We start from the raw sequence: 57,671 nt of genomic DNA, 5'->3' as shown, positions 1-57,671 counted from the left end.
TTACTACGACTTTAGACTCGCGTATGCAGCGCTTTGCTGAGCAGGCAGTTACCGCACATATGGAAAATCTGCAGCGGGAATTTGATAAACAAAACGAGAAGAATAAAACGGCTCCGTTTAGAGACATTAGCGAAGAGGAAGAAGAAGGTATTATTAACCGTGCCATGCGCAACTCAGACCGCTGGCGGAAAATGGCTGCGCGGGACATTGATGTAGATCAGATCAAGGCTTCTTTTAATCAAAAGACCGATATGCGGGTCTTTGTCTGGGATAATGGTCCAAAAGAGAAAGATACAATCATGACCCCTCGCGACAGTATTCTCTATTACAAGCGCTTCCTGAGAGCAGGTTTACTCAGTATGACGCCGCAAACCGGAGAGGTTAAAGCCTGGGTGGGCGGTATTGACTATAAGCATTTTCAGTATGATCACGTGAAAACCGGAAGACGCCAGGTAGGTTCTACCTTCAAGCCGTTCTTATACGCGACGGCGATTGACCAGTTGCACCTTTCGCCTTGCGATACGATTCCCGATAATCCCTATTGTATTCCTGCCGGTGAGATGGGCACCCAAAGAGACTGGTGTCCCGCTAACTCAAGCGGAGGTTATCGCGGTATGGTTACTTTGAAAGAAGCTTTGGCAAATTCGATCAACACTGTTTCGGCAAGACTGATGCACCGTGTGGGTCCTAATACGGTTATCGATCTCATTAAAAAACTTGGGGTAGATACGAAGGATATTCCCTCGGTACCTTCTATCGCTTTAGGGACTGCAGATTTGAGTTTGTTTGAGATGGTTTCGGCTTACTCGGCTTTTGCCAATAAAGGAGTACATGTAGAACCTCAAATTGTTTCGACTATCGTTGATAAAAACGGTACGGTTTTGTACCAAAGCGTTCCAAAAGCCCAGGATGTGCTGAGTAAAGAATCGGCTTATGTTACTGTAAACCTGATGGAAGGGGTTACGCAGTATGGTTCGGGGGCTCGTTTACGAAGCGGGGCTAGTAATGATTATATGTATAAAAATGTAATCACCGGTCATCCCTACGCCTTTAAGAATCCCATAGCCGGTAAGACCGGTACTACTCAAAACCAAAGTGACGGCTGGTTTATGGGTATGGTGCCTAATCTCGTTACAGGTGTTTGGGTAGGAGGAGATGATCGTTCGATTCACTTTCCCGGTATAAGATATGGTCAGGGTGCTACTATGGCTTTACCTATTTGGGGGAGTTATATGAAAAAATGCTATTCTCAAGAGGATCTCAAGATTTCGCAGGAGGCTTTTGAGCGTCCTGAAGATCTTTCGATACGCATAGATTGTTCAATACCTGCCGGGGGAAGTCAGCAGACTGAAATACCGGACGAACTCGATTTTTAAGAGCTTTTGAGTTGTTTTCGCGAAGGCGAAAAACAAACTTTATGAAATCTATAAAATCCTGCTAAAAGATTGGCGCTAGGCCGGGTATTTTGTAATTTTCTTATTCTAAAATGAGAAAATGATAACAAAAAAAGTAAACTCGGTTACTGAAGCGCTTCAAGGCGTTGAAGATGGTATGACCCTGATGCTGGGAGGCTTTGGCCTGAGTGGAATTCCTGAAAATGCAATTGCCCGATTAGTACAGCTCAACGTAAAAGGGCTTACCTGTATTTCAAATAATGCCGGGGTTGACGATTTCGGTTTGGGTTTACTCCTTCAAAAGAAACAGATCAAAAAAATGATTTCGTCTTATGTGGGCGAAAATGCCGAGTTTGAACGCCAGATGCTCAGCGGTGAACTCGATGTTGAGCTCATTCCGCAAGGTACCTTGGCCGAGCGCTGTCGGGCTGCGCAAGCCGGTTTTCCTGCAATTTATACTCCTGCCGGCTATGGTACCGAAGTAGCCGAAGGCAAAGAAACCCGGGAATTTGATGGTAAAATGTATGTATTGGAACGTGCATTTAAGGCCGACTTTGCTTTTGTAAAAGCTTGGAAAGGCGATACTGCCGGAAATCTCATTTTTAAAGGTACAGCCCGTAACTTTAATCCCGTGATGTGTGGCGCAGCAACAATAACGGTTGCTGAGGTCGAAGAGCTGCTTCCGGCGGGAGAATTAGATCCCAATCAGATTCACATTCCGGGGATATTTGTTCAGCGTATTTTTGAAGGTAAAAACTATGAGAAGCGCATTGAGCAACGCACCGTTCGCAAACGGGAAACCACAAATTAAGAATCAACAAAAACCAAATATAATATGGCACATTTAAGACTGGGCGATACCGCCCCTGATTTTACAGCAGATACTACCGAAGGAACAATTCATTTTCACGAATGGCTGGGTGACAGCTGGGGGATTTTATTTTCACACCCCGGCGATTATACGCCCGTTTGCACTACCGAATTGGGTACAGTGGCAAATTACCACGGCGAGTTTAAGAAGCGCAATGTAAAGCCCATTGCAATCAGCGTAGACGGTGTAAAGGATCACCTGGACTGGATTAAAGATATCAATGAGACTCAGAACACCAAGGTAGATTACCCTATCATTGGTGATGAAGATCGTAAAGTTTCTGAATTGTATGACATGATTCATCCCAACGCCAGCGAAAAAGCTACCGTACGCTCTGTATTTGTTATAGGACCCGATAAGAAAATCAAATTGACGATAACCTATCCGCCTTCAACCGGGCGTAATTTCGATGAGATTCTTCGGGTGATCGACTCGCTTCAATTGACAGCTTACCACAAAGTAGCCACTCCTGCTAACTGGAAAGATGGTGATGACTGCGTGATTTCGCCCAGCGTAAGCAATGAGCAAATCCCTGAGTTTTTTCCAAAAGGACATACCGAGATTAAACCCTATCTGCGTATGACGCCGCAGCCCAATAAATAAAACTATGCTAGACAAGAACGGAATCGCAAAGCGCATCGCCCGGGAAGTGAAAGACGGTTTTTACGTCAATCTTGGGATTGGTATACCCACTCTGGTAGCCAATTATGTACGAGATGATATAGAAGTCGAGTTTCAAAGTGAAAACGGCGTGCTGGGAATGGGTCCCTTTCCTTTTGAAGGAGAGGAAGACGCAGACCTTATCAATGCGGGTAAACAAACCATTACCACGCTTAAAGGAGCATCGTTCTTTGACTCGGCGATGAGCTTCTCCATGATCAGGGGGCAACATGTTGACCTCACTATTCTTGGCGCGATGGAAGTGGCAGAGAATGGAGACATTGCCAATTGGAAGATTCCGGGAAAAATGGTTAAGGGTATGGGAGGCGCGATGGATCTTGTGGCCAGTGCCGAAAATATCATTGTAGCGATGATGCATACCAATCGGGAAGGCGAATCTAAACTGCTTAAGCGTTGCACGTTGCCGCTCACCGGTGTGGGCTGTGTGACTAAAATCGTCACCAATCTCGCGGTGCTGGAAGTAACCAAAAACGGATTTAAGCTTTTGGAGCGCGCCCCGGGAGTAAGCGTTGAAGAAATCAAAAACGCAACCGAAGGAGCTCTGGAAATTCCGGATGAAGTACCTGAGATGGTGCTTAACTAACGAGTAAAACACTTTGTTTATAAGGAGCCTGTTGGGGCTCCTTTTTTATGCTATCAAATGCCAATTAAGTCGGTTGAACGACTTTTTAAAACTCAATAAGCGTCAAAAGCTTCTTTTTTAACGTCTAAAAACGTTAAAAATTAACATTTATTGTATAAATTTTAAATTACTTTAGCAGAACCCCAAATTCAAAACACTTAAAATTCAGATTCGGGAGGAGTCCCGGATGTGTATGTAACCTCAGAATAGGAGTATTTTGATGTTGTGATTTGTTAGAAACCGCGGGGGGAGCCCCGCGGATTTTTTTGTAGTATTTGAAGTAATAAACAAATTTTAATTTCGGGCGAGTTTTAAGGTATCAAATCCTTTGGCGAAGCCACCAAAAAATCCCTTATAATGATTTCATCCCTACGCAAAACAAAGCATTCGTTACTAGAGTTTTTTAAGACCACTGCCAAGTTAGCCTACGTCGCTAAAAAAGTATTTCTTTTTATGATTTAGATTCCCTGAGGAATCGCTTTAATAAGCGCCTTTGTATAGGCACTTTGAGGGTTTTCATAAACAGCATCTGCCTCACCTGTTTCTTCAAATTTTCCGGCACGCATAACCAGTAAGCGGTCTGAAATGTATTTGACTACCGCAAGATCGTGGGAGATAAATAAATAGGTAAAATTATAACTGTTCTTTAGGCTGTTTAGCAGGTTAAGCACCTGTGCCTGCACCGAAATATCCAACGCAGAGACCGACTCGTCACACACAATAAATTTTGGTTTTACCGCAATCGTACGCGCAATACCTATGCGCTGACGCTGCCCGCCGCTAAACTCGTGCGGATAACGGTCAAAATGCTCCGGTAATAAACCTACTTCTTCCAGTAATTTTAAAGCTTCGGCTTTGCGCTCCTGAGCCGAGTTGTAGAGCTTATGCACCTGCATGGCTTCGGTAATGGCGCGTCCCACCGTAAGCCTGGGGTTAAGCGACGAATAGGGATCCTGAAAAATGATCTGTATATCCTTACGCAAATGGCGCAATTGGGTAGTGCTTAATTTGGTGAGATCTGTTCCCTTGTAAAAAATGCTTCCGGCGGTGGGTTTATCCAGTTGAAGAATGAGGTTTCCCAAGGTAGATTTACCGCAACCGCTTTCGCCCACCAGACCTAGCGTTTCGCCTTCAAAGATTGAAAAACTCACGTCATTAACTGCCTTGACGCTTTCGGCTTTGCCAAAAAAAGAAACCGAGTTGAAATACTCTTTTTCTACATTTTTGATTTCCAAAAGGGGAGTGCCTGCGTAGATTTTACGATGGGACTCGTTGCGTTCTGCAGTAGTCACAGGTTGTGACATGGGTTTATTGGCCAGAAAATCGGCTACGGTAGGGAGTTTTGCCAGTCGCTCTGTGGTTGAAGGCCTGGCGTAAATAAGGGCTTTGGTATAATCTTCTTTGGGATTCTTGAAAATTTCAACTGCACTTCCACTTTCTACAATTTTGCCTTTATACATCACGATCACCCGGTCGGCGATCTCACTCACCAGCGATAAGTCGTGCGAGATGAAGAGGATGCTCATTCCGGTTTGCTGCTGCAGCTCTTTGAGCAACAGAATGATCTCTTTTTGAACGGTAACATCCAGTGCGGTTGTAGGTTCATCTGCGATGAGTAATTTGGGCTTGCAGGCAATAGCCATCGCAATCATCACGCGCTGCTTTTGGCCCCCGCTGATCTCGTGGGGATAGGAATTAAAAACAGCTTCGGGTCGCGGTAATTTAACCTGATTAAACAGTTTAATCACTTCGTTTTTAGCGTTGGATTTACTGATTTGCGTATGTCTGAGTAAGATTTCAGTTACCTGTTTGCCGCATTTCATCGAGGGGTTTAGCGAACTCATAGGCTCCTGAAAAATCATGGAAATGTCCTTGCCCCGCAGGTTGCGCAGCTGATCCTGAGAATATTCCAGAAGGTTTTGACCTTCAAAATAAATTGCGCCGGAAGTGATTCTCGAAATGCGCTCAGGCAGTAGTCCCAAAATCGCCAGACTGGTGACCGATTTACCGGAACCAGACTCCCCGACCACCCCTAATATTTCATTCTTCCTGATGAAAAAATCAACATCCTGAAGCACTTTATTGACGGTTTTACCGCTTTTAAACTCAAGATTCAGGGTTTTTATGTGTAGTAGCGCGTCTTTCACGATTTAAATGTACAATTAATGCGGTATAAATCAGACCGAGATGATTTCGTTTTCCTGCAATAGGCTTTCATTCCTAAGGCGCAGCACAATTTGGGCTACAGCAACCACGTCCCGCTCACAATATTCTATTATGCGTTTGATATCTTTATGTTTGTAATACACATTGCGTACCTGGCTGCCGTCAATGTCTGTTTTTGGTGAAGGAATATCCAGAATTTTGGTGAGTAGTTTTAGAGACGTATAGTGTTTGTAGTCGCCAAATTTCCACAATTCGAGCGTATCGAGATGCGGAATTTCCCAGGGTTTTTTGCCAAAGAGATCCAGTTTAAACGGAAGCTTGATTCCATTTACAATCATTCTTCGGGCAATAAACGGAAAGTCAAACTCTTTCCCGTTGTGGGCGCAAAGTACGTGCTGTGGCTTGTTGTAATGTTCGCTGAGTAGTTTTTTAAACTGAAGCAGTAATTCTTTTTCGGTGCCCGAAAAGGTTGTGGTCCTAAAGTTGCGTTTTTCTTCTTCTATCTTAAAGTAGCCTACAGATATGCAGACAATTTTCCCAAATTCGGCCCAGATGCCCGCACGCTCGTAAAATTCTTCGGCAGTAAACTCGTCACGGCGTTGGTATTCGGTTTTGTCAGCATACAACTGCTGCGTGGTTTCATCCAGATCGCTAAACTGCTCGTGTTGGGGTACCGTCTCGATATCGAGAAACAGAATGTGCTCTAAGTTGAGGCGACTTATCATCTCAATTCATTTTATAAGATTCATCAAAATAGGTTTCCAGCTCGGCCGGATACCCGTTTTCAGCAAGCGGGCCATGGCTGTGCCCCAGTCGTACCACGATGAGATCATCTTCAGGCAGTACCATCACATATTGGCCCAGATGCCCGCGCATCATAAATACGTCTTTGCCTTTATAATCCATCAACCAAAAGCCGTAACCGTAAGGTTCCCCTTCAAACCGGGGTTGGATTGATTCTGCCACAAAAGCAGAATCCAAAAGCTGTCTGCCATTCCACTTCCCAAAATCTTTGTACAATTTGCCCAGACGTGCAAAATCACGTGCGTTTGAAGCGATGCAGCAATAGGCTTTTACGAGTCCGCCGTCTTCACTATCCAGCTGCCACAAGGCATCTTCCTGAGCGCCGATCGGTTTCCAAAGGCTTTCTGAAAGGTAGTCTGCGAGTTTTTTGCCTGTAGCTTTTTCAAGAACCATCGCCAGGAGTTGAGTATTGCCGCTGAGGTAAGTAAAGCCTTGCCCGGGCTCACCTTTCATTCCCAGATTGCGCATCACGGGATCCAGATTGTCATCAAAATACGCCCGTGTAGTCACCGAAAACGGACTGTAATACGACTCGTCCCAGTTGAGGCCGCTGGCCATCGAGGCGAGGTCGCCTACAGTCATTAAAGCTGCTGTTCCGGTGGCATATTCCGGAATGAAATCACCTACGGGCTGCTCCAGACTTTTGATATGGCCCTGCATAATAGCTTTGCCCAGCAATGCCGAAACATAACTTTTAGCCATCGAAAACGAGTTACTTTTTGAGGTCTGCCCAAAACCATCGTAGTAGTTTTCAAATACGATGCTGTCGTTTTTGATCACCAGAAAGGCAACAGAGCTGTATTGCTTATGAATTTGCTTTAGCTTTTCGCTCGGCTCATGGGTGTTGTAATTTGCAGCTTCGGGCCAGGCCTGGGGCGTACCATGCGCGATTGTGGTGTTGTCAAACTTTTTATAATCTTCCAGATATGCAGTGGTGTGCCCGGTTAAATAAATGGTGCGTACGGCTTTGAGTAAATAATCGTAATCAAACACATACAATGCGATGATGAGTACGACGATCAGGCTTATCAAACCAAGAAAAAGGCGTTTGAGTAGTTTCATATTCTAAAGATACCGAAAAAGGCTTAGGATTTTTTGAGGAAATCTGCACTTCTAGAAAAGAGACTGCTGAGTCACCGGACTTTCGTGTTCGAGCAGCCATTTTTTGCGCCAGATCCCCCCGGCGTAGCCGGTCATAGACTGGTCACTGCCAATCACACGATGACAGGGAATGATGATGGCGATGGGGTTTTTTCCGTTTGCGGAGGCTGCCGCACGAATAACTTTGGGATCTCCCAGATCTTTAGCCATTTGTAAATAGGAAGTGGTTTTGCCAAAAGGAATTTCGGCCAGTTGCTGCCAGACCCGTTTTTGAAAGTCGGTACCTTGCGGGTTTAATTTAAGACTGAAAGTGCTGCGCTTTCCGGCGAAATAGTCTTCCAATTGTAGAAACGCATCGTGCAATGCTTCCGGTATGTTTTCGCTTTGCGGAATTTTTTCATCTAAAAATGCCACGCGCTGCAATCCTTCTTCATCGCCTTCAAGGAGAACAGTTCCCAGTGGTGAAGTTAGATAGGCAATGCTCATTCAGAATCAGAATCGGTATCGCCGGAAGGTTTCTTTTTAGCTTCGATATCGTGCTGTGGATCAAGCTGAACGTTTTCGGCAGGTTTTGGAGCTTCTTCCAAAACGATTCCCATACGTTTTGCGCGGCGTTCCCAGTTTTTACGAGCCTGCACCTGCATATCTTCAATGGTATCGCTCTCGTCCATTATTTCAAGCCCCAGAAGGGTTTCAATAATGTCTTCCATCGTGACGATCCCTATCGTGTTTCCAAATTCATCGGTAACCAGAGCCAGATGCCCGCGACTTTTAATAAACGTATCAAAAAGTTCGGGAATAGGCTGGTCTGCGTTGACAATCAGAATATCGCGTTTGATGTCTGAAAGCAGTTTATCGCCGTGCTCTTCCACAATTTCTTCCAGCACATCATCTTTAAGGATGAAGCCGGTAATGTTGTGGGTTTTACCGTGATAAACGGGAATACGTGAAAATTTAAGATGGCGGTGTTCTTTATGAAACTCTTTCAGGGATTTGGTTTCATCTTCCGATATTACTACCGGAAACGGAGTCATCACGTCTTTAGCCAAAACCGATTTAAAAACGAGCAGGTTTTTAATAACCGTGGTCTCGTTGTCTTCAAAAACACCTTCTTTTTCGGCAGCATCGGTAAGCGCCATAAATTCTTCACGGCTCATCGTACTCACGTGAGCTGACTTGCCCACCAGTTTGGTTACCTGCATCAAAATCCACAGGATCCCGGTGTATTTGAGCAGCAGCAGGATAATGGTTAGGGTTTTCGCAGTAAAATTACCAAGGGATTTCCAGTAAGTAGCGCCTATGGTTTTTGGGATGATTTCAGATAAAACCAAAATCGCAAGTGTCATAATAGTAGATACCAGACCTACGAAATTGATTCCTAAAATACTCAGTTCATAGCCCGATTCAATAGCCATTTTACCGGCCTGATCTCCCACCAAAATTGCACCTACAGTGTGCGCGATGGTGTTGAGCGTAAGAATCGCGATTAAGGGCTTGTCAATGTCTTTTTTAAAATTCGCTAAGGTTTCTGCATAGCCTTTACCTTCTTTGGTCTTGATGCGGATAAAGTTTGGCGTAATACTGAGTAAAACAGCCTCCAGAATGGAGCATAAGAAGGAAAAAAATATCGAAATAAACGCATATGCGATAAGTAGTGCCATCGGTTAGTTTTGATTTGCGATAAATATAGTATAAATGAAAGGGTCTCGCCAAAGGCTTAAGAAAAGCTTAGGTAATCATTTGGTTTTACTAAGCCCACCTGCTACCATCCTGTATATTGAGGTGGTTTCAAAGCGTTTAAGTTGAGGTACACGATGAGCTGTCCGCGATGGTGGGTGATGTGATCCTGAAGCAAATTGAGAATTTGCAAGCGCGATTTTTCACCCGCAAAAAAGTCGACCGGTTCTGCAAAACGCGCTTCGGGATAAGCTTTAATCGTCTCGAAAATCAAATCAAATGAGGACGCGAGATTGGCAATGATGCGTTCTTTGGAGTTGGTAGCGGTACTCACTTCAGCTTCCGGTTTATCAAAATAGGTAGTTGCCAGCCATTCCATATTACCGTTTATGTGTTGGAGTTGTTCCTCAAAACTCATCTCCCGCTCGGTGGGTTTATAATCGTAAAGCGAGTCGGGCATTTCTTCAGCGATTGCGATCAAATAGGCTTTAGAGTTTTGCCATTTTTCAAGCCAGGCTTGTTTATATAGATTTTCCTGAGCCTGGATGGTAGTCAGGCTCAGGAGAAGAATCAGGAGTGGGTAAATGCTGCGCATGTTTAGGAAATCAATTTAACCACATCCTTTGCAAAATAACTAGCAATCAGATCGGCACCTGCGCGCTTAATCGCGAAGGTCTGTTCTAAAACCACCGCATCGTGATCGAGCCAGCCGCGTTCTGCCGCAGCTTTGATCATCGCATATTCGCCGCTCACTTGATACACGGCAACGGGTACATTTACCGCGTTTTTAATATCGCGCACGATATCCAGATAGCAAAGACCGGGTTTTACCATCACGATATCGGCGCCTTCGTCAATGTCCATCAGGGTTTCTTTTACCGCTTCCTCGCGGTTTGCATAGTCCATCTGATAGGTTTTCTTATCCTTAGGCACATCTTTTAAATCTACCGGTGCACTGTCTAGCGCATCGCGAAACGGACCGTAAAATGCAGAAGCATATTTAGCCGAATAACTCATAATGCCTATATCGTGATGCCCTTCATCTTCAAGCAGGGTACGCATTTCAAAGATACGGCCGTCCATCATATCGCTGGGTGCCACCACATCTGCGCCTGCATTGGCGTGCGAAAGTGCCATTTCGGCTAAAACAGCGCTGGTATCGTCGTTTACGATTTTACCGCCGCCCACGATACCGTCGTGGCCAAAGGATGAAAAAGGATCTAACGCGACATCGGTCATCACGACCATTCCCGGTACGGCATCTTTAACGGCTTTGATGGAGCGCTGCATCAAACCGTTGGGGTTTAAAGCTTCGGTACCGCTGTTGTCTTTGAGTTTGTCATCTACTTTTACAAACAACAAAACACTTTTTAAGCCCAGTTTCCAGAGTTCTTTTACTTCTTTCTGCAAATTATCAAGGCTCAGGCGGTAGTAACCCGGCATCGATGCGATTTCGTCTTTAACTCCTTTTCCTTCCACTACAAAAAGGGGAACGATAAAGTCATTGGGCGATATGGTGGTTTCACGTACCAGGGCGCGCATGGCTTCTGTGGTACGTAATCTGCGATTTCTTCTTAATGGAAACATAGTTTTATTTTTATTCTAATTACTATTTCTATTCTTTTAAATCTGCTTGATTGGCATTTTCGTTTTTCTTAAAGCAAGAATTTTTTTACTTCACAATATTATCCAGCCAGGTAAAAGCGACCAGCATAAAAATGATTGCGATTAATACATCACCAATGTCGGTAACAACAAAAGGTCCTATTAATCCTACCAGTAGGATCAGACTACCATAAATCATTGCAAAGTATCTACTTCTTTTCCCGTCTCTTAAAAACGAACTGGGTAATGGAACCATAGTACATAGGCTTGCCAGACCTATCGCGGCCAAATAGGCAATTCCCGTGGCATAGAAAACCGAACCGGCAATTAGCGCTGTAATCACAAGAGAGAAAATGGCAATACCGCTAAACTTTTCATTCTGATCCAAAAGGTATTTTCCATTTTTGTCCAGAGCAAGAATGGCATTCGAGATGGGATCTATCATCCAGCTTCCCAGAGCAAATAAAAGATATGCAATGATCAATGGGACTGCCAATACAGACAGGCCTGCTGCACCCAGTAGTTTTACGGACAAACGATAGACCAGATAAATACCAATAATAAAGATCCATTGATTTTTGCCTTGTTGCTTCGAAATCCAGAACGCATATTTTAAATGTGCACGGAAAATGAAATTTTTAGCTTTAATAGCTGTACTCATTCCGCTGCGGGCATATTCATTGTTTGGATTGAGTTGTAAAGCCATTCTAAAATGTTCCATAGCTTTCTTATGATCGCCGTGCTCTAAAGCAACCCAGCCTACATTGGCATGTGAAAAACTATCCTCAGGATTATCATAAAGTATATTTTCAACGGTCTCGCCGGCTTCTTCCTTACGATCCAATTTGGTTAGAATCTGTGCGCGCAGGTTGAGACAATAATTGTTTTTAGCGTCAATAGAAAGCCCGTGATTAGCCAGGTCGAGTGCTTCTTCATACTTTTTCTTATCCAGAAGAAGTCCGGCTTTAAAACCAAAATAGTCTGCTTCTTCAGGATCCATAGAGATCGCCTCATCGATAAACGACAGGGCATCGGCATCCTGATTACGCTGACTGGCAATACGCGCTTTTATAAAGAAAATATCCGGTTGATTGGGGTCTTGCGCTAAAAGCTCGTTGGTCATTAATTCGGCACGATCGTATTGCTTTAGATTGAAAAAACAAAGCATCAGGTAATAGCGAGCCGTAAAGTCTGCCGGATTTTCGCTTAGTTGTTTAACCGCTTCTTCATAGCGGCCCAATTCAAATAGGGTAATACCTCTGTCTACAGCTGAAGCCATTATTTTTTAATTTTTAAGAAATGTAAGACTTCATCATAAAGTCCCGCGTCATTGGCGTAAAGCGCATAATTTTTAGCCGATGAAAACCATTCTTTGGTACTGGGCTTAACTTTTTTAATCGCCTTTAATAAGTCTTTGGTGCTTAGGGGAGAAGGGATACCTGATTCAAATGATTGTTCCAGTTTTTCTTCAATAGCCACATCAATTACTGCCTGAATATCAGCTCCCGAAAAATCTTTTGACGCCTTAGCCAGATTGGCATAATCAATACGCTCAACGGGTTTATTGGAAAGGTGTATTCTGAAAATACTCTCCCGCGCAGCCTCATCCGGAGGTGACACAAAAATGATACGGTCAAATCTTCCGGGGCGTCTAAATGCGGGATCCAGATGCCAGGGCGCATTGGTTGCTCCTAAAACTAAAATCCCGTCGTTATCTGAATCTACACCATCTAATTCTGAAAGAAACTGATTGATAACCGTGCGACCCGAAGATTTATTCATATCGTTTCGGTTGGCGCCCAGCGCGTCAATTTCATCTATAAAAATCACGCAAGGCTTATTGGCCCGCGCAGTTTCAAAAATCTCGTGCAGGTTGCGTTCGGAACTCCCAATCCACATATCGAGAATTTCATTGATACCTACATTGATAAAATCTGCGTTGATTTGCCCTGCAGTGGCTTTTGCCAGGTGGGTTTTACCGCAACCGGGAGGGCCGTACAACAGGATGCCGCCGCCTATTTTTTTGCCGTAGGCCTTATAGATGTCCTGATGCAGGAGCGGCTTAATGATTTTGAGATCGATTTCCCTTTTGATATGATCCATCCCGCCAACGTCTGAAAATCCCACTTTGGGCTTTTCTATAAAACTCAGGGCATCCTCATCGGTAAAATTGGAGTTGGTCGACGTTGTGGCATTTTTGAGTTTTTCGTCAAATTCGGCATTGGTATATCTAGTGTCAATGCTTAGTATTTCCTGATAGATATGCTGAGCATCGCGTAGTTCGCCCTGATTGATATAGCAGTAACACAGCAGCTCCAGTGCTTCTAGAGATTTTTGTTTTGCCAGTATTTCTTCGAGCAGAAGTTCGGCTGCGCCAAATTTTTCCTGACGGAAGAAACAGGTGGCTAAATTGTATTTTGCATCCTGATGTTGAGGTTCTTTACCTAAAATAAACAGCAGATGCTCTTCTGCTTCTTGGGTATTGCCATTTTGCAGGAAAAGTTTGGCAATTTGTAAACGCAGCGGAATGTTTTCCGGTGAAAATTTTAAGGCTTCTAATAAACTTTCTAACATAATAGCAAAATAATTGGTGTGTTACACCCACTCTCTGGGGTTTTCTAAAACGTCGACCAGCTCAGCTTCCGGACTTCCGGGAACGGGATGATGGTCGTAGCGCCATTGCACGTGCGGGGGCAGACTCATCAGGATACTTTCAATCCTTCCGTTTGTTTTGAGGCCAAAAAGGGTGCCTTTATCGTGAACCAGATTGAATTCTACATACCGGCCCCGGCGCACTTCCTGCCAGTCACGCTCTTTTTCGCCGTAGGCTAGATCTTTTCGCTTCGCTAGAATAGGCACATAGGCATCCAGAAAACTGTCGCCTACCTGAGTGACAAAATTATACCAGTCCTGCATAGACCGCTCTTCGGTGGCTTTGAGGTAGTCAAAAAACAAGCCGCCTATTCCCCGCGCTTCACCGCGGTGGCTGTTGTGAAAATACTCGTCGCAACGGGCCTTGTAATGCGGGTAAAAATCGGGATCGTGCGCGTCGCAGGCTGTTTTGCAGGTCTGGTGAAAATGTACCGCATCTTCTTCAAAAAGGTAATAGGGCGTTAAATCCTGCCCGCCGCCAAACCACGAGTCGACCAGCGTACCGTCTTTTTCAAACATCTCAAAATAACGCCAGTTGGCGTGAACTGTGGGTGCATAGGGGTTTTTGGGGTGTATAACCAGGCTGAGACCGCAGGCAAAAAAATTAACATCCCCCACTTTAAAATACTGTTGCATTGCCGGCGCGAGCGGGCCGTGCACTTCAGAAATATTAACGCCGCCTTTCTCAATCGCCGCACCGTTTTCAATCACACGGGTACGCCCGCCGCCACCTTCCGGACGTGTCCAGAGGTCTTCTTTAAAGCTTGCAACCCCGTCAAGTTCTTCCAGTTTTGAGGTGATTTGATCTTGTAAGTTCTTGATATAGCTTACAAACTGCTCTCTCATGCTTTATTTTTTAAGGATGTAAAGCTCCATGTCTTTTGCTTTACCGCGTGCCGGTTTAAATTCGTTTTCAAGGGTGCTGTCCCATACAAAGCCGCTGCGCTGGGCTACACTGATGCATTTTTCATTACTGCTGTGCGCAATGATTTTGAAGGTCGAAATCTGATGATTGATGTACCCAAAGTCTGAAACGCGCTCTACCGCCTGAGTGATCCATCCGCGACCGTGGAAGCGTTTGTCCAGGCAATAAGCAAATTCACCTTCAGCTTTTTCAGAATCAATTTCTTTTAGAATGACTAATCCTGCCATTTCGGGGTGAATGGTCGTATTTAAAGCAAAATGGAAGGATTTTTTGGCTTCCGAAAGCGCGATGGCTTCTTCGATATAGGCCTTTGAGGCTTTTATCGTTTTGGTTTTTTTAAAGGTTTCAGGAAAATAGGTCTTAAAAATATCCTTATTGCTTTTAAAAAGGGTATTAAGGGCTTTGGCATCCTCAGGAGTGAGTAGAGCCAGGTTGAATTCAGTTTCTGTGGTCATCAGGAGAAACAGTTTTTTGGTCTAACAATTCGAGCGTGGTTTTGCTGGCGGCTGTTACCGAAATGGGCAAAACCAAAATAATACCCACAACCGGGATCAGTAAAAACAGCATAAAAACAATGCCGTTGCCTATCGCATAACCCCGATGGCGTTTTACAAAGTTAACGCTTTCCCGATACGGAAAATGCCGTTCGAGGGTGTAATCCATATTTCCAAAACCGGCATAATAGGCCTGAATCAAAAAAAGAATGGCTGTGGCTGCGATCCCTATTACGGGAATGAGGCTTAGAATCAAAAACGGAATACTAAGCAAAAGTTCCCACACCAGATTCCTTAGGTTGATTTTAAGACCGCGCACAAGTTGGCCGGCGTTTGAGGTATTTCTGTGCTGATGCACTCCGCTGTAAAAATGAGCTTCCAGTTTTTCAGAAACCGGACTCATAAAGGGCGCAGAGAATGCCATAATGAGGTGTTTATAGGCAATAAGTCCCAGAGCGATGATGATCAAAGCGCCTACGATGGTACTGAGCGCAGCCACGGTTTGTGCACCCCATTCCCAGATCCACAACTTGGAGATCAATGCCCCGATATTATCTGAAAGTCCCCAGGCGGTTACCCCAATGAGCAAGGCAGTAAAAAAACTAATCGCCATAGGGATGGCAAAATACTTCCAGAGCCTGAGTTTGCTGATGAGCCCGAGGCTGTCTTTATAGGCTGCGAGGCCTTTAAAAATAGATTTTATCATTCTTCTGAAATATAGACCAGACGCTTTCGATTTTGATGCGCTTCTTCAGGTGCCGAAATGCGGATTGCTTTTTCGGCTTCAGTTTCCAAAAACTGAATCACTTCAGCTTCTGTAGCCTGCACATAGTGTGGTAAAGCTTCGATACCAAAATGGTTGTTGTGCAAATCCATCTCCCGATCAAACGTCGTATTCACAAACAATTCTTCGTGTAAATTAGTGAATTTTAGCGCCCAGTCCTGCGCTTTTTTTACATCTGAAGTTTTGCGATAGGCGGCTTGCCCTAACAACATCGCCCATAAGGCATGGCGAAAGGCATTGGCCTTGTTGCTTTTATGATGCGTTTTCCCGTACGTCGCCGTAGCAACCTGCATTGCTTTTTTAGAAGCTTTGATGCTGAGCGGAATATAAAAAGGTCGCGTGGCAAAAAGCCGGGCAAGTTTAAAAAGCTGAGGAATGCTCAGGGTTTTTAGCGTTGCCCAGATTCTCATCGTTGGGCTTTGTATTCTTTTACCGCTTCAATAAACGCACCTGCATTTTCAAGTGGAATATTCGGTAAAATCCCGTGGCCCAGGTTTACGATGTATTTGTCCTTGCCAAAAGCGTCAATCATTTCGGTAACCATACGCTTGATTTCGCTCGGGGGCGAAAAGAGGCGTGTAGGATCAAAATTTCCCTGAAGCGTAATGTTGCCACCGGTTAAATAACGGGCATTCTTAGGGCTGCAGGTCCAGTCAACACCCAGTGCCGAAGCACCACTTTTAGCCATTTCGCCCAAAGCAAACCAGCAACCTTTACCAAAGGCGATCACCGGAGCCTTGTCTTTTAAGGCATCGATGATTTGCTGCATATACTGCCAGCTGAATTCCTGATAATCTGTGGGCGAAAGCATTCCGCCCCAGCTGTCAAAAACCTGTACGGCATTCACGCCGGCTTTAACCTTTTCTTTGAGATACAGAATCGTGGTATCTGTTATTCTCTGAAGCAGGGCGTGTGCAGCTTCGGGCTGAGTAAAGCAAAATTCTTTAGCCAGATCGAAGTTTTTGGAGCCCTGTCCCTGTACGCAATAGCACAGAATGGTCCAGGGGCTACCCGCAAAACCGATCAACGGAATCTCGTCGTTGAGTTTTTCTTTGGTCATCTTGATGGCCTCCATCACATAGCCCAGGGTATCGTTGATGTCCGGAACGATCACACGATCTAACTGCTCCATAGACCGAATGGGATCTGGCAACCATGGGCCCACGCCGGGCTTCATTTCTACCTCAATATTCATCGCCTGCGGAATAACCAGAATATCACTAAAGAGGATCGCTGCGTCCATCCCGTAACGGCGTATGGGCTGTACGGTGATTTCGCTGGCCAATTCGGGAGTCTGGCAACGGGTAAAAAAGTCGTATTTAGCCTTGATTTCCTGAAATTCGGGCAGGTAGCGACCGGCCTGACGCATCATCCAAACGGGCGGGCGTTCTACGGTTTCGCCTTTAAGTGCTCTTAAAAATAAATCGTTTTTGATCATAATTTCGGTATCATCCCGAGTAGGGTCGGGAGGTTCTTATTTTAATACTTTTACGGCTCTCGCGATCACGCTTTCAATCGTGGTGGCGTTTGCAATCGTATACTGGTCTGTATGTTTTTGAACTTCGTTTGCCGTGGTTTGACCAATACAAACTGCAAGTGTATCTTTTAAATCGTTTTGTTGCGTAAAGCTCTGCACTCCGCTCGGACTAAAAAACAAAACGGCGTCAAAATTTTGCTCAAATTTTTTATCGTTTAAGCCGGTTTGATACACTTCAATCTCCTGAAAATGGATCTGGTTTTCGTTTAAAATTTGAGGCACTACATCTCTTCGCTTGTTGCCGCAAAAAAAACAAAAATGCGCGTCTTTGTGGTTTTTTGCGATAAAATCGGCTAAATCTGCTGCGTTTTGAGCGCTTTTTGCCACGTTGAAGCCATTTTTTAAAAGTAAAGCTTCGGTTTTGGGGCCTACGCAATAGCACCTCATCCCCGGCCCTTCTCCCGCCGGAGAAGGGAGCTTTGAAAGATTCGCTAGCTCACTTTTTTTAAGGCGAACTTTGTTTAGAAAAGCCTGGACTGCATTTTTGCTGGTGAAAATGAGATTTTCTAGTTGCTGCGGAAGGTCAAAATCAAGAAAATCTATGTGTATCGCATCGTATTCAACCACGGAAAAACCGGCTCCCAAAATCAGGTTCTTTTGGGAGACTGAAAGTCGCTTAGTAGAAAGAATACTTTGCATCGAGGATGAGGGTTAAAGTTCTTTCTTAATAGTTTCCATCAACTCGCGGCCACCGCTTTCAAGGATTTTGAGTGCGCACAAAGCGCCAAAATCCTGAGATTCACGTACCGGAATGGCTTCCTCGATTTCCATTTTTTGGCTTCCGTCAAGACTGAAAAGGGCTCCGTGAAAATGAATGTGTTCATCTTTGATTTTTGCATAAGCGCCAATGGGTGCTGTGCAACCACCTTCCAGTTTTCGCAGGAATTCGCGTTCTACGCGTGTGGCGAGTTCGGCATTTTTGTCGTTGAGTTTGGCACAGGCTTCCCTGCAAAACGAATCCTCCTGCATCACCGCAATTACCATCGCACCCTGAGCCGGTGCCGGAATCATCCAGTCGAGCACAATATGATTTTCGGGTTTGAGGTTGATGCGCTCCAGGCCTGCTTTCGCAAAAATGGCTCCGGCCCAGTCGTTGTCGGCTACTTTTTGAAGACGGGTATTGACATTGCCGCGTAAATCAACAACCTGATGCTTCGGGTATTTGTGTAGCCATTGGGCTTTGCGTCGCAAACTGCCTGTGGCAATGGTAGTCGCATCTTCAAATGCAGCTTCGGTTTTTTCGCCCTTAAAAACAAAAATATCTTCCTGTGCCGCGCGGGGTAAAACCGCTCCCTGAAGGATGCCTTTTGGCAATTGCGTGGGCACATCTTTCATAGAGTGTACCGCAATATCAACCGTACCGTTAATCATTGCCACATCGAGGGTTTTCGTAAAAATCCCGGTGATGCCCAGTTCGTAAAGCGGTTTATCCAATATGAGATCGCCCGTAGATTTAACCGAAACCAATTCGGTTTTATAACCCAGTTTGTTGAGTTGATCCTGCACGGTATGGGCCTGCCAGAGCGCGAGTTCGCTATCGCGGGTGCCTATGCGTATGGTTTTTGCCAAAGCTTAGTTGTTTTGAAGATTGAACACTTTTTGAATGAGGTCCAGACTTTCGGTGCTGGTAAGGTCCTCGGTTTTTAAGTGTTTTGCAAACTGTGTGGTAATTTTCTGAATGATGCGCTCGCTGATGATCTCGGCCTGTTCTTCGTTAAAATTGGCGATTTTGCGACGCTGATTGTCAATCTCACCGGCTTTCATATCGGCCAGTTTCAATTTAAGTGCTTTAATGGTAGGAGCAAACTGGCGCGTGGTGAGCCACTCGTAAAACTCCTCTTTAATTTCATCAATGATCGCCTGTGCCTGAGGCAGCTGTTTTTTACGGCGGTTAAGCGTATCGTTTGTGATTTGCGAAAGTTGGTCCAGATGCACCAGGCTCACGCCTTCTACTTCCTCCACATTCTCATTTACATTTTTCGGAATACTCAAATCCAGAATTAGCAGCGGCTTTTTGAGGTATATCAATTCCCTGGAAATCGTGGGTTTTTGCGCACCGGTTGCGACGATAAGCACGTCTGCAGCTGCGATTTCAGATTGGATATCTGCGTAATCTTTAACGATAAGGTTAAACTTACCCGCGATTTTTTCGGCTTTATCTTTGGTGCGGTTGATGAGCGTGATGTGATCGTTTTGGGTGTGTTTGACCAAATTTTCACAGGTATTACGCCCAATTTTTCCGGTGCCGAAAAGCAAAATGTTTTTTTCGGAAACAAAAGGAACCCGGGATAAAATATACTGTACCGAAGCAAAACTCACCGAAGTAGCCCCGCTTGAAATATTCGTTTCGTTTTTGATACGCTTGCTGGCCTGAATAACGGCATTGATGAGGCGCTCCATAAACGGATTGACGAGTTTGAGTTTTTTCGCTCTGCGAAAGCCATTTTTTAACTGACTGATGATCTCAAAATCTCCCAGAATCTGGCTGTCGAGACCGGTGCCCACTTTAAACAGGTGTGCAACCGCGTCTTCGTTTTTATAGAAATAGGAAACGGCCTCAAATTCTTCAATCGTGCCGCGGGTATGCTCGCACAACAATTTTACCAGATCGAGCGGCTCCTGAGCAAAACCATACAATTCGGTGCGGTTACAGGTAGAAATGATGCTCAGACCTTCAATTCCCTCTTCTTTAGCACGAAGTAAAATTTGATCCTGAATTTTGGCATCCACAGCGAAATGCCCGCGTGTTTCGGCATCTGCTTTAAGATAGCTTAAGCCAATGGCGAAAAAATCCCCGGGATAAGCCGGATAAAAATGTCGTTTGCCGTTTGTATTCATAAGATAGGCTGCAAAAGTATTCTGTGTATGTATTAAAAAATAACGCTGGAAGCATGATTTTTAACGATGCCTGAATAAAAGCGGTGTTTTTTGACTAAAATGCTGAAAAAGGGCTAATTTAGTGGGGTAATTCGATTTTTATAAAATCGGTTTGTTTAGAATAAATCTAAATAATAGACGAAATTTACAGGATGGAAACTTTAGAAAATAACGCTTCAGGTTTATACCGGGAAACCCGTATTGAAGAAGGGTTTTTTATTTTAAAATTTAATAATGAAACCGCTGAAAAACAGGTGGTCACGCGGCAGGTAGACAGCAGCTACATTCAGTTTCATTTTTGTGCCAAAGGGAATTCGTTATTTCTCTTTAATGAAGGCAATTACCGTTTGCCCTTAAGTGAAGAACACTCGCTTTTACTGTACAATCCGCAGCGGGATTTACCCATAAATCTGGAAATCGCACCCGAGACCTGGGTGATTTCGGTATTTATTTCGATCAAAAAATTTCACTCCCTGTTCTCCCGTGAAGCCGATTTTATAACCTTCCTCAGCGATGAAAACCGGGATCGCAAATATTATAAAGACGGATTGATCTCGCCTTCGATGGCGATTGTGCTCAACCAGTTGATGAATTACAATTTGCATCCTTCTGTCAAAGCCCTGTACTTTAAAGGCAAAGCTTATGAGTTGCTGAGTCTGTATTTTAACCGCCCATCAGAGGCCGACACCGAGCAATGTCCGTTTCTCGTAGATGAAGACAATGTGGCTAAAATCAAAAAGGCCAAGGATATCGTGATTGCCCGTATGGCCGAACCGCCCTCTCTGCAGGAGCTGGCAGATGAGATCAACCTGAGTTTAAATAAACTTAAGGAGGGCTTTAAGCAGATTTACGGCGATTCGGTTTACAGTTTTTTATTCGACTATAAGATGGAAGTCGCCCGCCAACTGCTCGCCAGCGGTTCGCATAATGTAAATGAAGTAGGGCTGAAAATAGGTTATAGCACGGCCAGTCATTTTATCGCGGCTTTTAAAAAGCAATTTGGTACCACACCCAAAAAGTACGTTCAATCTTTAAACTAAAATTAAATGCTATGAGAACACTGGGACTGCTGTTAACAATCGCCATCCTGATGCTGAGTTGCAATTCGGCTCAAAAACCCTTGTCAAAAGGCACTAAAAATGTGCTGGTTTTTACAAAAACAAATGGTTTTAGACACGCATCCATAGAAACGGGAGTGGAGACGCTTCGCGAAATCGGTCGCGAAAACGTTTGGGCGGTACAGCATTCTGAAGACTCGTTGATTTTTACGCCTCAAAACCTGAAGAATTTTGACCTCGTGGTGTTTTTAAGCACCACCGGTGATATACTGGGTGAGGAGCAGCAGGAAGCATTTAAAAATTATATGGAAAATGGGGGTAAGTTTTTCGGGATTCATGCTGCCAGTGATACCGAATACGGCTGGCCATGGTATGGGGAATTTATTGGCGGGTATTTTATGAGCCATCCCAAAACCCAAAAGGCAACTGTGGTTAAAAAAGAAAAGCATCCAACGGTTGCGATGTTTCCGGAGCGTTATGAGCGCACTGATGAATGGTACAATTTTAAAAACTTAAGTCCTAATGTACACGTCACACTCACGCTTGATGAGTCTTCTTATGAAGGTGGTGCAAACGGGGATTACCATCCGCACGCCTGGTTTCATAAGGTAGGTGAGGGGGAAATGTATTACACCGGCGGCGGCCATACAGAAGAGGCCTATGCCGAGCCGCTGTTTAGAAAACACCTTGAGGAGGTGATGAAGTGGTTGATGGAGTAGGATACATAGGCATTTGCAAAAATAGCATCCCTCCAAACCTACCTTCAAAGGAAGGGCTTGGGGGAATGAATGTTATAACTTTTCTAAATAATAAAAGTGTAAATTTAATACTCCTAAATACCTAAGCTATGGATCTGGATGTACGGAAATATAAATTTATAAAAGAGCTTTTAAGGGTCGAAAGTGATGATGTTATGGATAAGCTGGAACGTATTTTGGGTCAGGAGCGCGATTACGCAGAAGAACTTTACCCGGAGCACAAAGCAGAATTAGACCGGCGTCTTAAAGCATATGAGAACAATCCGCAAGACTTCTTAAATTGGGAAGAAGTCAAAAAGGACTGGTAATGAAATACCGGGTCATTTTACTTCCGAAAGTACTTGAAGATTTAAAGGAAGCCAAGAAGTGGTATGCTACCATAAATCCCACATTAGCAAAAGATTTTAAAATACAGGTCAATAAGGAAATAGATTATATAGCTGAATTTCCCGAACACTATCAACGTAGGTATAAGGAATTAAGGCAATCCCTGGTCGCTCGCTTTCCATACTCCATTTTCTATTTAGTGCAAGATGACCAAAAGCAACTTGTTGTTTTCGCGGTTTTACATTTTCGGAGGAACCCCGAGTTGGCACGCAAACGAATAAAATAAATTTTCCCAATAACTCCTTGCAGAACCCTTATCACTTTTGCTTCCTAAACAAACGATAAGTCGTAATTTTAGCACTTAAAAAAGGAAACGATGAAAAAAGGAGTACTTATGGTCAATCTGGGTTCGCCAGATAGCACAGACCCTAAAGACGTAAAAAAATACCTTGGTCAGTTTTTAATGGATGAGCGGGTAATCGACTTTCCCAAGTGGGCAAGAACCTTGCTCGTAAAAGGAATCATTCTTAATACCCGGCCAAAAAAATCGGCTGAAGCTTATTCAAAAATTTGGTGGGAAAAAGGTTCGCCGCTTATTGTTTTAAGTGAAATGCTTCAGGAAAAAGTGGCTGATAAGGTTGATGTTCCGGTGGCTTTGGGAATGCGTTACGGCACACCGTCTATGCTTGATGGTTTAAAAGAGCTGGATGAGCAGGGCGTTGATGAGGTGTTGATCATACCCTTGTATCCCCAGTTTGCCATGGCAACTACAGAAACTATTCTGGTCTTAGCCGAAGAATTACGCAAGGAGCACTTTCCGCATATGCGTTTTTCAGACATTCCTGCCTTTTACAACAAGCCCGAGTATATTGAGGTACTTTCCAACAGTATTGACGAAAAAATAAAGGATCTTGATTACGAGATGCTGGTTTTCAGTTATCATGGGGTGCCCGAACGACACATTCGTAAGAGCGATGTGACTAAAAGCCATTGCAAGATAGACGGCAGCTGCTGCAAGACTGCATCGGCGGCACACCAGTTTTGCTACCGCCATCAGTGTTACGAGACCACGCGGCAGGTGGCTGAAAAGCTCAATCTTAAAGAAGGCACCTATTTTACCTCGTTTCAATCCCGCTTAGGTTTTGATCCCTGGTTACAGCCCTATACAGACCGAACCATAGAGCGTTTTGGTAAGGAAGGTATTAAAAAAATGGCGATTGTAACTCCGGCATTCGTAAGTGATTGCCTCGAGACCTTAGAAGAAATCGCGATGGAAGGCGAAGAAATTTTTCACGAAGTGGGCGGAAAAGAATTCACCACCATTCCCTGCCTGAACGACCGCGACGACTGGGCGCACGTAGTAGCTACCTGGATTAACGACTGGGCACTGGTTGAAGCCTCAAAAGCGATTGCATAGCCGGTATTTAGTGTCAAACTGAGCCTGTCGAAGTTTAAATTTTAAAACGGTCTTCGACAAGCTCAGACTGACCAATTAGTAGCAAACGCTGTTCACCATATACATTTATAAAATTGCTCAAACCCAATAAATCTGAAGCCTTAGGAAGCCAACCCATCGCCGGCCTGTTGATCAAACAGGCGGTTCCCGCGTCAATCGGGATTCTGGTGATGTCCCTCAATATTCTGGTTGATACCATTTTTGTGGGCAACTGGATCGGCAGTATTGCCATTGCGGCGATCAATGTGGTGCTTCCGGTGTCCTTTTTTATCGCGGCTTTGGGGATGGCAATCGGGATTGGCGGTTCTTCGATTATTTCGCGGGCTTTGGGTGCCAATGATTCGGGCAAAGCCCTTAAAACCTTTGGCAATCAAATCACGATTACCCTGTTGCTTACGGTAAGCATGGTGATTTTAGGTCTGGTTTTTATAAACGATCTCATTCCGACTTTCGGCGGAAAAGGCGACATTTTTGAACCGGCTAAAATCTACTATCGTATCGTCTTGTACGGCGTGCCCGTATTGGCTTTATCGATGATGGGAAACAACGTTATTCGGGCCGAAGGCAAGCCTAAATTTGCTATGATCGCAATGATCATTCCTTCAGTGGGGAATTTAATTTTAGACTACATTCTCATCAATTTGCTGGATATGGGAATGGAAGGTGCCGCCTGGGCAACCACAGCCTCCTACATTTGCTGTTTCTTTTATATTCTCTGGTATTTTTTAAGCGACAACTCCGAGTTAAAAATAGATGTCGGTCATTTTGGTCTCGATTTGCCCATTCTCAAAGAAATGTCTGCACTGGGCTTCGTGACGCTGGCCAGACAGGCGGTGGTGAGTGTGACCTATTTGTTGATGAACAATATTCTTTTTGATCTTGGCGGCGAGGCATCGGTCACCGTTTATGGCATTATTGGCCGAATGCTCATGTTTGCCTTGTTCCCGGTTTTGGGAGTAACGCAAGGTTTTCTGCCAATTGCAGGATACAATTACGGCGCAAATAATTATTCCCGCGTTCGCGAAAGCATTAAGCTTGCCATCACCTATGCGTGTGGCGTTGCCTTGTTGATTTTTATAGTCATTATGGCCTTTCCGGAAGCTATCGTTTCGGTATTTACTCAAGACGAAGCGGTTCTAAAAGATACGCCAAACGCCATGCGCTGGGTGTTTGCTGCTGTTCCCATTATTGGGATTCAATTAATAGGTTCGGCGTATTATCAGGCGATTGGCAAGGCGATTCCGGCATTGCTCTTAACGCTCACCAGACAAGGATTTTTCTTTATTCCGTTGGTGCTTATTTTACCCAGGTATTTTGGAGAAATTGGTGTTTGGATTTCCTTTCCCATTGCAGATACGTTATCAACAATTATAACAGGCCTCATTTTAAACAGGGAAATTCGAAAGACCTTGAATTAAAGCACTGCTTTTATTTAATCTTGACTATTCATTTTAAGCAGTGCTGCTTAGGAAATGATTTCTGAAGTAATCAAGTTAAAAATGCCAGGCTGTGGGAATTGGTTTTTTAGTATTTTAGAAACAGATAATGAGGGTTAATTAAAAAACTTAGAGACAGTACGTGAAACGGAAATTTAAACTTTTTTCGGTTTTTAGAAATTTGAAGCCTGAAAAGGTAACTGCTATTGCCGCTATATTTATAAGTGTCTGCGCACTGGTCACTACGGTTTATCAAACTTATATCCTGGAGCAACAAAAGCACGCGGCCGTATGGCCCAGATTGACTCTGCTACACAGTTGGTCAACTGGCAAATTAGGATCTCATTATCGCATCACCTTAGAGAATGTAGGGATTGGCCCTGCGCTAATTGAAGAAGTGAAAATTAAATACAAGGGCGACACCGATTTTCAATCTCTGGGCGACCTGGCTATTCGTATTGCTAATACCGGAAAGGTGGCCGATTCTGTTGCGTATTATGATCACCGGGATGTGTTTGAAGATATGGTAATTCCGCAACAGGATAAATGGGTTTTGCTTGAAATAATTGATGATCAGGCGGTAACTAATTTTGTTGAAGCGATCCCGGACCTCGATATACAGATTATTTACGGCTCGCTGTATGGCAAGAGGTATCAGGTTTCTTATCCCCTGGTTGATCATAAAGAGTTAGATTGAAATTACATCAAATCTTAATACGAGTCATCAACTTAACTTTTGTACCCGCTATTTCCTCTGGCGTGAAACCCGTCAGAATCTGGAAACCGTAGCCTAAACCGAGAAATGCTTATCTTAGTTTGCTACTAACTAAGTTTTTTCGATCATGCACATGTTTTTACGCGGCGTTGTTTGCGCGCTGGTTTTTCTTTCTACTTTTTCGTTTCAGGCTCAGGATGTTGATGAGTCTTTATATTCCGCTTTAGAATACCGACTTATCGGTCCGTTTCGCGGTGGCCGAAGTGCCGCAGTTACAGGCGTTCCCGGCAAGCCCAATCTGTTTTATTTTGGCGCTACCGGCGGCGGGGTTTGGCGTACCAAAGACGGTGGTCGTTCCTGGGAAAATATTTCTGATGGCTATTTTGGCGGAAGCATCGGCTCTGTCGCTGTAGCGCCCAGCGATCACAACATTATGTATGTGGGTGGGGGCGAAAACACGCTGCGCGGAAATGTTTCTTCCGGTTACGGAATGTGGAAAACTACAGACGCCGGTAAAACCTGGGAGCAGGCCGGCTTGCCCAAAAGCAGACACATTTCAAAAATTGTAATCCATCCCGATAATCCCGATGTGGTTTATGCCGCAGTTCTGGGAGATATCTATAAGCCCACACAAGAACGCGGAGTTTACAAATCTACAGACGGCGGTAAAAGCTGGAATAAAGTACTGTTTGCTACCGAAGATGCCGGTGCGGTTGACCTTACGTTTGACCCTAATAATTCACGGGTTTTGTATGCTTCTACCTGGCACAGCCGAAGAACTCCGTATAGCTTTATAAGCGGAGGTGCGGGTTCAGCCTTGTGGAAAAGTACCGACAGCGGCACCACATGGAAAGAGATTTCAAAAAATGAAGGCTTCCCTCAGGATACCTTAGGAATCATCGGCGTAGCCGTTTCGCCCGTAAATTCAGAGCGTGTTTTTGCAATGGTTGAAAATAAAGACAAAGGCGGCCTGTACCGAAGCGAAGATGCCGGTGCCACCTGGAAACTCATCAACGACGACCGAAACTTACGTCAACGTGCCTGGTACTACACCAAAGTTTACGCAGATACCGAAGACGAAGATGTGGTTTACGTGCTTAATGTAAGCTATCACAAGAGTACCGACGGTGGTAAAACCTTTGAACCCAACAACGCTCCTCACGGCGACCATCACGATTTGTGGATCGCGCCGGAAGATCCTATGCGTATGATAATGGGTGACGACGGTGGCGCGCAGGTAACCTACGATGGTGGCGAGACCTGGAGCACGTACCACAACCAGCCCACCGCGCAGTTTTACCGGGTGACTACAGACAACCAATTTCCGTATCGTATTTATGCGGCACAGCAGGATAACTCTACCGTTCGCATCCCGCACCGTACAGATGGGTATAGCATCACCGAAGAAGACTGGGAAAGCACCGCTGGTGGCGAGAGCGCCCACATTGCGGTAGATCCTGAGAATCCCGATATTGTGTATGGAGGTAGCTACGACGGCTTCTTAACCCGTGTCAATCACGAGAATAACAGCGTACGCTCCGTTTCGGTATGGCCAGACAATCCCATGGGTCACGGCGCCGAGGATATGAAATACCGCTTTCAGTGGAATTTCCCCATTATGTTCTCGCGCCATAACCCTGATGTGCTTTATACTTTCAGCAATCACGTGCATAAGACTACCAATGAAGGCCAAAGCTGGGAAGTAGTCAGTCCCGATTTGACTACAGACGATAAGTCGAAGCAAAAATCTTCGGGCGGACCTATTACACAGGACAACACTTCCGTAGAATATTACTGTACCATTTTCGCAGCTAATGAAAGTCCGTTGAAAGAAGGACTGTTATGGACCGGTAGTGACGACGGACTCGTCTACGTAACCCGCGACGGAGGCGAAAACTGGGAAAATGTTACGCCTAAAGGAATGCCCGAGTGGATGATGGTCAACAGCATCGAGCCTTCGTATTTTGACGAAGGTACCTGCTACATTGCGGGCACCAAATACAAATCGGGTGACTTCGCGCCCTATTTATACAAGACTACCGATTACGGTAAAAGCTGGAAAAAAATCACAAACGGCATCGCGCCCGAGCATTTTACTCGCGTGGTACGTGAAGATCCCGAGCAGGAAGGTCTGTTGTACGCCGGTACCGAAACCGGGATGTACATCTCGTTTGATGCGGGAGCTAATTGGAAGCCTTTTCAGCTCAATCTGCCTATCGTTCCGGTTACCGATTTGGCGCTTAAAAACAACAACCTGATCGTTGCCACACAGGGACGCAGCTTATACATCATTGACGATCTGAGCGTACTGCATCAGCTGGATGGAAATACCAAAACCGGCGCGGTCAAATTATTTAAGCCGAAAGATACCTACAGGATGGATGGCGGCGGTCGCAAGTCCAATTCAGCGGGAACCAATCATCCTTCCGGCGTGATGACCTATTTCTATTTACCGGAATACGATGCGAAAAAAGACAGTGTTGCGCTGACTTATTTTGATGCGAAAAACGATACGATCAAGTCGTACAGCACTAGAGGAGATAAAGACAAGCTGGAGGTGAAAGCAGGAGGAAACCAGTTTAACTGGGATATGACTTATGAAGGAGCAGAGCGCCTTCCCGGAATGATTTTATGGTGGGCCAGTACCGAAGGACCTAAGCAGATACCCGGCACCTACACCGTAAAACTGAATGTAAACGGAACGGACTACACACAACCCTACACTGTTGTGGCCGACCCGCGCTCGGAAGCGTCTCAGGCTGATATGCAGGCACAATTCGATTTTATAAACGACGTGAACAAAACCGTTGACCGTGCGCACAAGAGCATCAAGAAAATACGCAATATAACCGGCCAGCTCAGTGCTTTTGAGAAGCAATACAAAGACAACCCTGCGACCAAAGAACTGCGCGAAAAGTCTAAAACGCTTCGGGAGAATTTAGAAGAAATCGAAAAAGCCCTGTATCAAACCAAAAACCGAAGCGGTCAGGATCCGTTAAACTTTCCAATCCGTTTGACCAACAAGCTGGCTCATTTAAATTCGCTGGTGGGTATGGGCAATTTTGCACCCACCGATCAGGATATTGCGGTCAAAAACGAACTGACCAAACATGTGAATGACGAGCTGACTAAATTTGACCAACTCGTAAGCGATGAGGTTGCTGCGTTTAATAAGGCTTTTAACGAAATTAATCTCAATTACCTTTTTATTCAAAAGGATTAGTCCTTTTGAGGCTCCCCTCCTTGAAAAAGGAGGGGACACAATTTCGAGGAAATTGAGGGTCGGTTTTTACCCGCGCTGAGGATGTTTTTAGCTTAAAGAATCACTACACAATACGAAGGTGGTCGAAAATAAGCCTGTTTTTAATCTTAAAAAACCTTAATCAGTATTTAATATAGTTTTAAAGTCAATCATTTGATCTTAATTTGTATTTTTGATTGTAAATAAGATCATTTTATGATAAAGGAGATATCTAAAGAGCAGGTTTTAGACCGAATTAGGTTTGAGAATCCCTGGTGGGTTGATGGTCGTATCGAAGCAGATTATAATGAAATGCCCCGCAGGTTATATTTCGATCTTTTTAAACCTCTTGTTTACGAGAGAGAGATACGACGCGCTGTTGTTTTAATGGGGCCCAGACGGGTGGGTAAAACAGTTATGTTGTTTCATATGGTTGAGGATTTAATTCAAAACGGCGTAAATCCTAAAAAAATCATTTTTATCACTATTGAAAACCCTATTTATAACAACATGCCCCTGGAGCAACTGTTTAGCTATGCAAAAGAAGCTACAGGTTTAAAAGATAAAGAGGATTGGCATATAATCTATGATGAAATCCAATATTGTCGGGATTGGGAAGTTCATTTAAAGTCTTTAGTAGATAGTTATCGCAAGGATAAATTTATTGTTTCAGGATCTGCGGCTGCCGCCCTTAAATTTGCCAGTAACGAAAGTGGTGCAGGACGATTTACAGACTTTTTACTTCCACCCTTAACCTTTAATGAATACATTTCGCTTAAAGGATTAGACAGAATCATAACTACTACGACTTTGAAGTGGAAAGAGCAAAATACAGCATTTTATACTTCCTCACATCTGGTAGAGTTAAACAAACATTTTCTCGACTATATAAATTTTGGGGGTTATCCCGAGGTTATTTTTTCGGAAAAGATTCAGGCAAATCCGGGAAGATACATTAGACAAGATATTGTAGATAAGGTATTATTGCGAGATTTACCCAGTTTGTACGGTATTAGTGACACCAGAGAGTTGAATTCATTGTTTACCACCATCGCATATAACAGTGGTGGTGAATTTTCTCTTGAAACCTTAAGCAAGCAATCACAAGTACCTAAAAACACCTTAAAGAAGTACTTGGAATATTTGGAAGCTGCTTATCTGATAAAACAGGTAAAACGCATTGATCAAAGTGGTAAGCGTTTTAAAAGAGATAACTTTTTCAAAATTTACCTTACAAACCCCTCTTTACGAAGTGCGTTGTTTTCGCCCATCACAAGTACAGACGAAATGATTGGCAATATGGTTGAAACAGCGATATTTGCTCAATGGATGCATCGGGAGTGGTTTACCCCCTGGTATGCAAGATGGTCCAATGGAGAGGTAGATATGATAGGGATTAGCGATTCAACCTTAAAACCCTTGTGGGCTTTAGAAATCAAGTGGTCAAACAGATATTTTGATAAGCCGGGGGAACTCAAGAGTTTATATAAGTTTTGTACTGAAAGTGATTTAAATTATCCAATTGTTACGACAATAGATAAGGAAGGAGAAAAAGAACACAATGGCCTGACTATTCAATTTCTGCCCGCTGCAGCCTATGCTTTTACGGTGGGAAAAAATAGTTTAGACCGAAAGAAAAACAGTTAAGAAATCTAGCCGGTGTTAGTTTGTTTACCATTTAAAACTACACAGCAATCTAATGGGTTAAAACACGAGAAGCCAAATTTTATGGAAGCCTATTACCTCTATTTTAAATCCCTGCACCTCATTTTTGTCGTGACCTGGTTTGCGGGCCTTTTTTATGTGCCGCGCCTCTTTATGTACCAGATTGAAGCTTCCGAAAAACCGGAGCCCGATCGCAGTATTCTGGGCAATCAGCTGGCTTTGATGACCAAACGCTTGTGGAAGATCATCACCTGGCCTTCCATGATTCTGGCGAGTGTATTTGCGTTTATCATGCTGCACATTCAGCCGGGTTGGCTTCAGGCGCCCTGGATGCAGATCAAGCTGGGGTTTGTGGTGTTGCTCTATGCCTATCACTTTAAAAATCATCAGATTTACAAGCAATTGCAGGCCGGTAATTTTAAATACACCACGCAGTTTATGCGTATCTGGAATGAAGGTCCTACCTTAATTCTTTTCGCAGTCATTTTTCTGGTTATTACCAAAAGCGCGACCAACTGGATCTGGGGACTGGCCGGTTTAATCGTGCTTGCTATCCTCCTGATGTTGGGCATAAAACTCTATAAAAGCATTCGCGATAAAAATCCGAATGCGTAACGGTCTGGTTTTTGATTAGCTTTAAAGTCATGAAATTTCACAAGCTTTCTCTTCGCCTGCGCATCTTTTTTGGGATGGTTTTTCTCATTTTGGGAGCCTCTATCCTGATAGGGATTATCAGTGTGTTGCAGTATAGGGAGGAGGCCAAAGATTACCACCGCGACCGCTTGCTGCGCAAAGAAGATCAGATACGGGCTGAGATTGATTACGTCCTCGACCAGACCACTTATGAGGTAAAGTCTGAAAACATTCCCCTGATTTTAAAGTTCAACTCAGACATCTACCGCATCGCAGACGTTCATGAGTTGCCTATAAATATCTACGATTTAGACGGTAACCTTTTGGTCAAGTCTAAAGAATCCTTTACCGAAGATACGCTCGAAACCCGCCTGAACCCGGGAATTCTCGACGGTCTCGCAAATACACCTACCAAGCGCTGGGTGGTGCCCTCCGAAATTGATGGGGTCAAATACCAGTCTTCCTACACCTACATCAACGACAACCAGTTTAAGCCGTTGGCGATTATGAATCTTCCCTACATTCAGGATGATGATTTCATCACCCGCGAGCTGGAAGAATTTTTACGCCGCCTGGCGGAAGGCTATTTGTTTATGCTGCTCATTGCGACGGCTTTGTCTTATTTTCTGTCGCGCTACATTACGCGTAGTCTTAAGACAATTAGTGATAAAATGATTGAAACCCGGCTTGATAAACGCAACCAGCGTATTGAGATTGAAGATGCCAGCGAAGAGATCAGCAACCTGGTCAAGTCATATAATGGGATGATAGACGAGCTTGAGAACAGTGCCGCCAAGCTGGCGCAAAGCGAGCGGGAAGCCGCCTGGCGGGAGATGGCCAAGCAGGTGGCGCACGAAATTAAAAATCCGTTGACGCCTATGCGGCTTACCGTACAGAGTTTTCAAATGCGCTTTGACCCGCAGGACCCCGACATTCGCAAGAAACTTGATGAATACAGCCACACAATTATTCAGCAGATAGATACGATGAGCTCTATTGCAGAGGCTTTTTCCAATTTTGCCAAAATGCCGGCGCAGCAAAACGAAACCCTAAATGTGGTTTTTGTGACCAAACTGGCGCTTGATATTTTTACCGAGCCCTACCTTACGTTTGCGAGCGATGCCGAAGAAATCACGGCAAAGTTAGACCGCACCCAACTGATCCGCGTGGTGACTAACCTGGTGAAAAACGCCATCCAGGCGACTGAAGATACCGAAGATCCCCGCATTCGCGTAGAGATCAAGAGCGAACCCGACGAAGTGTGTATTTTGGTTTGCGATAACGGACACGGCATTTCAGAAGAAAATGCGATCAAGGTCTTTGAACCCAAATTCACTACCAAATCCAGCGGAATGGGTCTTGGCCTGGCAATGGTTAAAAATATTGTGGAAACCTATAACGGAACCATTACTTTTACTTCTAAGGCAGATCGCGGCACCGTATTTAAGGTGACTTTTCCGCGTGTAGAAGAACACTAAAAACGCATCCTATGAATTTTGAAAATCTCATTTATGAAGTGGATGATCAACTGGCGATCATCACCATAAACCGACCTAAAAAATTAAACGCCCTCAATAAAGAAACCATTCAGGAGCTTCATGACGCGTTTGCGGAAGCCGATGCCGATGCAAACATAGGCGTCATCATCCTCACCGGAAGCGGGGAGAAGGCCTTTGTGGCCGGGGCAGACATCAGCGAGTTCTCTGATTTTGAAGAGGAAGAAGGGGCGATGCTGGCGCGAAAGGGACAAAAACTCCTTTTTGATTTTATCGAAAACCTGAGCACTCCGGTAATTGCAGCGATCAACGGCTTTGCGCTGGGCGGCGGTCTTGAGCTGGCGATGGCATGTCATATACGCATCGCGAGCGACAATGCCCGTATGGGATTGCCCGAAACCTCTCTGGGACTCATTCCCGGTTACGGCGGCACCCAGCGCTTGCCGCAACTGGTAGGCAAGGGCCGTGCTTTTGAAATGATCATGACCGCGAGTATGATTAATGCAGACCAGGCTCTGCAATACGGCCTCGTCAATCACGTGACCACGCAGGAAGAGTTGATGGCACTTGCCGAAAAAATCGCTTCAAAAATCCTAGACAACTCCAGCGTTGCCATTGCAACCGCGATACAGGCTGTAAATGCCGGTTTTAAAAACGGCGTAAATGGCTACGAAGCCGAGATTGAAGGTTTTGGCGCCTCCTTTGGTACCGAAGATTTTAAAGAAGGTACCAGCGCCTTTTTAGAAAAGCGCAAAGCGGAATTTCCGGGGAAGTAAAGGCTATGTCAGTCTGTCCCGAAACGTCGGGAGTCGAAGACCTATAATTTAAAAAACCGCTATTAAGCGGTTTTTGTGTTTAAATTTATATCAGGCTCTGATAATCAGTAATAAAAAATAGTGATTTCCGTAAATAGTATTTTAAACAATTATATTTGTTTAGAGGAGCCAATTCATGAAATACTTATTTTTTTTCATATCATTTTTTTTGTCCTTGAATCTATTTGGGCAAAAAGCGGAAATAGAGCAGCTCATCAATCAGGTAATTAAACTAGAAGTTCCTAACAATTTTGAATATTATTGTCTTGTTTCTAAAAGCCTTACACAAGGTTCAGATCAACAGCCTGTAGATTGGAGAAATTTTGATTTAGAGAATGTAAGATACTTATCTGAGGGAGAGTTTATCTCAGGCCCCGAGACTATAAAGGATGTATATTTTTACAAATACAACATTCCCGATGCTGAATATGATTCTATTTTAAAAAATAAAAAGCCAAAAACTCTTCACTTAAAAAAACGATGGTACTGGAATAAAAAGAGAATATGGAAAGAAGTGGTTGAGGCTTGGAAAGAAGACGAAGAAAAACATATTGAGGAACAGATATTTTACTCAATTTCGAAGCCTGTTTTTTCAGATGATGGTTCCTACGCAAAAGTTTCAATATTAAAACAGAAAAAATGTAAAGGAATTGAGTTTACAGGACTTTATAGAAACGAAAATGGAACTTGGATAAAAGAAAGGGAATACGATCATGTCAATTCAGTGAGAGTTATGACCCATTCAAATTGCGGAGAAGTAATTGTAGCTTATAAAAATTGAAATCGTAGTGCCGCGAACAAATCAAATAACCGAAACGCCTTTCATTTACCCAAGAACCAATTTTAAAGGGTAAAAATAGTTTAAGCCTTTATTCCAAAACAATTCTATAAACCGCTTACGAGCGGTTTTTTTGTTTTAAACAAGTCAGGACTTGATAATCAGTATTTAAAAGTAGTGATTTCCGTAAAACACAGTGGTAAACGGCTATATTTGTTTTGATAAAACTAGTTGTAGCACATTATGAAAAAGCTCATCTCCGGAATAATAATCACGTTTTTAATTTCAGCTTGTAGCTCGAAAGAAGATAACTATTTGATTAAATTCCACGAAGGAGAATTTGACGAAATCGGAGTTCCTTCTGGCTATCTGAATTCAAAAGGAGATACGATAATTCCGATTGGAAAATATTACTATTGCTATACTGACACAATCCGAGATTTTGGGATGGTAATCGAAAATAAAACTGGGAAAATACTAGGGATTGACAAAAATGGAACTGAATTATTTCAAGTCTTTAGATATGACAACGGACCTGACTATGTGGAAAGCGGACCTTTTCGTATAATAAAAAATGGAAAAATTGGATACGCAAATCCACAAGGAAAAGTTATAATCGAACCGAATTTTGAATGTGCTTATCCATTTAAGGGAGATTTTGCAGAGGTTTCGGACAATTGCGAAACGATAAAAGTTGGAGAACACTCAATGTGGAAAAGCGAAAATTGGTATCAGATTACAAAAAATGGAAAACGTGCTAAAAAATAGCGTGCTACAACAAAGCGCAACCGCAATTACGGCGTCCCGAGGCTTCGAGATTCAATATAACAACATTAACTTAATGGAGGATTAATTGCCTGTATCAACCAATCAATGAAATTTGAAATAATCGATAAAAAATCTGGGCAGTTTCTGTTAAGTCCTGATATTGATAAAAATACACTTAAGAAATTAAGCAAACATTCAAATCTAAATAGCATCCAATTTAGTGAGCCTGTGACTGATGTGAATGTCTGGATTAATTTTAGAGATATACTATTTCCTAAAAATCCTGATCTAGAATTATATATTTATTCAAATCATAACAAACCCTGGGATTTATCTTTTTTAGAGTTATTTCCCAATCTTAAGACTTTTGGAGTTGGTGGTTATATGGACTGCCTGAATATCGATTCTATAGGAAATTTGGGAGCCCTTAAATCACTTTCTATTAACTCTTACAAGTTTGAAAATTTTGATTTTTTAAACAAGGTTAATCTAAATCTTATTTCACTGATTTTAGGATCTACAAAAACAAAAAAAATTGATATATCCAGTATATCAAGATTTCAAAATCTGGAAAATTTATCTGTTTGGGGGCACAAGCGGGGGATTGATCAAGTTTCAAAATTATCTGCTTTAAAAAAACTTCATCTTTCTGTTAATCTTGAAAATCTGGATTTCATTTTACAGTTGGATAAATTGAAATCTGTAAAACTTAGTTTTTCTCAGATTAAAAATCTTGGCGCTTTAACTCAACTAAAATCGCTTACACACCTCGATATTTTACAGGTGAGAAAGCTAAAGAGCCTTGAATTTATTTCAGGACTAAGAAATCTTAAAAATCTCATATTGACCAATTTGCCAAATGTTGAAACATTTCCTGAATTGAGCTACAATAATCAATTAGAACTAATTGATATTGAAAATTTGAAAGGATTAAAACACCTTGAAAGTTTGGAATTTGCAGAGAGTCTTAAGGAATTTAGTTTTGTCAATTGTGGTCATCTACAGCCTGAAGATTTTCTTCCTGTTTTAAGAAATAAGAATATTCAAAATATAAACGTGGGATTTGGAAGTGACAAAAAGAATAAGAAGTTTGAGGATCTTAAGCTAAGATATGGATTTAAATAGATCGATCTAGGCGGCATAACTTTGATTTAAAGCAAGATCTGTTTTTGCAATGTGAAATAAAATAAAAGAAAACATTTCGCCAAAAACAAAATAGGAAATATTCCATATATTTGTAATAAATCCAAATATATGCAGGCCGAAGGAGAACATTCAAAGGGGCGTGGCGCGCAAAAAAATATTGCCAACAGGTTTGATAAGCATCAGCATGAGACCCGTGCCGACTTCCTCAATTACTGCGCGCAGGAAGGCGATGAGCCCCAAAATCTCAAAACGCTGTTTATAGACACCTTCCCTAAAAGCATTGTCAACAAGGTAGAAAGTCCAGATGTGGGGATGGGTTTTTCGCTCAATCCCTATCAGGGTTGTGAGCATGGTTGTGTGTACTGCTATGCCCGCAATTCGCACGAATACTGGGGTTACGACGCAGGGCTCGATTTTGAAAGCCGCATTCTGGTAAAACGTAATGCGGTACAACTGCTCGAAGCCTATTTTATGCGAAAAAGTTACAAAGCCGCACCCATTGTGCTTTCGGGGAATACAGACTGTTATCAGCCCGCCGAAAAGGAGTTTCAAATCACCCGCCGCCTGCTCGAAACCTTCTACAAATACCGGCATCCCGTGGGTATCATCACCAAAAATGCGCTTATACAGCGCGATCTTGATATCATCAGGGAGTTGGCCAAATGCAATTTGATTCAGGTGAATATGTCTATCACCTCGCTTGAAGAAAAGACCCGCCGCCTGCTCGAGCCGCGCACCGCCAGCATTAAAAAACGCCTGGAGACGGTTAAAAAACTTTCGGAAGCCGGCGTGCCGGTTAATGTGATGACGGCACCCATCATTCCGGGTATCAACAGTCACGAGGTGTTGCCGCTTATTAAAGCTGCGGCAGATCACGGAGCCCGATCGGTGGGCTACACAGTGGTGCGTTTAAATGGCGCCATAGGCGGAATTTTTGAAGACTGGTTGAAGACCGCAATGCCCGATAGGGCAGATAAGGTGCTCAACCAGATTGCCGCCTGCCACGAGGGTAATCTTAACGATTCGCAGTTTGGCCGCAGAATGCGCGGCAGCGGTGAGTTTGCCACTCAAATCAAAGCTCAGGTAGAACTGGGCCGCAAAAAGTATTTAAAAGGCCGCGGGATCGATCCGCTTGATTGCAGCCTTTTTGAAAAATACCGGCCGGGGCAGTTGTCGCTGTTTTAGCAGGTTTGTTGGCATAGTTTCTGCACTTTCAGAGGTGCTATGAGAAACTACCCGATTGCCTTATTGATGCTGCTTGCCGTGTTGTTTACCAACGGTTGCAGCAAACTCACCCGCGTGACAGACGTGATCACCCAGCCCACAGCCCGTGAAGTGTATGCGCGCAATTTTGATAACGATTCGCTGCCCTATCTAAACTGGAACCGGGCTTTTAGCGCGGCCTTGCAAGACAGTCTGGCGGTTGATCTGCCCTATGCCGAGCAGGGTATTTTCAGCACCCAAAGTCTGCCCGTTTACGCGTATAATCTTGAACTGGAGCTGGGCCGCAACTATCATTTTGAAGTACTTACCGACACGCTGAATCCGTTGGTTTTTATAGATCTCTACGAAAAAACTTCAGATAGCATCTCACCCTTTATATTGCTGGAGCAAGCCGATTATGAAAGCAAATCCCTAAGCTTTTCGCCTAAAAAAGCCGGAAACTACAAACTGGTACTGCAACCACAGCTGGGAGCGAAGGGCAAATTTTCGATGCGGTTTAGCAGCAGTCCGGCTTATGCTTTTCCGGTGGCGGGCTTGTCGTCAAAAGCAGTGCAAAGCTTTTGGGGAGCGGCGCGTGATGGCGGCAGGCGCAGTCACGAAGGTGTAGATATCTTCGCAAGCCGTGGTACACCCGTGCTGGCCGGTGTAGATGGCTATGTAAGTAGCACCGGTAACCGCGGCCTGGGCGGTAAGCAGGTTTGGCTGCGCGATGGTCTGTTTGGAAGCAGTTTGTATTATGCGCACCTGGACAGTATTATTGCCAGAACGGGACAACGCGTAAAAATCGGCGATACGCTGGGTCTGGTAGGTAATACCGGTAATGCGCGCACCACGCCCCCGCACCTGCATTTTGGAATTTACCGAAGGGGAAGCGGGGCAATCAACCCGTTTCCGTTTATTCAGGAAGCTCAGCTTCCCGGGGCTTCAGACGCTTCAGAAATACCTGTTCAGGTTGTTGTGAAAGCATCAAAAGCCAATTTGCGATTGGGACCTTCGGCTAAAGCTGAAAAGGCAACCACACTAAGCAACCGCGATACACTCACAGTTCTTGGCCGCACCAACGACTGGCTACATATCAAAACTTCCGAAAACCAACATGCTTTTATACATGAGAGTCTGGTGAAAAATCAATAGTGTTTTAAATACTTCTTATATGCAAGAGGTTACCTGTAGGTACTATGATTATCAATAAATTTTTTAAATCAAGGGGTAAATTTTCTTCTTTAGTGATCTTTTTCTTCAGCATAGCAAGAAGTCCCCGTTAAAAATTTTTGAAGCCTTGGAGAAAATTTAGGGGACTTGTTGCGGTTTTTGCCTGATAAGGCAAAAATGCCTAAGAAAAAGTGTCTTTTCTTTTGTTACTTTTCTTTGGACAAGCAAAGAAAAGTAAAGGACTAATTTTAGAAACTATATTTTACTTGCACAACTAGTTACAGTGAATATAGTTTACCGTGTAATTAACAGTTTTTTGGGTGCTATGGCCTTAAAAGCTTGGTATTTTTAGGTGTAAAACAAAAACACGCAAACGATGTCGATATTCGGAAAAGTAAAAAATACCATAGGCCTTTTGAAATCTATTGATTTAGATGCTTTAGCCAAACTCTCTCAAAAAGTAGATTTATCTCAGGTGATGAGCGCCGTGGGCAATTTGGACGATCGCCAGCTCAAAGGTCTGATGAAGATGTTGAATTCACAGGCTAAAAAAGGCCAGCACAAACTTCCGCCCATAGACGGGGACTTTTACAATTTGGCACAAAAGTTAAGTCCGGAAGAGCGCGCACTGCAGATGAAGATGCGCAACTTTATGGAAGATGAGGTAAAACCCATCGCAAACCGATATTGGAACCGAGCCGAATTTCCACACGAGATCATACCCAAATTTGCCGAACTCAATATGGCGGGAATCGCCTACAAAGGCTACGGCTGTCCCAATCAGAGCTTCCTGATGGAAGGCATTCTGGCGATGGAGCTTGCCCGTGTAGATGTGTCGATCTCGACCTTTTTTGGCGTGCACAGCGGTCTGGCCATGGGTTCGATTTACCTCTGCGGAAGCGAAGAGCAAAAAGAATACTGGTTGCCCAAAATGCAGAAATTTGAGAAAATAGGCGCTTTTGGCCTTACCGAACCTGAAGTAGGATCGGGTGCAGCCGGAGGCTTAGGTACTACCTGTAAAAAAGACGGTGATGCCTGGGTGATCAACGGTCAGAAAAAATGGATTGGTAACGCGACCTTTTCAGATATTACCATCATCTGGGCGCGTGATCTGGATAGCGGTCAGGTTAAAGGCTTTATCGTGCGTAAAGAAAACCCCGGTTTTAAAGCCGAGAAAATGGAAGATAAAATGGCATTGCGCACCGTGCAGAACGCACTGATTACGCTAACCGATTGCCGCGTGCCCGAAAGCGATCGTTTGCAAAATGCAAATTCGTTTAAAGACACTGCAAAAGTTTTACAGATGACCCGTGCGAGTGTGGCGTGGCAGGCTGTGGGTTGTGCCCGCGGCGCTTATGAAGCAGCGTTGAAATACACCAAAAAGCGGGAGCAATTTGGCCGTCCTATCGCCAGTTTTCAGCTGATACAAAATCACCTGGTCGAGATGGTTTCTAATCTTACCGCGATGCAAACTTTGTGTTTCCGCCTTAGCGAAATGCAGGATGGCGGTTCGCTTACAGATGAGCACGCGTCTTTGGCCAAAGTATTCTGCTCGATGCGTACCCGAGACGTGGTGAGCCGTGCCCGGGAGGTAATGGGTGGTAACGGTATTTTGCTCGAGTATGATGTGGCGCGCTTTGTGGCAGATGCCGAAGCGATTTACAGCTATGAGGGTACTAAAGAGATCAATTCGCTTATTGTAGGACGGGCGATTACGGGCTATAGTGCGTTTGTGAGTTAGTAGGGCATTTTAATATTCAGGTTTTGAAGCATATTAATTAACTTGGCGCTTCAAAATAAACCTACGACCTATGAATATTAAATCGTTTGTGCTGGTGTCTGTTGCAGCTCTGGCTTTAGCTAACTGCAGCACACCCCAAAAAACCGTGGCACAACCCGAAAAATTTCAGCTCAGGACCTTTCAGGATTCCATTTCTTATGCGATGGGCATTAGCAGTGGCGAGAATTTACGCGAAATGCCCGGAGGGATTTTTAATCTTGCTGTTTTTGAAAAGGGTTTGAAAGAATCTTTTAAAGACTCACTGGCCATTGAGCTTGATGAGGCCGCTTCGCGAAAGCTTTTTCAAAAGCTTAATGATACCATGCAGAAGATTGAAAAGATTAAACGCGAAGAACAGATCGCTGCAACCAGGGCTGAAGGCACTGCATTTTTAGAAGAAAATGCTAAAAAGCCTGGCGTGGTCACTACCGAAAGCGGTCTGCAATACGAGGTTTTACGGGAAGGAAATGGCGAAAAACCCGGACCCGGAGATCGCGTTAAGGTAAATTATGAAGGTAAATTGCTTGACGGGACCGTTTTTGACTCGTCATACAAGCGCGGCGAACCTCTGGTTTTTGGCGTAAGTCAGGTAATCAACGGCTGGACCGAAGGTTTACAACTAATGTCCATCGGCAGCAAATACCGTTTTTACATTCCGCAGGATCTGGCATACGGCGAGCGCGGTGCCGGCAAGGATATCAAGCCCTATGCTACCCTGATTTTTGATGTAGAATTACTCGAAGTTTTAAAATAAACAGATAAGGTAACGGGTCTGGTTGAGGCAAACACAGATTAAAACGCTCAGGATTTTTGAAAACCTTTAAATATCCCGTTATTTGCACACGAAATTAAAAACTTAAAACAATAACAATGAAATTAAATAAAGTGTTTTTCGCGCTTCCGGTTGTAGCACTTACACTGGTAAACTGCGATAATTCTAAAATGAGTTCTGGAGATGTAGAACTTAAAACTTTTAAAGATTCTGTTTCGTACATGATTGGCGCAAACAGCGGTGCTCAGTTTAAGCAGGCATTGGGAGACAATCCAGATGAGTTGTTTGATCTTGAAATGTACGAAGCCGGTGTGCGTAAAGGCTTTACAGACAGTCTGGAGTTTTCGCAACAAACGATGCAAGCTTTGATGACCCGTTTTCAGGAAGAGCTTCGTGCCAAGCAGGAAGAGGCCGCAATGGCTAAAGCAGCTGAGGCTAAGCAAAAAGGAGCAGAATTCTTAAAAGAAAATGCGACTAAAGAAGGCGTTCAAACTACCGAAAGCGGCCTGCAGTATATCGTTGTGGAAGAAGGTACGGGTGATACCCCTACTGCTACAGATCAGGTTGAGGTTAAATATGAAGGAAGCCTTATCGACGGAACCGTTTTTGACGGAAATATGAATTCAGATCGTACGGCTACATTTGGTGTAAGCCAGGTGATTAAAGGCTGGACTGAAGGTTTACAGTTGATGAAAGAAGGAGCAAAATACAAGTTCTTTATCCCTTCTGATCTTGCTTACGGAGATCGTGGTTCAGGTCCTCAAATAGGTCCAGGTGAAACCCTGATTTTTGACGTGGAGTTAATCGACGTTAAAGACGCTAAACAGGAGTAAATTGACTTTAATTGTCATAGCCGTAGTTTCCGGAGCCCTTATTCTGGGTGCGGTCTGGGGTATTTATGGCAATCTTTCTAAACAAACAGAGGGCTTTCTCGTTGCACTTGCAGGAGGAGCCCTTATTGTTTCTGCCGTACTCGAACTCATCAATCCCGCGATTGAAAAAGCACAGACCGGCGTAGCCCTTGCAATTGTTTTTGCAGGTGCTTTGGTATTTACCGGTTTGGATTATCTCGTTAAGAAAAAATGGGGTTCAGGCAGCGGTGGCGGTCTTCTTGCAGCCATCACTTTAGACGGTATTCCTGAAAATCTCGCTCTGGGCGTCGCATTGATAGGTGCAGACGCGCTTGCAGTTGCGGCACTTTCGGGCTCTATATTTTTATCAAACCTTCCCGAAGCTGCAGGTGGTGCCAAAGAAATGACTGAAAACGGAACTTCAAAAAAGAAGGTGCTGTTGCTCTGGTGTGTTACCGCATTGATCTTGTCTCTGGCGGCCTATCTGGGCAATCAATTACTCGCCGGTGTGGCTGAAGAAACCCTGGCATACATCCGGTGTTTTGCCGTAGGTGCGGTTGTAGCTTCACTCGCCATAGAAGTATTTCCCAAAGCATTTAAAAACGACCAGTACTGGACTGGTCTTGCTGCTGCCCTGGGGCTTATTCTTGCTTTTTTCCTTAACAGCCTGGCTTGAGTATTTCGCTTTCGCGAAAGCTAAACTGGACTAGGCTCTACAGGCGATTAAATTCTAACTAAATTTTAAAAGAATCCCGGCACCGCTTTAGCCCGTATGTGGTTAACTTTAAGTCATAGTTTGAAATTTAATATTTCCTATGGCGTATATAGATTATTATAAAGTGTTGGGCCTTGATAAAAGCGGCACAGATGCCGAAATCAAAAAGGCTTACCGAAAGCTGGCCCGTAAATACCATCCCGATGTAAATCCCGGTGATACCGAAGCAGAAGAAAAATTCAAGCAGCTTAACGAGGCAAACGAGGTTTTAAGCAATCCCGAAAACCGAAAGAAATACGATAAATACGGCAAAGACTGGCAACACGCAGAAGCCTACGAGCAGGCCGAAAAGCAACACAGGCAGTACACCAATGCCGGCGGTGGAAGCAGGGCGCAGTATAGCGGTGGCTTTGAAGAAGGCGATTTTTCAGACTTTTTCAGTTCGATGTTTGGCGGTGCCGGTGGAGGCGGCTTTAGAGGCGGCGGGCGGCAGGCACAGTTCCGCGGGCAGGATTTTAATGCCACACTCGAACTTGATTTGCGCGATGTGTATGAAAAACACAAGCGTACGCTTACCGTAAATGGTAAAAACATTAGATTGACTATCCCGGCCGGGGTTGAGAACGGGCAGACCATAAAAATTAAAGGTTATGGCGGCGATGGCGTTAATGGCGGTCCCAATGGTGACCTGTACCTCGAATTCCGCATACGCAATAACACTGCTTTTAAACGTGACGGTGCTAATTTGTACAAGACAGTCAAACTCGACCTGTACACCGCTGTATTAGGCGGAGAATTGGTTGTTGACACCTTTGACGGCAGTGTAAAGCTCAAGATTGCTCCCGAGACGCCTTCCGGAAAGCAGGTAAAGCTTAAAGGCAAAGGCTTCCCGGTTTATAAGAAAGACGGACAGTTTGGGGATTTATACATCACCTACGAGATCGAAATGCCCACCAATCTTTCGCCACAGGAAAAGAACTTATTTGAAGAACTGGCAAAACTCAGATCCTGATGAAGACACCAGAATTTATACCCGTAGCGCATCTCAGCAAGCAGTACCGCATTGAAGAAACCTTTATCACCGAACTGCACGAGAAAGGCGTGCTTCAGCTTAAAATAGTTGAACAAACCTATTGCCTGCATTGCGACAGCATGCCGGTTTTTGAAAAAATCATGCGTATTCACGACGAGTTGCACATCAATATCGAAGGCATAGACGTTATCCTCAATCTTTTAGATAAAATTGACGAGCTCAACCGCCAACTTATCAAAACCCAAAACCGATTGCGACTTTACGAGTAATCATCTAACCACTTAAAAAATAGCATTTTGAAACATCTAAAAATCGCACTCGACTGGACGGCAAACACCAATCATCTGGGCTTTTTCATCGCCCGTGAACTGGGCTATTATAAGGAAAGAAATCTTGAGGTGAGTTTAATTACACCGGAAGAAGACGATTATAAAATAACGCCTGCGAAGAAAGTGGAGCTCGGTATTGCAGATGTGGCCCTTTGCCCGTTAGAAAGCATCATCAGTTACCAAACCAAGGAAAAACCCTTTAATCTTAAAGCTATTGCGGCCATTTATCAGGAAGATTTAAGCGCGATTGCGGTAAAAGAGGATTCCGGGATTAAGAGTCCGGCAGATTTAGATGGAAAGTCTTACGCCTCGTACGAAGCGCGCTATGAAGATAAAATCGTTGAGCAATTGATCAAAAATGACGGTGGGGAAGCCAATCTGGAAATTTCCTATCCCAAAAAGCTCGGTATTTGGGAAACTCTGTTGAAAGATAAGGCAGATGCTACCTGGATTTTTCTCAATTGGGAAGCCTATCAGGCCGAAGCTCAGGGCGAAAAAATGCGCTATTTCAGACTGAAGGATTACAACATTCCCTATTCCTATTCGCCGGTTATAGCCGTAAATGGCAATACGGTTGAAGCGAATCGGGAAACCTATTCTGAATTTTTAAAGGCTACCAAAGCCGGATTTTTCTATGCGGAAGATTATCCCCAGGAAGCCGCTGAAATCTTACGCAAATACATTCCCGAAACCGAAAAGGAACTCGATCTGGTTGGGAGTATCAACTATTCGGTAGCGTATTTGGGTGCCAAAGAAAATTGGGGCCGTCTCGATCCGGTTATGATTGGTCGTTTTGTAAAATGGCTTGATGACCATCAGCTGGAAACCGAAACCCTGAAGACGTACGACCTTATTTATAAGATCCTGGACTAAAGCTTAAGGCGCCGGATTAGGGATTGCTTTATGCACCGCTTCGATTTCTTCTAAAATCGCTTCCGAAAGCTGAACGTCAATACTGCCTATGTTTTCTTTAAGCTGCTCCATGCTCGTAGCGCCAATGATGTTAGACATCATAAAATCCCGGTCAGTTACAAAGGCTAAAGCCATTTGTGTGAGGGATAGACCGTGCTTATCGGCAATTTGCTGATACTTCCGGGTTGCCTGTACCGCAAGGTCGTTTGAATACCTGTTGTACTGCGGAAAACGATTAACGCGCGATGCTTCGGTATCTGTACCCTTGATGTATTTTCCGCTCAGAGTACCAAAACCAAGGGGCGAATAAGCCAGATAACCCACCTCTTCCCGAAGCATAATTTCGGTCATTCCTATCTCGTCTTTGCGATTCAACAAATTATACGGGTTTTGTACGCTGATCATTTTGGGCTTGCCCTTACGCGCTTCTTCGAGATAGCGCGAAAGTCCGTAAGGCGTTTCATTACTTACCCCGATGTGACGTAGCAAACCTTCCTGAATAAATGCGTTCAGATCTTCCAGAATTTGGGCGAAATTATCTTCCCAGCGCTCTTCAGAATCGTGTGTATAGCCCAGTTTTCCAAAGTAGTTGGTATTGCGCTCCGGCCAGTGCAGTTGATAGAGGTCAATATAATCGGTTTGCAGGCGCTTCAGGCTTTTGTGAATGGCGTCTTTAAACTCGGCTTTGGTATAACCCCCGGTGCGAATGTGCTTCGACATTTCGGCCGGACCGGCAATTTTTGAAGCGATAACCAGATCGTCCCGTTTTTTGCGTTTATTCAGCCAGGAGCCTATGATGCGCTCGGTGCTTCCGTAGGTTTCGGCTTTCGCGGGAACGCTGTACAATTCGGCCGTATCAATAAAATTGATGCCCTGCTCCACCGCATAATCCAGTTGGGCATGACCTTCGGCCTCGGTATTCTGCTCACCCCAGGTCATCGTGCCCAGGCAAAGTTTAGAGATTTTGATATCCGTTCCGGGAAGTGTCGTGTAGCGCATAAGGGTATTTTTGAGTTGCGAAGGTATTGCAAAAAATAAAAAAGCCTTGAAGGGTTTCAAGGCTTAGGATAAGTTTAAGAGTGATACTAGTTTTCGTGCATTTTTTAGGAAGGTATGGGCTGAATTTGAATTTGTCCGCCAATAGCTTTCAGAACCTTGACAATGGTTGCGAATTGGGGTTTAGAACCTTCAGATAATGCTTTATACAGGCTTGGTCTACTCATTCCTGTTTCTTCTGCAATTTTAGTCATGCCTATTGCTTTTGCAACATTCCCAATAGCCTCAATAACATCTTCCTGATCTCCTTCTTCCAGAGCAGTATTCAGGTAAGCAGCAATAAGTTCTTTATTGTCCAGATAATCGGCAATTTCAAATTTAGAGGTTTTCATATTTAGAAATTTTGTTCTTTCCAGATTTGCTTAGCTTTTTTAATATCTTCTTGTTGCGAAGATTTATCACCCCCAATTAATAGGATGATGATTTTATCCTCTTTTTTGTGGAAATAGATGCGATAACCTTTACCTGTATCACACGCATTTCGCTAATACCATCTCCAACATGTTTACAGTCTCCAAAATGACCATCACGCTGTAGTTTTTGAAGTCGAAATAGAATCTTAGCCTTGGCCTGCAAATCTTTAAGCTTGCGAAGCCATTTATTGAATTCAGTTGTTTTCTCCAACAAGACCATTAAATATGTATCTAGTCGGATACAAAATTACTTCTTTTTTTAATTCATAACTAAACCCGATAGTACGAATTTTCAGCAGATCACTTTTCTAAATATCATTCAGTAATTTAGTCACTTCATCCAGTTTTGGAGTGAGAATGACCTCGATACGGCGGTTTTTGGCTTTGCCTTCGGCGTTATCGTTTGTGGCGACCGGTGCATATTCCCCACGACCGGCAGCAGTGAGGTTTTTAGGGTCGATACCCGAGTTCTGACTCAAAATCTCAACAATTGCGGTTGCTCTTTTAGTCGAAAGATCCCAGTTGTCTTTAATCGGGCCGTTGCCGCCATAGGGCACATTATCGGTATGGCCTTCTATAAGCACTGCGATTTCCGGGTTTTGTGCCAAAACAGAACCCAGTTGGTTCACAGCTTTGCGACCATTGGCACCCACTGTCCAGCTTCCGCTGTCAAACAACAGCTTGTTTTCTAACGAAACATATACTTTACCATCGCGCTGCTCTACGGTAAGACCATTTCCTTCAAAATCGATCAGGGCTTTTGAAATCGCATCTTTAAGCTGACGCATTTTCGCATCTTTCGCAGCAATCATAGACTCGAGTTCTTCCACACGGCGGGAACGTTCAGTGAGATCGCGTTGTAGTTTCTCGAGACGGGTTTGCTCGGCAGCCAGTGCCGCCTGCTTTTCGTCAAGCTCAGCGATTAATTCGCGGTTTTTCTGTGAATTTTCAGCAATGCGCTTAGAACTGTTGGCTTCAAGAGCATCGTACGAACTCTGTAAATTCTCGAGATTGGCTTTGGTCGCCGCATAATCACGTTCCAGCGCGTCTCGCTCGGCGCGGGTACTTGCGAGTTCGTCTTCCAGATTTTGGGCCTCTTCTTCAAACTGCTTCCGCAGGCGTTCAGACTGGGCCAGATCGTGACTGAGTTCCTGATTATCCGATTTTAAATCGGCATAACGTGCTTCCAGGTCTTTATAGACTTTCGCAGAAACACAAGAGGTGAGTGTTGCGGCACTCAGGGCAATTAAGCAAAGCTTTTTGATCATAGTTAATGAGGTTGTTTAAACTAACTAACGTTCGGTACCTGTTGATTATTGAAAGCGGCCAAAAAAATTAAAGGCTATGATCCAGCTCCAGAAGTGCCGGGCAGTGGTCACTGTGTTTGGCTTCGGGCAAAATCACCGCGCGTTTAATTTTAGCTTTTAAGGGTTCGCTTACCATATTGTAATCCAATCTCCAGCCTTTATTATTGGCACGGGCATTGGCGCGGTAACTCCACCAGCTGTATTGCTCAAGATCGGGATTGAGATGGCGGAAACTGTCTGTAAACCCGCTGTCGATAAATCCACTAAGCCACTCGCGTTCCACCGGTAAAAAGCCGCTCACGTTTTTTAGACGTACAGGATCGTGAATATCAATAGGCTCATGGCAAATGTTGTAATCGCCACCGATGATGAGGTTAGGACGGGTTTTGCGAAGCTCTTTGGCATACTCGTGAAAATCTGCCATGTAGCGCAGTTTAAACTCCAGGCGATCATCATTAGTCCCGCTTGGCAAATACATACTCATAATGCTGAGGTCGCCAAAATCAACCCGAAGGTTGCGCCCCTCGCGATCCATATAATCGATGCCGGTACCGTGAATCACGTTATCGGGTTCTTTTTTGCTGAAAACAGCCACCCCGCTGTATCCCTTTTTTTCGGCGCTAAACCAGTAATTGTGATAGCCGGTTTCTTTAAGAATTTCAGAATCCAACTGTTCGGGATGCGCTTTGGTTTCCTGAAGCAACAAAACGTCGGGATTAGCTGCTTTAAGCCAGTCTAATAAGCCTTTGCGCACTGCCGCACGAATTCCGTTTACGTTATAGGTGATTATTTTCATAGTAAATTTTTGGTGTGTCGCGAAGTTAGTGTTCCTGAGCTATAGATGAAAATGGGAAGAGTAATATTCAGTAGGCAGTTTTCAGTCGCAGTTTGCAGTTCAAATACGAAATACAAAATCGGAAAATAGAAATTTACTCCACTATTTAATCTGCGCATCAGATGAGACTTTCAAAAAACATCCTTCTAAATCTCCCGTACTCCTTCCTTAAAGTCGGAGGGAGATTTTTAGTTTGAAGTCGATAATAAGCTCCCTTCTCCGGCGGAAGAGCTTCCTGAGTGGTGCGACTTTAGGAGCATCGTATCGAAGGAAGGGTTGGGGATGAGGCGGTTTTTAGATATGAGCAATAAAAATAATACTAACAATAAATCTTAGCTTTATGCCGTATGCGTAACCTTTTTACTGTAATGGTTTTTTTGATGACGGCGGCGGCGTTTTCGCAGGAGCTGCGCTTTGCAGAAGACCGCCTCAAAACACTAGTCGTACGCGACAGCGTGGTGCTCGATACGGTAAGTCTTAATCCGGTGCGGTTTGAGGTGCGCAGCGCTGACGGAGCGATTTTAGATTCCGCTTTGTACAGTATAGATTATCCCACAGCGGTTTTTAAGTTGAAAAGCCCTGCAAATCCGCCGGACAGCCTCACCTTTGATTACCGCGTGTTCCCTGATTTTATGACCCGGCGTTATTTTGCCTACGATGCTGATAAGATCGTAAGTAGTGACGGCAATTTGAGCCGTGTGTACGCCTTGAAGCAGGAAACTTCCAAACCGGAATTCATCCCTTTTGAAGGCCTTACCACCACGGGTAGTCTGGTGCGGGGTGTCACTTCGGGCAATAACCAAAACAGCACCTTTACCAGCGAACTCGACCTGCAAATCAGCGGCAAGCTGAGCGAAAAGGTTTTTTTGCGGGCCTCGCTTCAGGATGCCAATATTCCCCAGCAAAACGGGGGCTATTCGCAGCGTTTGGATGAATTTGACCAGATTTTTATTGAGCTCTACAGCGATACCTGGAACATCAGAGCGGGAGACATCAACCTGGCCAATACCACTTCTTATTTTGGGCGCTTCGCGAAAAAAGTTCAGGGGCTTTCGCTAAGCGGAATCCTGGAAGGGGAGCAGACCACTTCAGACTTTTTTGCCACCGGCGCCCTGGTGCGCGGGGTGTTTGCCCAAAGCCGGTTTACCGGCCAGGAAGGCAATCAGGGTTCGTATAAACTCACGGGTCCTAATGGCGAACTCTACGTGCTCATCGTGAGCGGGAGCGAGCGCGTTTACGTCAACGGCGTCTTGCTTGAGCGGGGCGAAACCGCAGATTATGTGATAGATTACAACGCCGGCGAACTGCTGTTTAATCCCACTTTTCCCATTACCAGCGAGATGCGCATCTCGGTCGAGTACCAGTACAGCGAGCAAAATTATACCCGAATCATTGGCTACGGCGGTGGTGGTCATCAATCTGAAAAACTCAGCCTGCGGGCTCACGTCTATACCGAAAGTGACCTTAAAAATCAGCCGCTGGTTCAAAATCTCAACCGGGAGCAGGTGGGTGTTTTGGAAGCCGCCGGTGATGATACCTCCCTTATGACGGCGCCTAGTGCCAACCCCGACACCTATAACGAAAACAAGATTTTATATCGAAAAGAGCAGCGTGACGGCCGGGAAATTTTTGTTTTTTCAACCGACCCCGAAGCCGAATTGTTTAATGTGCGTTTTACGCAGGTGGGCCCCAATCAGGGCGATTACATCATCAGCAGCGAGGCGGCCATCACGCGCATTTACGAGTATGTGCCTCCCGTAGACGGGATTCCGCAAGGTAATTTTGCGCCGTTGGTTCGGCTTTTTGCGCCCACCCAACTCCAAATGGCGGTGGTAAAGGGCGATTATAAGCCTTCGGAAAAAACCAGCATCAGTTTTGAAGGCGCCGGAAGCCGTCAGGATTTAAACCTGTTTTCTGATCTGGACGATGCCAATAACGACGGTTTTGCCGGGCGCATTCAGGCGCGGCAACGCGTGTACGGCAATCCCGAAAAACAGGTGCTTGAAGCATTTGCCAATCTCGATTACATTCAGGATGATTTTAGAAATATCGAGCGTACTTACGCGATTGAGTTTAGCCGCGACTGGAATGTGCCTTTGCGACCTCAGGGCGATCAGACGCTTATTTCTTCGGGGCTTCAGTTTGCTGATAGCGCTTTGGGTTTTGTAGATTATCGCTTTGAGCAGTTGCGCTTCGCGGAAAATTACCGGGGTAGCCGCAACAGTGTCGTGGGAAACCTTCGGCATAACAAACTACAAACCTACTTCAACGGAAGCTACCTCAAGACCGAAGCAGATACTGCCACCACTTCCTTTTTTCGCCTGAATACTACAGCCGTTTACGGCTTTCAGAAAAACTGGCTTGGCGCAAAATACCGAACCGAAAATAATGAGAGTAGCAATCCCTTAACCGGCAGGCTAGATCCTTTAAGTCAGCGTTTTCAAATGCTCGAAGGTTTTGTGGGGCGCGGCGACAGTACCGCGGTTTTTGTGGAAGTGGGCTACCGCTATCGCGTAAACGACAGTTTGAGGGGCAACAGTCTGGAGCGCGTTAATCACAGCAACACCTGGTTTTTAAAATCCCAATTGATTAAAAACGAAAAAACAGCATTGGGGCTTTTTGTCAACTACCGCGAACTGCAGTTTGAAAATCGGGTTTCAGCTACCGAGCGCTCGTTAAATTCCCGCTTGCTTTTTGACCAAAAACTGGCTAAAAACCTGATCAGTCTCAACACGCTTTTTGAGACTGCGAGTGGTACACTACCGCAACAGGAATTTACGTATGTGAAAGTTGATGAAGGCCAGGGGGTATATACTTGGATTGACTACAATAACGACGGTATTCAGCAGTTGCAGGAGTTTGAAGTGGCGCAGTTTAGCGATCAGGCCGATTTTATACGGATTCTGTTGCCCAACCGTGTTTTTGTAAAAACCCATCAAAACCGACTCAGCCAGATTGTGACGCTCAATTTTTCGCAATGGAGCGGGAAAACCGGATTGCAAAAAGTGCTTTCGCATTTTTACAACCAAACCAGTTACCTGATTGACCGTAAGGTGCTTCGGGACGGCAGCGCCTTTGACCTCAATCCGTTTAAGGATGCCAATACGCTGGGGCTTAATCTCAACCTGCGCAACACCCTGTTTTTCAATCGCGGAAAGCAGCGCTACACCACCAGTTACACCTATCTCGCTAACACGACCCGAAACCTTATTGCTTTAGGCCTGCAAACCAATGAACTAAAAAGTCATCAGCTTAATTTTTTACACAAAGTTAAAGAGCAGTACGTGTTGAATTTTAATTCGGAAATTGGAACCAACAGCAGTAATTCTGAAAATTTTGAGCAGCGCAATTACCGGCTGAATACGTTTAGCTTTAATCCTGAGATTTCGTATTTATTCAGCGATAATTCGAGGGTTTCGGCCTTTTATAATTTTGTGGAAAAAGCCAATCAAACCGAAGGTTTCGAAAATCTGAATCAGCAGAATTTCGGTTTTACGGGAAGCTTCAGCAATGCTGATAAATTTTCGCTGAATGCCGGTGTGAAGTATATTAAAAACAGCTTTGAAGGTTCGGCGTTTTCGCCAGTGGCTTATCAAATGCTTGAAGGTTTACAACCCGGCACCAACTTTACCTGGAATGTTTTGGCACAAAAGCGCATTACCCAATTTCTCGATTTGAATCTGTCGTATCAGGGACGCAGCAGCGAAAACACCCGCACCATACACACCGGAAGTGTGCAATTGCGAGCCTTCTTTTAGATTAGCGCACAATAATTTTCTTAGACTGACCGCCGTCCCTATTCCCCAGACGTACAATGTAAACGCCACTGGAAGCATAGGACATATCCAGGTCGTATTTGTAGCTGCCGTACTCGTTTTCAATCCAGTTGTTTGCGAGTTTTTGGCCTAAAAGATTGTAAACCGTTACAGCCATTTTTTCGGTGGTTTGATTGGTGCTCAATGAAATCTGAAATTGATCGCGAGCCGTTTCTATGACCACCAATTCGCTATCGGGGAATATATTTTCTTCCACCGAAAGGCTGTTAAAAATGCGCACGCTATAATCGTTGGTACGGCCGTATTGCATCGTCCCGCAGGGATCCTGAGCATCACCGCTAAAGGCGCTGTCAAGGCCGCGTACCCGCATACGATAGGTGTCGAGATTTACGCCTGCCGGAAGTGTCAGGGTAAAATCAGTGTCGGTAGCTGCACTGGCAACCAGGCCGTCTGAAACGCGTTCAGAGGCTTCAAAACCGCCATTTTTGTTGAAATCAATAAAAATAGCATAGACAGTACCGTCAAATCCTGCCTGTAAAGTCCCGGTGTAGGGATTGTTTTGTATATCCAGATCAAAAACGGTATCGAGATCTGCTTCAAACCCATCAGATGAACAGGCCGTGGTTATAGTGGTGCCTTCGAGATTGATTTGGGTAATCCCGTCTCCAAACGAGGAGCAGTCCGAGAAGGGTGTGCAATAAGCATTCACCACATCAACTGCGATCATATCATTGGTTTGATTTTTATCATTAGGCAGATCGGTGCCTGCGGTAATGCGATAGGTCCCAAGATCTGAGAAATCCTCATTTCGGTTAAATGTGTGCGTTGCGGTACCTTGGGCGGGTACGGTTCCGGTAAAGGTTTCGGTTATCTGATTACCCGAATTGATACTGTAAAACACCGGAAAATTACTTTGAGCCTCAACACCAAAGTTGGTGATCGTTACAGTCACAGGCACGGCAGAACCCAGACCTGATCCCGACTGCGGATTATCTATAGATGTTACACCCACATCCTCGCGCCATAAATTCTGTACGTTTACAGTAAGGGCGTCGTTTGAGGTGTCCTGATCGTTGCCAAGACGCGTTGTAACTGTAATGGCATAGATTTGACCGGTCGTGGAAAGATTTGCGGTCTGCGAGAATGTAAAATCTGCTGTTTCGTTAAATCCTAGCGAGCCGGTAAAGGTTTCGGTTACCGTAGCGCCACCATCTACACGATAGCTTACCGGGAAACTGGTTTGGGTAGCGGTACCGGCATTTCTGATTTTGACGGTAATGGGTTCTGTAGCTGTTAATGCGCCGTCTTGTGGGTTTACAAGCGCTACCGTTTGTACGTCATTAGTGAGGTCTGGCGCAAGTTTAAAAACACCTACCACATCTTTACGTTGTGGCCTGAAATATTCGGATATATACCAGAAGGTTCTGCCGTCTGCCGGGTCTGTGGTCAGGTGGGTATAATCTGCATAACGAGGTACAAAGCTAAAACCGGTGCTGGTGGCTAAGACCGTTTCAGGCACAGACATGACGCCTAAAGGATCGTTTGCATAACGCCCGGTAAAATTGATGGTTACCGGTAAATCTTCACTAACTGTAGAGTAGCCCATCCCAATACTTCCATCGGCATCAAAACTCATACTGGCACCAAAGGCATTATGGCCTGTAGGCGAAACATAAGTCCCTTCCTGATAAATTTCCCAGGGTTGACCGTCTGCCGTCTGCCGCAGTTCATACCAGCGTATGCCTGCCTTTTTACCACCCGCAGGAGCTACATTGACTACAAAATTGAAGATGGCTGAGTTATAACCGGCAAATTTACGGTACTGCGCCTGTTGCATCACTGTGCCCTGCATAGCATCGATATTATCACCTGCGGGTTGAGGTAGGTTTGAAAAGTCTCCACCGTCAAACACACTGTTAAAATCTGCTGTCGGAATGATAGCAGGCTGCGAAATACTGGAGTTTGCAGGATTTACCCAGTCTACCGAAAGAGACCAGAGTTTAAGATGATCGTCATTGACATTTCTCCAGGAATCATCCTGAAAAAACACCACCGTTGCAGGCCCGCTTGCAGGTAAATTACCGTCTGCAACGCTCAAAAATTGCGGACTAAAAAAGCCATTAGTGCGCAAGGTAGGCAGTGGAAATCCCTGAAACCCCACATTGGTCTGCCCGGTAAGCATTTTAGAACGTTCCATCACAAAAACCGCGTCGCTGGGATTGGTCTGCCCGCCGGTAATATTAATGTTTGAGGTAATGTAATATCCATCGTGCCAAATGCCGTATTTGGGATAGTCGGGAAAAGTACTGGTTTCAAAGCCCATAGTATACACGTACCAGCCGTCATTTACAGGGTCTGAACCCTGGCAAATGGCTATATTAAAACCGTTTTCGAAACCATCTTCTTCATTCTCTTCTTCAAATTCGGTTATAACAAAACGATCTGCGGCCGCATCATACAGAATGATAGGATCACCCGCGGTGTTGCCGTCAAAGAGTGTTCCCAGCGAAGCTTCTTGAACCAGAAGATTCCCTTGTTTATCGTAAATCTTAAAACCTGAATTCCAACCGGCGATATAATGATTGGGGCCGGCCGCACCCGTAGGATCTGATGGAGTAAAAGTTGCGGTATTGGCCTCAAACACGCGAATAGGTTCGAGTTCATATGTCTTTTGTGTGCCTTTTGACTTTGTGCCTTTTGGTTGAACAAGAGGATCTCCGTCTTTGGGCAGACCTTTGCCGGGAACCACCTGATTGGCACTGCGCCGCTTGGGGTTTATTTCTTCAACTTCCGAAAGTTTTTCGGCTTTTATAAAGGTTCCGTTTCTAATCTGAGAAGCCAGCGAGGGTACTTCACGCACAAACTCCATTTTCCCCACAGTGGTAGGTGCGAGCTTTTCCTGAGCATAGCTTTGAGACGTAAAAGAAAATAACAGGCTTAAAACCAGAATGGAATAAGACCTGATTTTAAAAACCTTGTTTAGGGAAATACAGAACATCAGATTCAAATTAGGGTTCTTAAATGTACGATTTATTACACATTATGGATTAAAAAAAGCTCCGTGAAGGAGCTTTTTAGAATTCAATTTATGCGTGTTACTAGTCTTTATACCAGTGTTTAAAGTCTACTTTTTGGTGTAAAATGCCTGAAAGTTCAGCGATTTTTACCCGTTTTTGTTCCATCGTATCGCGGTCGCGAATGGTTACCGTATCGTCTTCGAGTGTATCGTGATCAACAGTGATACAGAAGGGTGTTCCGGCTGCATCCTGACGGCGGTAGCGGCGTCCCACGGCATCTTTTTCGTCATAAACCACGTTGAAATCCCACTTCAGCTCATTGATGATGCGCTCTGCAACTTCAGGCAGGCCGTCTTTTTTAACCAAAGGTAAAATCGCGGCCTTAACGGGTGCAAGTATCGCCGGAAGCTTAAGCACGGTACGGGTTGATCCGTTTTCCAGCTCTTCCTCTTCCAATGCTTTGGAGAAGACAGCCAGGAACATACGGTCAAGACCTATCGAGGTTTCTACCACATAAGGCACATAGCTTTCGTTCAATTCAGGATCGAAAAACTGCAGTTTTTTACCGGAGAACTTTTCGTGCGCCTTAAGGTCAAAATCGGTACGGCTGTGAATACCTTCAAGTTCTTTAAACCCAAACGGGAAGTTGAACTCAATATCTGCCGCCGCGTTGGCATAATGTGCCAATTTCTCGTGATCGTGGAAACGGTAATTTTCTTCACCCAAGCCCAAAGACAGGTGCCATTTAAGACGGGTTTCTTTCCAGTGCTCATACCATTTAAGCTCTTCGCCGGGACGTACAAAAAATTGCATTTCCATCTGCTCAAACTCCCGCATTCTAAAGATAAACTGGCGGGCCACGATCTCGTTTCTAAAGGCCTTTCCGGTTTGTGCGATACCAAAAGGAATTTTCATCCTTCCGGTTTTTTGAACGTTCAGGAAATTCACAAAAATTCCCTGAGCCGTTTCCGGTCTCAGATACAAATCTGTTGCGGTATCTGCCGAAGCGCCCAGTTTAGTACCAAACATAAGGTTAAACTGGCGTACATCGGTCCAATTTTTTGAGCCGGTATCTGGATCTGCGATTTCGAGTTCTTCAATCAGGGCTTTTACATCGGCCAGATCTTCGGCTTCCAGCGAGCGGGCCATACGCTTCAGCACACGGTTCTGCTCCTCACGATAGCGGATTACGCGCTCGTTTGTGGTTACAAATTCTTCTTCATTAAATTTATCGCCAAAGCGTTTTTTGGCCTTATCGATTTCTTTCTGAGCTTTCTGATTCAGCTTTTCGGCATAATCTTCAATAAGCACATCGGCGCGGTAACGTTTTTTAGAATCTTTATTGTCAATAAGCGGATCATTAAAGGCATCTACGTGTCCGGAAGCCTTCCACGTTGTGGGATGCATAAAAATCGCGGCATCAAGTCCCACGATATTTTCGTGCATTTGCACCATGCTTTTCCACCAGTACTCGCGTATGTTTTTCTTGAGTTCGGCCCCGTTCTGACCGTAGTCGTAAACGGCGCTCAGGCCTTCATATATTTCGCTACTGCCAAAAATATAGCCGTATTCTTTTGCGTGTGATAATACCTTTTTAAAGTGATCTTCCTGTGCCATTTGCGTTGAATTCTCGGTTTGCTGTTTAAAACGGATTCTGCACGACTTAACCGGTGCAGAAACAAGGGCGTAAAAATAAAAAAATAAGCGTCAACGATGCCGATATGACGGGATTTGTTGGGAAAATACGAAATACGAAATACGAAATACGAAATACGAAATACGAAATACTTTGTACGTCCCTGATATAGGTTGACCACTTAAACGTGATTAACAATGAAATCCAACGTACAAATCATCCAAAAGAGGCGTGTTTATTCTGAGAGTTTTAAGCGTCAGATCGTCGAAGATTTTGAATCCGGTAAGTATAGTGCTAGCCAACTATCGATGTTGCACAACATACCTTGTGTTAGTATTTACCGATGGATTTATAAATTTTCTAACTTTAATGAGAAAGGAT

General features: G+C 44.4%; 54 protein-coding genes (1 of these 54 running past the window's edge). 30 read left to right on the top strand and 24 right to left on the bottom strand.

Features of this window, described 5'->3' with window-relative positions; all coding sequences use genetic code 11:
• The 4 genes from LLW17_RS05300 to LLW17_RS05285 all read left to right on the top strand — a co-directional run.
• Positions 1 to 1,376, top strand: partial view of a penicillin-binding protein 1A gene (locus tag LLW17_RS05300; protein WP_228229221.1) — the 3' portion only. Its footprint begins 961 nt before the window's first position; the window shows 1,376 of its 2,337 coding nt (coding positions 962-2,337); the start codon falls outside the window, past its left edge; the stop codon is at positions 1,374 to 1,376.
• A 118-nt stretch (positions 1,377 to 1,494) separates the two neighbouring features.
• Complete coding sequence (locus LLW17_RS05295; RefSeq protein WP_228229220.1) at positions 1,495 to 2,205, top strand: CoA transferase subunit A; 711 nt, start codon at positions 1,495 to 1,497, stop codon at positions 2,203 to 2,205.
• 24 nt (positions 2,206 to 2,229) lie between these two features.
• Positions 2,230 to 2,868 carry a peroxiredoxin gene (locus LLW17_RS05290; protein WP_228229219.1) on the top strand — a complete coding sequence of 213 codons (639 nt, stop codon included), beginning with the start codon at positions 2,230 to 2,232 and terminating at the stop codon, positions 2,866 to 2,868.
• Between the two features lie 4 nt (positions 2,869 to 2,872).
• Entirely contained in the window at positions 2,873 to 3,529 is a 657-nt protein-coding gene (locus LLW17_RS05285) for a CoA transferase subunit B (protein ID WP_228229218.1), read from the top strand.
• Positions 3,530 to 4,026: 497 nt separating this feature from the next.
• Here the strand turns inward: LLW17_RS05285 and LLW17_RS05280 are convergent, their stop codons facing one another.
• The 17 genes from LLW17_RS05280 to hemA all read right to left on the bottom strand — a co-directional run bounded on the left by LLW17_RS05280 (position 4,027) and on the right by hemA (position 20,151).
• Positions 4,027 to 5,718 (bottom strand): ABC transporter ATP-binding protein, encoded by a 1,692-nt coding sequence (locus LLW17_RS05280; protein WP_228229349.1) that lies wholly within the window; start codon positions 5,716 to 5,718, stop codon positions 4,027 to 4,029.
• 27 nt (positions 5,719 to 5,745) lie between these two features.
• A complete protein-coding gene (locus LLW17_RS05275) occupies positions 5,746 to 6,459 on the bottom strand; it encodes a 3'-5' exonuclease (RefSeq protein ID WP_228229217.1) in 714 nt (237 codons plus the stop codon).
• A 1-nt stretch (position 6,460) separates the two neighbouring features.
• A complete protein-coding gene (locus LLW17_RS05270) occupies positions 6,461 to 7,600 on the bottom strand; it encodes a serine hydrolase domain-containing protein (protein WP_228229216.1) in 1,140 nt (379 codons plus the stop codon).
• A 51-nt stretch (positions 7,601 to 7,651) separates the two neighbouring features.
• Positions 7,652 to 8,125, bottom strand: a complete 474-nt coding sequence (locus tag LLW17_RS05265) for a methylated-DNA--[protein]-cysteine S-methyltransferase (RefSeq protein ID WP_228229215.1) — start codon at positions 8,123 to 8,125, stop codon at positions 7,652 to 7,654.
• Positions 8,122 to 9,300: a CNNM domain-containing protein gene (locus tag LLW17_RS05260; RefSeq protein WP_228229214.1), complete on the bottom strand. Its 1,179-nt coding sequence runs from the start codon at positions 9,298 to 9,300 to the stop codon at positions 8,122 to 8,124. Before LLW17_RS05260 ends, LLW17_RS05265 begins: the two co-directional genes overlap by 4 nt.
• 101 nt (positions 9,301 to 9,401) lie before the next feature.
• Positions 9,402 to 9,911 carry a DinB family protein gene (locus LLW17_RS05255; protein WP_228229213.1) on the bottom strand — a complete coding sequence of 170 codons (510 nt, stop codon included), beginning with the start codon at positions 9,909 to 9,911 and terminating at the stop codon, positions 9,402 to 9,404.
• Positions 9,912 to 9,913: 2 nt separating this feature from the next.
• Positions 9,914 to 10,903, bottom strand: coding sequence for a porphobilinogen synthase (gene hemB / locus LLW17_RS05250; RefSeq protein ID WP_228229212.1), 990 nt, complete (start codon positions 10,901 to 10,903; stop codon positions 9,914 to 9,916).
• Between the two features lie 85 nt (positions 10,904 to 10,988).
• Positions 10,989 to 12,200, bottom strand: coding sequence for a tetratricopeptide repeat protein (locus LLW17_RS05245; RefSeq protein WP_228229211.1), 1,212 nt, complete (start codon positions 12,198 to 12,200; stop codon positions 10,989 to 10,991).
• Positions 12,200 to 13,495: an ATP-binding protein gene (locus LLW17_RS05240; protein ID WP_228229210.1), complete on the bottom strand. Its 1,296-nt coding sequence runs from the start codon at positions 13,493 to 13,495 to the stop codon at positions 12,200 to 12,202. Before LLW17_RS05240 ends, LLW17_RS05245 begins: the two co-directional genes overlap by 1 nt.
• Positions 13,496 to 13,516: 21 nt before the next feature.
• Positions 13,517 to 14,419 (bottom strand): oxygen-dependent coproporphyrinogen oxidase, encoded by a 903-nt coding sequence (gene hemF, locus LLW17_RS05235; RefSeq protein WP_228229209.1) that lies wholly within the window; start codon positions 14,417 to 14,419, stop codon positions 13,517 to 13,519.
• Between the two features lie 3 nt (positions 14,420 to 14,422).
• Positions 14,423 to 14,953, bottom strand: coding sequence for a GNAT family N-acetyltransferase (locus tag LLW17_RS05230; RefSeq protein ID WP_228229208.1), 531 nt, complete (start codon positions 14,951 to 14,953; stop codon positions 14,423 to 14,425).
• Positions 14,937 to 15,698 carry an EI24 domain-containing protein gene (locus tag LLW17_RS05225; RefSeq protein ID WP_228229207.1) on the bottom strand — a complete coding sequence of 254 codons (762 nt, stop codon included), beginning with the start codon at positions 15,696 to 15,698 and terminating at the stop codon, positions 14,937 to 14,939. The genes LLW17_RS05230 and LLW17_RS05225 overlap by 17 nt, the downstream gene beginning before the upstream one ends.
• Positions 15,695 to 16,186: a DUF6973 domain-containing protein gene (locus LLW17_RS05220; RefSeq protein WP_228229206.1), complete on the bottom strand. Its 492-nt coding sequence runs from the start codon at positions 16,184 to 16,186 to the stop codon at positions 15,695 to 15,697. Before LLW17_RS05220 ends, LLW17_RS05225 begins: the two co-directional genes overlap by 4 nt.
• Positions 16,183 to 17,214 (bottom strand): uroporphyrinogen decarboxylase, encoded by a 1,032-nt coding sequence (gene hemE, locus LLW17_RS05215; protein ID WP_228229205.1) that lies wholly within the window; start codon positions 17,212 to 17,214, stop codon positions 16,183 to 16,185. The genes LLW17_RS05220 and hemE overlap by 4 nt, the downstream gene beginning before the upstream one ends.
• Before the next feature lie 36 nt (positions 17,215 to 17,250).
• Positions 17,251 to 17,952, bottom strand: coding sequence for a uroporphyrinogen-III synthase (locus LLW17_RS05210; protein ID WP_228229204.1), 702 nt, complete (start codon positions 17,950 to 17,952; stop codon positions 17,251 to 17,253).
• Between the two features lie 12 nt (positions 17,953 to 17,964).
• Entirely contained in the window at positions 17,965 to 18,882 is a 918-nt protein-coding gene (gene hemC / locus LLW17_RS05205) for a hydroxymethylbilane synthase (RefSeq protein WP_228229203.1), read from the bottom strand.
• Between the two features lie 3 nt (positions 18,883 to 18,885).
• Positions 18,886 to 20,151, bottom strand: a complete 1,266-nt coding sequence (gene hemA, locus LLW17_RS05200) for a glutamyl-tRNA reductase (RefSeq protein WP_228229202.1) — start codon at positions 20,149 to 20,151, stop codon at positions 18,886 to 18,888.
• A gap of 191 nt (positions 20,152 to 20,342) precedes the next feature.
• On the opposite strand from hemA, the gene LLW17_RS05195 reads away from it, so the two are divergent.
• From LLW17_RS05195 to LLW17_RS05080, 24 genes are all read left to right on the top strand, one after another.
• Positions 20,343 to 21,230, top strand: coding sequence for a helix-turn-helix transcriptional regulator (locus LLW17_RS05195; protein WP_228229201.1), 888 nt, complete (start codon positions 20,343 to 20,345; stop codon positions 21,228 to 21,230).
• Between the two features lie 11 nt (positions 21,231 to 21,241).
• A complete protein-coding gene (locus LLW17_RS05190; protein WP_228229200.1) occupies positions 21,242 to 21,967 on the top strand; it encodes a ThuA domain-containing protein in 726 nt (241 codons plus the stop codon).
• Between the two features lie 128 nt (positions 21,968 to 22,095).
• The gene (locus LLW17_RS05185; protein WP_228229199.1) at positions 22,096 to 22,314 is read left to right on the top strand and encodes an addiction module protein; all 219 of its coding nucleotides are present in this window, start codon (positions 22,096 to 22,098) and stop codon (positions 22,312 to 22,314) included.
• Positions 22,314 to 22,619, top strand: a complete 306-nt coding sequence (locus tag LLW17_RS05180) for a type II toxin-antitoxin system RelE/ParE family toxin (RefSeq protein WP_099644369.1) — start codon at positions 22,314 to 22,316, stop codon at positions 22,617 to 22,619. Before LLW17_RS05185 ends, LLW17_RS05180 begins: the two co-directional genes overlap by 1 nt.
• Positions 22,620 to 22,709: 90 nt before the next feature.
• Positions 22,710 to 23,750 (top strand): ferrochelatase, encoded by a 1,041-nt coding sequence (gene hemH, locus LLW17_RS05175; RefSeq protein ID WP_228229198.1) that lies wholly within the window; start codon positions 22,710 to 22,712, stop codon positions 23,748 to 23,750.
• A gap of 113 nt (positions 23,751 to 23,863) precedes the next feature.
• On the top strand, positions 23,864 to 25,207 hold the full coding sequence (locus LLW17_RS05170) for an MATE family efflux transporter (RefSeq protein WP_228229197.1): 1,344 nt from the start codon (positions 23,864 to 23,866) through the stop codon (positions 25,205 to 25,207).
• 160 nt (positions 25,208 to 25,367) lie between these two features.
• On the top strand, positions 25,368 to 25,922 hold the full coding sequence (locus tag LLW17_RS05165) for a hypothetical protein (protein ID WP_228229196.1): 555 nt from the start codon (positions 25,368 to 25,370) through the stop codon (positions 25,920 to 25,922).
• Between the two features lie 151 nt (positions 25,923 to 26,073).
• Positions 26,074 to 29,163, top strand: a complete 3,090-nt coding sequence (locus tag LLW17_RS05160; RefSeq protein WP_228229348.1) for a WD40/YVTN/BNR-like repeat-containing protein — start codon at positions 26,074 to 26,076, stop codon at positions 29,161 to 29,163.
• 234 nt (positions 29,164 to 29,397) lie between these two features.
• Positions 29,398 to 30,828, top strand: a complete 1,431-nt coding sequence (locus tag LLW17_RS05155; RefSeq protein ID WP_228229195.1) for an ATP-binding protein — start codon at positions 29,398 to 29,400, stop codon at positions 30,826 to 30,828.
• Positions 30,829 to 30,909: 81 nt separating this feature from the next.
• A complete protein-coding gene (locus LLW17_RS05150; RefSeq protein WP_228229194.1) occupies positions 30,910 to 31,461 on the top strand; it encodes a CopD family protein in 552 nt (183 codons plus the stop codon).
• A gap of 29 nt (positions 31,462 to 31,490) precedes the next feature.
• A complete protein-coding gene (locus LLW17_RS05145) occupies positions 31,491 to 32,957 on the top strand; it encodes a sensor histidine kinase (protein ID WP_228229193.1) in 1,467 nt (488 codons plus the stop codon).
• Positions 32,958 to 32,968: 11 nt separating this feature from the next.
• On the top strand, positions 32,969 to 33,751 hold the full coding sequence (locus tag LLW17_RS05140) for an enoyl-CoA hydratase/isomerase family protein (protein ID WP_228229192.1): 783 nt from the start codon (positions 32,969 to 32,971) through the stop codon (positions 33,749 to 33,751).
• Between the two features lie 175 nt (positions 33,752 to 33,926).
• Entirely contained in the window at positions 33,927 to 34,571 is a 645-nt protein-coding gene (locus LLW17_RS05135; RefSeq protein ID WP_228229191.1) for a hypothetical protein, read from the top strand.
• Between the two features lie 240 nt (positions 34,572 to 34,811).
• Positions 34,812 to 35,336: a WG repeat-containing protein gene (locus LLW17_RS05130; RefSeq protein ID WP_228229190.1), complete on the top strand. Its 525-nt coding sequence runs from the start codon at positions 34,812 to 34,814 to the stop codon at positions 35,334 to 35,336.
• Positions 35,337 to 35,441: 105 nt separating this feature from the next.
• Positions 35,442 to 36,461 (top strand): leucine-rich repeat domain-containing protein, encoded by a 1,020-nt coding sequence (locus tag LLW17_RS05125; protein WP_228229189.1) that lies wholly within the window; start codon positions 35,442 to 35,444, stop codon positions 36,459 to 36,461.
• Between the two features lie 129 nt (positions 36,462 to 36,590).
• Complete coding sequence (locus LLW17_RS05120; RefSeq protein WP_228229188.1) at positions 36,591 to 37,667, top strand: PA0069 family radical SAM protein; 1,077 nt, start codon at positions 36,591 to 36,593, stop codon at positions 37,665 to 37,667.
• A gap of 39 nt (positions 37,668 to 37,706) precedes the next feature.
• Positions 37,707 to 38,840, top strand: coding sequence for a M23 family metallopeptidase (locus LLW17_RS05115; RefSeq protein ID WP_228229187.1), 1,134 nt, complete (start codon positions 37,707 to 37,709; stop codon positions 38,838 to 38,840).
• A 394-nt stretch (positions 38,841 to 39,234) separates the two neighbouring features.
• A complete protein-coding gene (locus LLW17_RS05110; RefSeq protein WP_228229186.1) occupies positions 39,235 to 40,599 on the top strand; it encodes an acyl-CoA dehydrogenase family protein in 1,365 nt (454 codons plus the stop codon).
• A gap of 70 nt (positions 40,600 to 40,669) precedes the next feature.
• Positions 40,670 to 41,392, top strand: coding sequence for a BamJ family beta-barrel-assembly machinery protein (bamJ, locus tag LLW17_RS05105; RefSeq protein ID WP_228229185.1), 723 nt, complete (start codon positions 40,670 to 40,672; stop codon positions 41,390 to 41,392).
• Positions 41,393 to 41,508: 116 nt separating this feature from the next.
• Positions 41,509 to 42,243, top strand: a complete 735-nt coding sequence (gene bamJ / locus LLW17_RS05100) for a BamJ family beta-barrel-assembly machinery protein (RefSeq protein WP_228229184.1) — start codon at positions 41,509 to 41,511, stop codon at positions 42,241 to 42,243.
• Position 42,244: 1 nt separating this feature from the next.
• The gene (locus LLW17_RS05095; RefSeq protein WP_228229183.1) at positions 42,245 to 42,937 is read left to right on the top strand and encodes a ZIP family metal transporter; all 693 of its coding nucleotides are present in this window, start codon (positions 42,245 to 42,247) and stop codon (positions 42,935 to 42,937) included.
• A 139-nt stretch (positions 42,938 to 43,076) separates the two neighbouring features.
• Positions 43,077 to 43,988: a DnaJ C-terminal domain-containing protein gene (locus tag LLW17_RS05090; protein WP_228229182.1), complete on the top strand. Its 912-nt coding sequence runs from the start codon at positions 43,077 to 43,079 to the stop codon at positions 43,986 to 43,988.
• Positions 43,988 to 44,278 (top strand): chaperone modulator CbpM, encoded by a 291-nt coding sequence (locus LLW17_RS05085; RefSeq protein ID WP_228229181.1) that lies wholly within the window; start codon positions 43,988 to 43,990, stop codon positions 44,276 to 44,278. Before LLW17_RS05090 ends, LLW17_RS05085 begins: the two co-directional genes overlap by 1 nt.
• A 27-nt stretch (positions 44,279 to 44,305) precedes the next feature.
• Positions 44,306 to 45,211, top strand: coding sequence for an ABC transporter substrate-binding protein (locus tag LLW17_RS05080; RefSeq protein WP_228229180.1), 906 nt, complete (start codon positions 44,306 to 44,308; stop codon positions 45,209 to 45,211).
• Positions 45,212 to 45,214: 3 nt separating this feature from the next.
• On the opposite strand, the gene LLW17_RS05075 is transcribed toward LLW17_RS05080, so the two are convergent.
• The 5 genes from LLW17_RS05075 to LLW17_RS05055 all read right to left on the bottom strand — a co-directional run bounded on the left by LLW17_RS05075 (position 45,215) and on the right by LLW17_RS05055 (position 48,822).
• Positions 45,215 to 46,249 (bottom strand): aldo/keto reductase, encoded by a 1,035-nt coding sequence (locus LLW17_RS05075; RefSeq protein WP_228229179.1) that lies wholly within the window; start codon positions 46,247 to 46,249, stop codon positions 45,215 to 45,217.
• Positions 46,250 to 46,353: 104 nt separating this feature from the next.
• The gene (locus LLW17_RS05070) at positions 46,354 to 46,638 is read right to left on the bottom strand and encodes an addiction module antidote protein (RefSeq protein ID WP_099644389.1); all 285 of its coding nucleotides are present in this window, start codon (positions 46,636 to 46,638) and stop codon (positions 46,354 to 46,356) included.
• A 2-nt stretch (positions 46,639 to 46,640) separates the two neighbouring features.
• The gene (locus LLW17_RS05065; protein WP_228229347.1) at positions 46,641 to 46,724 is read right to left on the bottom strand and encodes a hypothetical protein; all 84 of its coding nucleotides are present in this window, start codon (positions 46,722 to 46,724) and stop codon (positions 46,641 to 46,643) included.
• A gap of 303 nt (positions 46,725 to 47,027) precedes the next feature.
• Positions 47,028 to 47,987, bottom strand: coding sequence for an OmpA/MotB family protein (locus LLW17_RS05060; RefSeq protein ID WP_228229178.1), 960 nt, complete (start codon positions 47,985 to 47,987; stop codon positions 47,028 to 47,030).
• Between the two features lie 67 nt (positions 47,988 to 48,054).
• Positions 48,055 to 48,822: an exodeoxyribonuclease III gene (locus tag LLW17_RS05055; protein ID WP_228229177.1), complete on the bottom strand. Its 768-nt coding sequence runs from the start codon at positions 48,820 to 48,822 to the stop codon at positions 48,055 to 48,057.
• 386 nt (positions 48,823 to 49,208) lie between these two features.
• On the opposite strand from LLW17_RS05055, the gene LLW17_RS05050 reads away from it, so the two are divergent.
• Positions 49,209 to 52,619: a DUF8818 domain-containing protein gene (locus tag LLW17_RS05050; protein WP_228229176.1), complete on the top strand. Its 3,411-nt coding sequence runs from the start codon at positions 49,209 to 49,211 to the stop codon at positions 52,617 to 52,619.
• Between the two features lies 1 nt (position 52,620).
• On the opposite strand, the gene LLW17_RS05045 is transcribed toward LLW17_RS05050, so the two are convergent.
• Together LLW17_RS05045 and LLW17_RS05040 are read right to left on the bottom strand one after the other, a co-directional pair.
• Positions 52,621 to 55,635: a GEVED domain-containing protein gene (locus LLW17_RS05045; protein WP_228229175.1), complete on the bottom strand. Its 3,015-nt coding sequence runs from the start codon at positions 55,633 to 55,635 to the stop codon at positions 52,621 to 52,623.
• Between the two features lie 100 nt (positions 55,636 to 55,735).
• A complete protein-coding gene (locus LLW17_RS05040) occupies positions 55,736 to 57,271 on the bottom strand; it encodes a glycine--tRNA ligase (protein ID WP_228229174.1) in 1,536 nt (511 codons plus the stop codon).
• Between the two features lie 216 nt (positions 57,272 to 57,487).
• Between LLW17_RS05040 and LLW17_RS05035 the strand changes: the two genes are divergently transcribed.
• Positions 57,488 to 57,671: transposase (locus LLW17_RS05035; RefSeq protein WP_228228726.1), on the top strand; the 184-nt coding region annotated here is incomplete at its 3' end.

This window comes from Leeuwenhoekiella parthenopeia (assembly GCF_020782115.1).
In the GTDB taxonomy this organism is placed as follows: Bacteria; Bacteroidota; Bacteroidia; order Flavobacteriales; family Flavobacteriaceae; genus Leeuwenhoekiella; species Leeuwenhoekiella parthenopeia.
The sequence above is the reverse complement of the archived record's forward strand: the minus strand, read 5'-3'. Positions and strand labels throughout refer to the sequence as shown.

What these genes read in the sequence shown, in the direction of transcription:
- LLW17_RS05295 (WP_228229220.1), top strand. Translation starts at nt 1,495, where the DNA reads ATGATAACAAAAAAAGTAAACTCGGTTACTGAAGCGCTTCAAGGCGTT.
- LLW17_RS05290 (WP_228229219.1), top strand. Translation starts at nt 2,230, where the DNA reads ATGGCACATTTAAGACTGGGCGATACCGCCCCTGATTTTACAGCAGAT.
- LLW17_RS05285 (WP_228229218.1), top strand. Translation starts at nt 2,873, where the DNA reads ATGCTAGACAAGAACGGAATCGCAAAGCGCATCGCCCGGGAAGTGAAA.
- LLW17_RS05275 (WP_228229217.1), bottom strand. Translation starts at nt 6,459, where the DNA reads ATGATAAGTCGCCTCAACTTAGAGCACATTCTGTTTCTCGATATCGAG.
- LLW17_RS05270 (WP_228229216.1), bottom strand. Translation starts at nt 7,600, where the DNA reads ATGAAACTACTCAAACGCCTTTTTCTTGGTTTGATAAGCCTGATCGTC.
- LLW17_RS05265 (WP_228229215.1), bottom strand. Translation starts at nt 8,125, where the DNA reads ATGAGCATTGCCTATCTAACTTCACCACTGGGAACTGTTCTCCTTGAA.
- LLW17_RS05260 (WP_228229214.1), bottom strand. Translation starts at nt 9,300, where the DNA reads ATGGCACTACTTATCGCATATGCGTTTATTTCGATATTTTTTTCCTTC.
- LLW17_RS05255 (WP_228229213.1), bottom strand. Translation starts at nt 9,911, where the DNA reads ATGCGCAGCATTTACCCACTCCTGATTCTTCTCCTGAGCCTGACTACC.
- hemB (WP_228229212.1), bottom strand. Translation starts at nt 10,903, where the DNA reads ATGTTTCCATTAAGAAGAAATCGCAGATTACGTACCACAGAAGCCATG.
- LLW17_RS05245 (WP_228229211.1), bottom strand. Translation starts at nt 12,200, where the DNA reads ATGGCTTCAGCTGTAGACAGAGGTATTACCCTATTTGAATTGGGCCGC.
- LLW17_RS05240 (WP_228229210.1), bottom strand. Translation starts at nt 13,495, where the DNA reads ATGTTAGAAAGTTTATTAGAAGCCTTAAAATTTTCACCGGAAAACATT.
- hemF (WP_228229209.1), bottom strand. Translation starts at nt 14,419, where the DNA reads ATGAGAGAGCAGTTTGTAAGCTATATCAAGAACTTACAAGATCAAATC.
- LLW17_RS05230 (WP_228229208.1), bottom strand. Translation starts at nt 14,953, where the DNA reads ATGACCACAGAAACTGAATTCAACCTGGCTCTACTCACTCCTGAGGAT.
- LLW17_RS05225 (WP_228229207.1), bottom strand. Translation starts at nt 15,698, where the DNA reads ATGATAAAATCTATTTTTAAAGGCCTCGCAGCCTATAAAGACAGCCTC.
- LLW17_RS05220 (WP_228229206.1), bottom strand. Translation starts at nt 16,186, where the DNA reads ATGAGAATCTGGGCAACGCTAAAAACCCTGAGCATTCCTCAGCTTTTT.
- hemE (WP_228229205.1), bottom strand. Translation starts at nt 17,214, where the DNA reads ATGATCAAAAACGATTTATTTTTAAGAGCACTTAAAGGCGAAACCGTA.
- LLW17_RS05210 (WP_228229204.1), bottom strand. Translation starts at nt 17,952, where the DNA reads ATGCAAAGTATTCTTTCTACTAAGCGACTTTCAGTCTCCCAAAAGAAC.
- hemA (WP_228229202.1), bottom strand. Translation starts at nt 20,151, where the DNA reads ATGAATACAAACGGCAAACGACATTTTTATCCGGCTTATCCCGGGGAT.
- LLW17_RS05195 (WP_228229201.1), top strand. Translation starts at nt 20,343, where the DNA reads ATGGAAACTTTAGAAAATAACGCTTCAGGTTTATACCGGGAAACCCGT.
- LLW17_RS05190 (WP_228229200.1), top strand. Translation starts at nt 21,242, where the DNA reads ATGAGAACACTGGGACTGCTGTTAACAATCGCCATCCTGATGCTGAGT.
- LLW17_RS05185 (WP_228229199.1), top strand. Translation starts at nt 22,096, where the DNA reads ATGGATCTGGATGTACGGAAATATAAATTTATAAAAGAGCTTTTAAGG.
- LLW17_RS05180 (WP_099644369.1), top strand. Translation starts at nt 22,314, where the DNA reads ATGAAATACCGGGTCATTTTACTTCCGAAAGTACTTGAAGATTTAAAG.
- hemH (WP_228229198.1), top strand. Translation starts at nt 22,710, where the DNA reads ATGAAAAAAGGAGTACTTATGGTCAATCTGGGTTCGCCAGATAGCACA.
- LLW17_RS05160 (WP_228229348.1), top strand. Translation starts at nt 26,074, where the DNA reads ATGTTTTTACGCGGCGTTGTTTGCGCGCTGGTTTTTCTTTCTACTTTT.
- LLW17_RS05155 (WP_228229195.1), top strand. Translation starts at nt 29,398, where the DNA reads ATGATAAAGGAGATATCTAAAGAGCAGGTTTTAGACCGAATTAGGTTT.
- LLW17_RS05150 (WP_228229194.1), top strand. Translation starts at nt 30,910, where the DNA reads ATGGAAGCCTATTACCTCTATTTTAAATCCCTGCACCTCATTTTTGTC.
- LLW17_RS05145 (WP_228229193.1), top strand. Translation starts at nt 31,491, where the DNA reads ATGAAATTTCACAAGCTTTCTCTTCGCCTGCGCATCTTTTTTGGGATG.
- LLW17_RS05140 (WP_228229192.1), top strand. Translation starts at nt 32,969, where the DNA reads ATGAATTTTGAAAATCTCATTTATGAAGTGGATGATCAACTGGCGATC.
- LLW17_RS05135 (WP_228229191.1), top strand. Translation starts at nt 33,927, where the DNA reads ATGAAATACTTATTTTTTTTCATATCATTTTTTTTGTCCTTGAATCTA.
- LLW17_RS05130 (WP_228229190.1), top strand. Translation starts at nt 34,812, where the DNA reads ATGAAAAAGCTCATCTCCGGAATAATAATCACGTTTTTAATTTCAGCT.
- LLW17_RS05125 (WP_228229189.1), top strand. Translation starts at nt 35,442, where the DNA reads ATGAAATTTGAAATAATCGATAAAAAATCTGGGCAGTTTCTGTTAAGT.
- LLW17_RS05120 (WP_228229188.1), top strand. Translation starts at nt 36,591, where the DNA reads ATGCAGGCCGAAGGAGAACATTCAAAGGGGCGTGGCGCGCAAAAAAAT.
- LLW17_RS05115 (WP_228229187.1), top strand. Translation starts at nt 37,707, where the DNA reads ATGAGAAACTACCCGATTGCCTTATTGATGCTGCTTGCCGTGTTGTTT.
- LLW17_RS05110 (WP_228229186.1), top strand. Translation starts at nt 39,235, where the DNA reads ATGTCGATATTCGGAAAAGTAAAAAATACCATAGGCCTTTTGAAATCT.
- bamJ (WP_228229185.1), top strand. Translation starts at nt 40,670, where the DNA reads ATGAATATTAAATCGTTTGTGCTGGTGTCTGTTGCAGCTCTGGCTTTA.
- bamJ (WP_228229184.1), top strand. Translation starts at nt 41,509, where the DNA reads ATGAAATTAAATAAAGTGTTTTTCGCGCTTCCGGTTGTAGCACTTACA.
- LLW17_RS05090 (WP_228229182.1), top strand. Translation starts at nt 43,077, where the DNA reads ATGGCGTATATAGATTATTATAAAGTGTTGGGCCTTGATAAAAGCGGC.
- LLW17_RS05085 (WP_228229181.1), top strand. Translation starts at nt 43,988, where the DNA reads ATGAAGACACCAGAATTTATACCCGTAGCGCATCTCAGCAAGCAGTAC.
- LLW17_RS05075 (WP_228229179.1), bottom strand. Translation starts at nt 46,249, where the DNA reads ATGCGCTACACGACACTTCCCGGAACGGATATCAAAATCTCTAAACTT.
- LLW17_RS05070 (WP_099644389.1), bottom strand. Translation starts at nt 46,638, where the DNA reads ATGAAAACCTCTAAATTTGAAATTGCCGATTATCTGGACAATAAAGAA.
- LLW17_RS05060 (WP_228229178.1), bottom strand. Translation starts at nt 47,987, where the DNA reads ATGATCAAAAAGCTTTGCTTAATTGCCCTGAGTGCCGCAACACTCACC.
- LLW17_RS05055 (WP_228229177.1), bottom strand. Translation starts at nt 48,822, where the DNA reads ATGAAAATAATCACCTATAACGTAAACGGAATTCGTGCGGCAGTGCGC.
- LLW17_RS05050 (WP_228229176.1), top strand. Translation starts at nt 49,209, where the DNA reads ATGCGTAACCTTTTTACTGTAATGGTTTTTTTGATGACGGCGGCGGCG.
- LLW17_RS05045 (WP_228229175.1), bottom strand. Translation starts at nt 55,635, where the DNA reads ATGTTCTGTATTTCCCTAAACAAGGTTTTTAAAATCAGGTCTTATTCC.
- LLW17_RS05040 (WP_228229174.1), bottom strand. Translation starts at nt 57,271, where the DNA reads ATGGCACAGGAAGATCACTTTAAAAAGGTATTATCACACGCAAAAGAA.